This window comes from Bacillus sp. 22446, assembly GCF_052044955.1.
Taxonomy (GTDB): Bacteria; Bacillota; Bacilli; order Bacillales; family Bacillaceae; genus Bacillus; species Bacillus altitudinis.
Genome location: NZ_JBQEOD010000001.1, coordinates 1 through 57,671 on the forward strand (window position 1 = coordinate 1; position 57,671 = coordinate 57,671).

The 57,671-nt window shown below is 41.9% G+C and carries 46 protein-coding genes (1 of these 46 running past the window's edge); 13 read left to right on the forward strand and 33 right to left on the reverse strand.

The window, feature by feature from the left end:
* The coding region (locus tag ACTJJD_RS00005; RefSeq protein ID WP_440608003.1) for a BclA C-terminal domain-containing protein at nucleotides 1-786 on the forward strand (786 nt) is incomplete at its 5' end.
* A 26-nt stretch (nucleotides 787-812) separates the two neighbouring features.
* On the opposite strand, the gene ACTJJD_RS00010 is transcribed toward ACTJJD_RS00005, so the two are convergent.
* The 9 genes from ACTJJD_RS00010 to nirB (ACTJJD_RS00050) form a co-directional block, all read right to left on the reverse strand.
* A complete protein-coding gene (locus ACTJJD_RS00010) occupies nucleotides 813-1,373 on the reverse strand; it encodes a CatB-related O-acetyltransferase (RefSeq protein WP_072368391.1) in 561 nt (186 codons plus the stop codon).
* A gap of 64 nt (nucleotides 1,374-1,437) precedes the next feature.
* Nucleotides 1,438-2,805, reverse strand: a complete 1,368-nt coding sequence (locus ACTJJD_RS00015; RefSeq protein WP_035703202.1) for an MATE family efflux transporter — start codon at nucleotides 2,803-2,805, stop codon at nucleotides 1,438-1,440.
* A 19-nt stretch (nucleotides 2,806-2,824) separates the two neighbouring features.
* A complete protein-coding gene (gene dacB, locus ACTJJD_RS00020; RefSeq protein WP_008346599.1) occupies nucleotides 2,825-4,309 on the reverse strand; it encodes a D-alanyl-D-alanine carboxypeptidase/D-alanyl-D-alanine endopeptidase in 1,485 nt (494 codons plus the stop codon).
* Nucleotides 4,310-4,440: 131 nt separating this feature from the next.
* Nucleotides 4,441-5,421 carry a pectinesterase family protein gene (locus ACTJJD_RS00025; RefSeq protein ID WP_056704304.1) on the reverse strand — a complete coding sequence of 327 codons (981 nt, stop codon included), beginning with the start codon at nucleotides 5,419-5,421 and terminating at the stop codon, nucleotides 4,441-4,443.
* A 99-nt stretch (nucleotides 5,422-5,520) separates the two neighbouring features.
* On the reverse strand, nucleotides 5,521-6,213 hold the full coding sequence (locus ACTJJD_RS00030; protein WP_008346595.1) for a DUF421 domain-containing protein: 693 nt from the start codon (nucleotides 6,211-6,213) through the stop codon (nucleotides 5,521-5,523).
* A gap of 67 nt (nucleotides 6,214-6,280) precedes the next feature.
* On the reverse strand, nucleotides 6,281-6,604 hold the full coding sequence (gene nirD / locus ACTJJD_RS00035) for a nitrite reductase small subunit NirD (RefSeq protein ID WP_008346593.1): 324 nt from the start codon (nucleotides 6,602-6,604) through the stop codon (nucleotides 6,281-6,283).
* A gap of 23 nt (nucleotides 6,605-6,627) precedes the next feature.
* Nucleotides 6,628-9,039, reverse strand: coding sequence for a nitrite reductase large subunit NirB (nirB, locus tag ACTJJD_RS00040; protein ID WP_108611633.1), 2,412 nt, complete (start codon nucleotides 9,037-9,039; stop codon nucleotides 6,628-6,630).
* Nucleotides 9,040-9,128: 89 nt separating this feature from the next.
* Entirely contained in the window at nucleotides 9,129-11,267 is a 2,139-nt protein-coding gene (gene nasC, locus ACTJJD_RS00045; protein ID WP_017367410.1) for an assimilatory nitrate reductase catalytic subunit NasC, read from the reverse strand.
* The gene (nirB, locus tag ACTJJD_RS00050) at nucleotides 11,264-13,525 is read right to left on the reverse strand and encodes a nitrite reductase large subunit NirB (RefSeq protein ID WP_440608004.1); all 2,262 of its coding nucleotides are present in this window, start codon (nucleotides 13,523-13,525) and stop codon (nucleotides 11,264-11,266) included. Before nirB (ACTJJD_RS00050) ends, nasC begins: the two co-directional genes overlap by 4 nt.
* Nucleotides 13,526-13,695: 170 nt before the next feature.
* Here nirB (ACTJJD_RS00050) and ACTJJD_RS00055 point away from each other — a divergent pair, with 170 nt between their 5' ends.
* Nucleotides 13,696-14,898, forward strand: coding sequence for a nitrate/nitrite transporter (locus tag ACTJJD_RS00055; RefSeq protein WP_440608005.1), 1,203 nt, complete (start codon nucleotides 13,696-13,698; stop codon nucleotides 14,896-14,898).
* Between the two features lie 63 nt (nucleotides 14,899-14,961).
* On the opposite strand, the gene gltD is transcribed toward ACTJJD_RS00055, so the two are convergent.
* A complete protein-coding gene (gene gltD, locus ACTJJD_RS00060) occupies nucleotides 14,962-16,446 on the reverse strand; it encodes a glutamate synthase small subunit (protein WP_024718332.1) in 1,485 nt (494 codons plus the stop codon).
* A 16-nt stretch (nucleotides 16,447-16,462) separates the two neighbouring features.
* Nucleotides 16,463-21,034, reverse strand: coding sequence for a glutamate synthase large subunit (gltB, locus tag ACTJJD_RS00065; RefSeq protein ID WP_281215234.1), 4,572 nt, complete (start codon nucleotides 21,032-21,034; stop codon nucleotides 16,463-16,465).
* Between the two features lie 153 nt (nucleotides 21,035-21,187).
* On the opposite strand from gltB, the gene ACTJJD_RS00070 reads away from it, so the two are divergent.
* From ACTJJD_RS00070 to ACTJJD_RS00080, 3 genes are all read left to right on the forward strand, one after another.
* Complete coding sequence (locus ACTJJD_RS00070) at nucleotides 21,188-22,090, forward strand: LysR family transcriptional regulator (protein WP_024718330.1); 903 nt, start codon at nucleotides 21,188-21,190, stop codon at nucleotides 22,088-22,090.
* A gap of 94 nt (nucleotides 22,091-22,184) precedes the next feature.
* On the forward strand, nucleotides 22,185-23,918 hold the full coding sequence (locus ACTJJD_RS00075; protein ID WP_046526851.1) for an ABC transporter ATP-binding protein: 1,734 nt from the start codon (nucleotides 22,185-22,187) through the stop codon (nucleotides 23,916-23,918).
* Nucleotides 23,915-25,744, forward strand: coding sequence for an ABC transporter ATP-binding protein (locus ACTJJD_RS00080; RefSeq protein WP_017367415.1), 1,830 nt, complete (start codon nucleotides 23,915-23,917; stop codon nucleotides 25,742-25,744). Before ACTJJD_RS00075 ends, ACTJJD_RS00080 begins: the two co-directional genes overlap by 4 nt.
* A 59-nt stretch (nucleotides 25,745-25,803) precedes the next feature.
* Here ACTJJD_RS00080 and ACTJJD_RS00085 read toward each other — a convergent pair whose 3' ends face one another.
* Nucleotides 25,804-26,625, reverse strand: coding sequence for a MerR family transcriptional regulator (locus ACTJJD_RS00085; RefSeq protein WP_017367416.1), 822 nt, complete (start codon nucleotides 26,623-26,625; stop codon nucleotides 25,804-25,806).
* Nucleotides 26,626-26,713: 88 nt separating this feature from the next.
* Here ACTJJD_RS00085 and ACTJJD_RS00090 point away from each other — a divergent pair, with 88 nt between their 5' ends.
* Nucleotides 26,714-27,283 (forward strand): GNAT family N-acetyltransferase, encoded by a 570-nt coding sequence (locus ACTJJD_RS00090; RefSeq protein WP_056704317.1) that lies wholly within the window; start codon nucleotides 26,714-26,716, stop codon nucleotides 27,281-27,283.
* 199 nt (nucleotides 27,284-27,482) lie between these two features.
* Here the strand turns inward: ACTJJD_RS00090 and ACTJJD_RS00095 are convergent, their stop codons facing one another.
* Genes ACTJJD_RS00095 through proC form a run of 3 tightly spaced genes read right to left on the reverse strand, consistent with a single transcriptional unit; the run spans nucleotide 27,483 to nucleotide 30,713 of the window.
* Complete coding sequence (locus ACTJJD_RS00095; RefSeq protein WP_025207480.1) at nucleotides 27,483-28,751, reverse strand: glutamate-5-semialdehyde dehydrogenase; 1,269 nt, start codon at nucleotides 28,749-28,751, stop codon at nucleotides 27,483-27,485.
* A gap of 18 nt (nucleotides 28,752-28,769) precedes the next feature.
* Complete coding sequence (proB, locus tag ACTJJD_RS00100) at nucleotides 28,770-29,888, reverse strand: glutamate 5-kinase (protein ID WP_025207481.1); 1,119 nt, start codon at nucleotides 29,886-29,888, stop codon at nucleotides 28,770-28,772.
* 27 nt (nucleotides 29,889-29,915) lie between these two features.
* On the reverse strand, nucleotides 29,916-30,713 hold the full coding sequence (gene proC / locus ACTJJD_RS00105; protein ID WP_205474905.1) for a pyrroline-5-carboxylate reductase: 798 nt from the start codon (nucleotides 30,711-30,713) through the stop codon (nucleotides 29,916-29,918).
* 469 nt (nucleotides 30,714-31,182) lie between these two features.
* On the opposite strand from proC, the gene ACTJJD_RS00110 reads away from it, so the two are divergent.
* Together ACTJJD_RS00110 and ACTJJD_RS00115 are read left to right on the forward strand one after the other, a co-directional pair.
* On the forward strand, nucleotides 31,183-32,379 hold the full coding sequence (locus ACTJJD_RS00110) for a cytochrome P450 (protein ID WP_440608006.1): 1,197 nt from the start codon (nucleotides 31,183-31,185) through the stop codon (nucleotides 32,377-32,379).
* 118 nt (nucleotides 32,380-32,497) lie between these two features.
* Complete coding sequence (locus ACTJJD_RS00115; RefSeq protein ID WP_440608007.1) at nucleotides 32,498-34,537, forward strand: molybdopterin oxidoreductase family protein; 2,040 nt, start codon at nucleotides 32,498-32,500, stop codon at nucleotides 34,535-34,537.
* A gap of 46 nt (nucleotides 34,538-34,583) precedes the next feature.
* Here ACTJJD_RS00115 and ACTJJD_RS00120 read toward each other — a convergent pair whose 3' ends face one another.
* The 3 genes from ACTJJD_RS00120 to xylA all read right to left on the reverse strand — a co-directional run bounded on the left by ACTJJD_RS00120 (nucleotide 34,584) and on the right by xylA (nucleotide 38,229).
* Complete coding sequence (locus ACTJJD_RS00120) at nucleotides 34,584-35,270, reverse strand: glycoside hydrolase family 11 protein (RefSeq protein ID WP_007500674.1); 687 nt, start codon at nucleotides 35,268-35,270, stop codon at nucleotides 34,584-34,586.
* A 94-nt stretch (nucleotides 35,271-35,364) separates the two neighbouring features.
* A complete protein-coding gene (gene xylB / locus ACTJJD_RS00125; protein ID WP_440608008.1) occupies nucleotides 35,365-36,858 on the reverse strand; it encodes a xylulokinase in 1,494 nt (497 codons plus the stop codon).
* A gap of 33 nt (nucleotides 36,859-36,891) precedes the next feature.
* Nucleotides 36,892-38,229: a xylose isomerase gene (gene xylA / locus ACTJJD_RS00130; protein WP_440608009.1), complete on the reverse strand. Its 1,338-nt coding sequence runs from the start codon at nucleotides 38,227-38,229 to the stop codon at nucleotides 36,892-36,894.
* A gap of 213 nt (nucleotides 38,230-38,442) precedes the next feature.
* Between xylA and xylR the strand changes: the two genes are divergently transcribed.
* A complete protein-coding gene (gene xylR / locus ACTJJD_RS00135) occupies nucleotides 38,443-39,603 on the forward strand; it encodes a transcriptional repressor XylR (RefSeq protein ID WP_060781110.1) in 1,161 nt (386 codons plus the stop codon).
* Nucleotides 39,604-39,650: 47 nt separating this feature from the next.
* Here xylR and ACTJJD_RS00140 read toward each other — a convergent pair whose 3' ends face one another.
* From ACTJJD_RS00140 to csaA, 3 genes are all read right to left on the reverse strand, one after another.
* The gene (locus ACTJJD_RS00140) at nucleotides 39,651-41,258 is read right to left on the reverse strand and encodes a glycoside hydrolase family 43 protein (protein ID WP_268358559.1); all 1,608 of its coding nucleotides are present in this window, start codon (nucleotides 41,256-41,258) and stop codon (nucleotides 39,651-39,653) included.
* Nucleotides 41,259-41,282: 24 nt separating this feature from the next.
* Nucleotides 41,283-42,674 (reverse strand): MFS transporter, encoded by a 1,392-nt coding sequence (locus tag ACTJJD_RS00145; RefSeq protein ID WP_007500679.1) that lies wholly within the window; start codon nucleotides 42,672-42,674, stop codon nucleotides 41,283-41,285.
* A 509-nt stretch (nucleotides 42,675-43,183) separates the two neighbouring features.
* A complete protein-coding gene (gene csaA, locus ACTJJD_RS00150; protein ID WP_048002884.1) occupies nucleotides 43,184-43,516 on the reverse strand; it encodes a chaperone CsaA in 333 nt (110 codons plus the stop codon).
* Between the two features lie 265 nt (nucleotides 43,517-43,781).
* Between csaA and ACTJJD_RS00155 the strand changes: the two genes are divergently transcribed.
* Complete coding sequence (locus ACTJJD_RS00155; RefSeq protein ID WP_007500681.1) at nucleotides 43,782-44,261, forward strand: hypothetical protein; 480 nt, start codon at nucleotides 43,782-43,784, stop codon at nucleotides 44,259-44,261.
* Here ACTJJD_RS00155 and ACTJJD_RS00160 read toward each other — a convergent pair.
* The 7 genes from ACTJJD_RS00160 to ACTJJD_RS00190 all read right to left on the reverse strand — a co-directional run bounded on the left by ACTJJD_RS00160 (nucleotide 44,258) and on the right by ACTJJD_RS00190 (nucleotide 50,264).
* A complete protein-coding gene (locus ACTJJD_RS00160) occupies nucleotides 44,258-45,883 on the reverse strand; it encodes a YndJ family protein (RefSeq protein ID WP_429625170.1) in 1,626 nt (541 codons plus the stop codon). The genes ACTJJD_RS00155 and ACTJJD_RS00160 overlap by 4 nt on opposite strands.
* A complete protein-coding gene (locus tag ACTJJD_RS00165) occupies nucleotides 45,876-46,481 on the reverse strand; it encodes a DUF4166 domain-containing protein (RefSeq protein WP_048002178.1) in 606 nt (201 codons plus the stop codon). The genes ACTJJD_RS00160 and ACTJJD_RS00165 overlap by 8 nt, the downstream gene beginning before the upstream one ends.
* Nucleotides 46,444-47,325: a hypothetical protein gene (locus ACTJJD_RS00170; RefSeq protein WP_007500684.1), complete on the reverse strand. Its 882-nt coding sequence runs from the start codon at nucleotides 47,323-47,325 to the stop codon at nucleotides 46,444-46,446. The genes ACTJJD_RS00165 and ACTJJD_RS00170 overlap by 38 nt, the downstream gene beginning before the upstream one ends.
* A gap of 151 nt (nucleotides 47,326-47,476) precedes the next feature.
* Nucleotides 47,477-48,049, reverse strand: coding sequence for a TetR/AcrR family transcriptional regulator (locus tag ACTJJD_RS00175; protein WP_144740089.1), 573 nt, complete (start codon nucleotides 48,047-48,049; stop codon nucleotides 47,477-47,479).
* A gap of 3 nt (nucleotides 48,050-48,052) precedes the next feature.
* Entirely contained in the window at nucleotides 48,053-48,772 is a 720-nt protein-coding gene (locus ACTJJD_RS00180; RefSeq protein ID WP_440608010.1) for an MBL fold metallo-hydrolase, read from the reverse strand.
* Nucleotides 48,773-48,810: 38 nt separating this feature from the next.
* Nucleotides 48,811-49,287 (reverse strand): GyrI-like domain-containing protein, encoded by a 477-nt coding sequence (locus ACTJJD_RS00185; RefSeq protein WP_007500687.1) that lies wholly within the window; start codon nucleotides 49,285-49,287, stop codon nucleotides 48,811-48,813.
* A gap of 53 nt (nucleotides 49,288-49,340) precedes the next feature.
* Nucleotides 49,341-50,264, reverse strand: a complete 924-nt coding sequence (locus ACTJJD_RS00190) for a helix-turn-helix transcriptional regulator (protein WP_046343770.1) — start codon at nucleotides 50,262-50,264, stop codon at nucleotides 49,341-49,343.
* 118 nt (nucleotides 50,265-50,382) lie between these two features.
* Here ACTJJD_RS00190 and ACTJJD_RS00195 point away from each other — a divergent pair, with 118 nt between their 5' ends.
* Entirely contained in the window at nucleotides 50,383-50,907 is a 525-nt protein-coding gene (locus ACTJJD_RS00195) for a hypothetical protein (protein ID WP_035391760.1), read from the forward strand.
* A 35-nt stretch (nucleotides 50,908-50,942) separates the two neighbouring features.
* Here the strand turns inward: ACTJJD_RS00195 and czrA are convergent, their stop codons facing one another.
* Nucleotides 50,943-51,272: a Zn(II)-responsive metalloregulatory transcriptional repressor CzrA gene (czrA, locus tag ACTJJD_RS00200; RefSeq protein ID WP_007500691.1), complete on the reverse strand. Its 330-nt coding sequence runs from the start codon at nucleotides 51,270-51,272 to the stop codon at nucleotides 50,943-50,945.
* A 187-nt stretch (nucleotides 51,273-51,459) separates the two neighbouring features.
* Here czrA and ACTJJD_RS00205 point away from each other — a divergent pair, with 187 nt between their 5' ends.
* Nucleotides 51,460-52,785 carry an APC family permease gene (locus ACTJJD_RS00205; RefSeq protein ID WP_072368369.1) on the forward strand — a complete coding sequence of 442 codons (1,326 nt, stop codon included), beginning with the start codon at nucleotides 51,460-51,462 and terminating at the stop codon, nucleotides 52,783-52,785.
* 97 nt (nucleotides 52,786-52,882) lie between these two features.
* Entirely contained in the window at nucleotides 52,883-53,545 is a 663-nt protein-coding gene (locus ACTJJD_RS00210; RefSeq protein ID WP_017359484.1) for a lysozyme family protein, read from the forward strand.
* A 34-nt stretch (nucleotides 53,546-53,579) separates the two neighbouring features.
* Here ACTJJD_RS00210 and prpB read toward each other — a convergent pair whose 3' ends face one another.
* The 4 genes from prpB to ACTJJD_RS00230 form a co-directional block, all read right to left on the reverse strand.
* Complete coding sequence (gene prpB / locus ACTJJD_RS00215) at nucleotides 53,580-54,497, reverse strand: methylisocitrate lyase (protein WP_440608011.1); 918 nt, start codon at nucleotides 54,495-54,497, stop codon at nucleotides 53,580-53,582.
* 12 nt (nucleotides 54,498-54,509) lie between these two features.
* Nucleotides 54,510-55,946 carry a bifunctional 2-methylcitrate dehydratase/aconitate hydratase gene (locus ACTJJD_RS00220; RefSeq protein WP_440608012.1) on the reverse strand — a complete coding sequence of 479 codons (1,437 nt, stop codon included), beginning with the start codon at nucleotides 55,944-55,946 and terminating at the stop codon, nucleotides 54,510-54,512.
* A 2-nt stretch (nucleotides 55,947-55,948) separates the two neighbouring features.
* Nucleotides 55,949-57,091, reverse strand: coding sequence for a citrate synthase (gene mmgD, locus ACTJJD_RS00225; RefSeq protein ID WP_025207495.1), 1,143 nt, complete (start codon nucleotides 57,089-57,091; stop codon nucleotides 55,949-55,951).
* A gap of 167 nt (nucleotides 57,092-57,258) precedes the next feature.
* Nucleotides 57,259-57,671, reverse strand: the 3' portion of a protein-coding gene (locus ACTJJD_RS00230) for a DUF420 domain-containing protein (RefSeq protein WP_008346516.1). 127 nt of this gene lie beyond the right edge of the window; only the last 413 of its 540 coding nucleotides appear in the window; the start codon falls outside the window, past its right edge; it ends in the stop codon at nucleotides 57,259-57,261.

Genomic DNA, 57,671 nt, shown 5'->3' on the forward strand with positions numbered 1-57,671 from the left:
GGTATCACAGGTTCAACCGGACCTACTGGGGCCACGGGTATCACGGGTGCTACTGGATCTACTGGTGCCACTGGCATCACGGGTGCAACTGGATCTACTGGTGCCACGGGAATCACAGGTTCAACTGGAGAAACTGGTGCCACGAGAATCACAGGTTCAACTGGAGCTACTGGTGCTACAGGAATTACAGGTTCAACCGGACCTACTGGGACCACTGGCAGCACGGGTGCAACTGGAGCTACTGGTGCCACTGGTATCACAGGTGCTACCGGACCTACTGGGGCCACTGGTGTGACGGGCAGCACTGGACCAACTGGTCCGACTGGCGCTACAGGTATCACGGGTGCTACCGGACCTACTGGAACAGGTGGTTTTACGGATACAGCACTATATGCTGCTAATAGTTCTGGTCCTACCATTGTTACTGTAGCCTCGGGAACGAATATTCCATTGCCGAACTTTCAAAACATTACCGGTTTTACAGCAAACGGCACAAGTACGGTTTTTACCGTTCTGCAAACAGGTAAATATTATATTACGTATCAAGTCAACACCACTACAGCACTTTTGATTAATACGCGTTTGCTGTTAAATGGAACAAATACTATTTCTGGTTCTGTTCAATCACCTACTATCTCTACTTCATTTATTAACAATACTGTCATTGTTAATTTAACAGCTGGTAATACTATTTCACTGCAGTTTTTTGGAGTGGTTGTCACAGCTATATTAGTTGGCGGTGGTGGTGCGGCCGGAGCAACCTTGACCATCATACGGCTCAGTTAAGCAAAAAAAGAAAAAAGAAAGGCTTTTCAGCCTTTCTTTTTTATGTCTTCTATAACTTTTATACAATGTTCGATATCATTAGATTGTAAGAGGTGAAAAATAGATTGGATGACGGTAAACTCTAAATTCCACCATTCTAACAACTGAAGTTTTTCAATGATATCAGAAGAAAACCGATATTTCATGAGACGCTGCGGGTTCCCTGCGACAATCGCATATGGAGGCACATCTTTTGTAATCAGACTATTTGCTCCAATGACTGCCCCGTTTCCTATCTGTACCCCTGACATGATTGTTGCTCCATATCCAATCCAAACATCGTGCCCTATACACACGTCCCCTTTTGATCGTGGATGTCCTTCAATGTGGGCAGCATCTGTGAAAATTTGATTAAAGGGATATGTGGTGACCCAATCTGTTCGGTGTTCACCACCAAGAAAAACTTTTACTTCGTTTGCGATGGAACAAAACTTTCCTACATTCAGCGTTGTTCCTTCTCCCCACGTCAAGACTTGAAAATCTGGTCCAGCATAAGTGAAGTCACCGATATCATACGAACTGAGCTCACTTCTTTGGTTTAAAAACATAGAAGATCAGACCCCCTACAAAGTAATCGATCTTCGTATATATATGCCAGATGATAGGCTCACATTATGATTGGACAAGTGCAACGATCTGCTTTTTCTTCCATACCAGTCGATAATAGCCGTATTGGAGCAATAAGTTTACAAAAAAGGCTGCAGGATATCCTATCCAGATTCCTTTGATCCCAAGCGATGTATGGTGTGATAGCACATAAGCCACTGGTACTTCAACAAGCCAAATGGAACAAATACTAAAGATGGTCGGCCATAGAACTGTGCCACTTGCTCTCATTGTGGCTGCAACGATTTGTGCTGTTCCGAAAATGAGATAGCTCCATAGGGTAATCACGACCAAACTATATGCAATATCAATCGTTGCAGGATCTGTTAAAAAGATAGATAAAATTTGTGGTGCGAAAATATAGACGAAAATAATAATCAATCCGCCTATTGCAAAGTTTAGCCCCAGCCCAATTTTAATGACATCCTTCAAACGATTCATGTTTCCTGCGCCAATGAATTGTGCGGCGAAGATAGAAACTGCAATACCAAGGCTCACTGCAGGCATCTGTACATAACTTACGACTTGATTGACAACGCCATAAGCTGCTGTCGCCTGTGATCCATAATCGTTGACAAAAGAAATGACAGCAATTTCTGATAAAGAAATGAGAATCATATTAATACTAGAAGGGATACTTAACTTTAATAGCGTTTTTAATAAATCCCCTTTCATCAATAAATGCTTTCTAACCGACGCATCAATGCGCAGCGGGTGCTTTGTTTTATAAAGATAGATATGAAGAATGATAAACGTAACGATTGTAGAAATCACAGAAGAATACGCAGCACCATATAAACCAAATGCCGGTAAACCAAGCCAGCCGAATAATAAAATTGGCAGCAATAAAATATTGGTTCCTGTACTAATCATTAAGAAATAAAATGGTGTTTTTGAATCTCCTGTTCCTCGTAAAAAAGTTGTATAGACAAAATAAAGAAATAAGATGGGCATGGAGATGAATAGGATTCTGGCATATGCCGCACTTTCCTCCACAATATTTGCAGGTGTCCCCATCAGATGTAAAATATCTGTGGCAAAAAAACCTCCAATGACAGCTAAAGAAAGTCCGATTAAAAAGGTGAACGAAAGCGTTGTACCGATAATTTCCTTTAACCTCTGCTCATTTTTTGCTCCGTATGCTTGTCCAATAAGGATCGAGCTCCCTGATCCAATCCCAATGGAAAAAGAAACAAGTAAAAAGAAAAGTGGAAAGAATGCCGAAATCGCAGCTACTGCATCCTCTCCAATCCATCTACCGACAAGCACAATGGAAACAAGCTGTCCAATTGATTGCAAAATATTGCTTAATAAAAGTGGAATTAGAAAGATCGACATGGTTTTTACTAAAGATTGATTATTATCTAACGTCATGATGGTTCTCCTTCTCTGTCTAAAGATCCTCAGCTAACATGCTGACAATGCGGTCTTCTATCTCTTTTCCTTTTTCGTCATCAACGAGATGATTCAATAAGATGGAAAAAGCAAGCGTTTTTCCACTCTGTGTTTCAATATATCCAGATAGTGTGCTGACCGTTGATAGCGTACCTGTTTTTGCACGCACTTTTTCTAGTGTAGCTGGTTCTTTCAATCTGTTTCTTAATGTACCTCCCACCATACGCTCACTTGCCCCAGCTAACGGAAGTGCATGGACATAGGTGTTAAACCATTTTTCCTTTTGAATGTTTGTCAAAAATAACGTGAATTGATTTGCAGAAACAAGGTTAATGGGTGATATGCCTGATCCGTCTCTCAACACAGTCATAGATGCATCTATGCCATAGGCAGGAAGACGTTCATTCAGCACGTCAAGCCCTTTGTCAAAACTCCCTTTGTTCTTTACCCGCTTCCCAAGTTCTTTTAACAGAATTTCTGCATGTGTATTGTTGCTTAATTTCATCATCGGAACAAGAAGATCGGATAAAGGCATTGATGTATGGGAAGCGATTTTTTTCGCTTTTTTAGGAACTTGTTTTGTTTTGAGTGGTCCTTTCAGCTGAATCCCCTCAGCCTTTAATGCTCGTTTCATTAAGTCTAAAGCATACGTTGTCGGTTCCCATAATGCGACCCATTGTTTAGACGAGGATGCTTTTAGCGGAATCGTCCCAGTCAGTGTAATTTTGTTTGTACCGTGAGAGCGTTTAAAAGATATTTTCTTCTTTCCACCTTCTGGCACAGTTTTCACTTGATTGACAACTTGAGCGACGTCAGTCTTCGGGATCATCTCATAGCTGGCCTTCTGCCCTGCTTTCTTTCCCGGCTTGACTTCGAGAATGATCGTTCCTGCATCATAATCCTCATTCGGTGAAGCAGTAAGAGCAGATATTTGAGCGCCGTAATATTGATCTTCATCACTCCACGGCAGATCGATGGAATACCTTGTGTCATCAAACCAAGTATCATCAGCTGCAAGCTGTCCACGAATCGTATGTATTCCGGCCTTTTTGACTTGTTTGGCTAATGCGGCAAAATCGCTTTCTAACAATGTCGGGTCTCCAGAGCCTCGGAGATAAAGATTGCCGTGCAATGTTTTTTTGTGAATTGAACCATCTATCCAAACGTCTGTTGGAAAAGTGTGTGTTTCACCCAGTAGATCGAGTGCGATAGCAGATGTGAGTAATTTCATATTAGAAGCAGGAGTCAGACGGATGTCCGCTTGATGTTCATAAAGAAGAGAAGTGTCAGAAGTATCGCGTACGCTGATGCCAGCAATTGCGCCCTCTAAATCAGGTGCTGTTCGAATGAATTCGTCTAAAGAAGTGATCCATTTTGATTGATCATCATGAGCTGTTAGTTGTTCATCTTTCACTGAAAAAGGGAGAAATAACATCGACAAAATACATAGTTGTAAAAACATGACCTGTGAGAAACGTTTCACGCAATCCCTCCTTTTTAGAAAAGCAGCCAAATTTAGCAGATTATGTTCATTATACACAAAAGAACGTTTGTTCTCAAAGGTTTTTTAAACAGAAAAGTCAGCTTTCTTTGACGAAAACTGACAAGCCTCTTTTACCTTTTTTCAGGATTCCAGCCATCGCTTCCGCTAAGCACGGATTGAACGGTGATTTGACTTGCTTCGTTTTTTGTTAATATCGTTGACCACTTCACTCGGTTTGCCACATGACTCCCTGCGCCCGTTGATCCATATTCTTGATATCTAGCCGTTCTTTCGTTGTCTTTGTTATCCCAGTTATGCCATCCCTCAGCTTTAATATGTTCATCCATTTTTGTTTGGAGGAACGTGACAGCCGAATGTGGTCTCCATGGACGGCCTAAGTACACAGATTGAGACGAAGCCGTTCCTTTATTTAATGTGGAATCAATAAAAACGTAGCCATACTTTTGCGCTTCTGTTGTGGATGCCGCTGTAATATACCCATTTCCAAGACTTTTTATTTCAGCTCTTTTAAATACAGCCGTTGCTGAACCAAAGATGAAGTCAACCGTGCCCTCGATATAACAATCTTCATAATATTGTCTCCCTGTGCCAGTGGCATAAAGTGTATCTTGATACCCGAGAACACGTACGTGTTTAAACACAGCCCGGTCCCCGGATACATAAAGGGCAACCGCCTGCCCTGCGTTTCGGCCAGCTGTATTTTGAAACGTGATATTTTCTGCATAAAAATGATTTGCCCGAATCATTGTACTAGAGCTATTGGTTGTGCTCCCGCTGCTTGCATTTGTATCATCATACGTCAGAATCGTCTGATACTGATTTTCTCCAATAAAGGACACATACGGCTTATTTTGCGGAAGGAGAATCTTTTCTTTATACACACCATTTTTAATATATATCGTCGTTTGCTGTTGATTGTTCACTGGTATCGCATCAATGGCAGATTGAACCGTTCGAAATGTCCCATTTCCTTTTTGATCGACAATAAGCACGCGGTTTGTTTGATGGTTGTGTCCAGCTGCTTGCGCATAAGCTGAGTCAAAAAGCAGTAAGGCCAATACCATCATCAGCAGTCGTTTTCCATACTTCATCACACATCTCCCCCTTATATTGTGAACGTTTTCATTGACGTATTCTTTTTGATCCTATTCAGTTATAAAACAAAAAAACACAAAAAAACATCCACTGTGTTAGGTTGTGGATGTTTTTTCATATTTCATCGCATAAATTCCTTCATTTTCAATCCATTCACAAAATAGGACGTCTTTATAGGAGGATATGTGCTGCTTTTTCAATTGCTCTCTCAGCCACGCTTCATCAAATCCAGCTTCCTTTAAATCTTTTTTTAAAATCTCTCCGTCGATAATAAACGTTCTAGGCAATGTGACTTCTTTTCCTTTCACGTTCACATCTTCGGCTGTAGCTGGTGCATATTTCATTTTCGGAAGCACACTCACAGACCCATCCGTTTCCAAAATGGCAAATTCAATTTCATTAAGAGCAAAATGCCCTTTCGCTCGAATCAGCGTCTGCAACTGATTTAAATCGAGCATATTTTTCTTTAATCGATTGTAGTGAATCTTTCCTTTATCAATCACAAGAGTGGGTCTTCCCTCTAAAAAAGCGCGAATGGATTTGAATTTTTGTGAAAGCCATTCAACTGTGTAGATTAAAACGCCCCAGACTGCAACTGCAAAAAGGATATGTAGCACGCTGACTTCTGGATCAAAAATGGCGTTACCGACCATCTCCCCTAAAATCAGTGCAGAAATAAAATCAAACGGCGTGATTTGTGCAAATTGTGTTTTCCCTAATAGCTTTGTAATGGAAAATAAAGCGAAAAATCCGATAAAGAGTTCAATCAAAATATTAAAAAATGGCACACATATACCTTCCTTTCTCACTGCATGTACTTACAAGCATGTACAGGAAAGGAAGGTTCTAAACCATTTATGAAGGCAGTAAAATAAAGACGTCGTCTCCCTCAACCAATGCTTCATATGTTTTCACGCATCCATGATCTGGTTCTTGAACATTTCCTGATGAAAGATTGATTTTCCAATCATGCATTGGACAGAAGACATGATCTCCGCTCACCATTCCTTCAGCTAGTACACCGCCTTTATGAGGACAGCGATTTTCAATGGCTTTGAACTGCTTGTTAGAGGTTTGAAAAACAGCTAATTCAAGTGGACCGGCTGCGACTGTTTTCCCTAGCTGCAACGGGAAATCTGATATTGTACCAATATGAACTTTTACAATTGAAACTGTCATCTGATCTCATCCCTTCAATTGATTTAGACGGAAGCAGTTGCCTTTTGAAATAATTGTCTTGTTTCTGTTTCGTTCTCTCGAATCTCTTGCCACGGTTCTTCATAAGTTGAAAGTGCGATGTCCATTCTTTCGATTAATGCTGCACGTTTCTTGTCATCTAGCAGTACCGTTTGGATATGATTCAATCCAAGCCGTTCAACCCAAGCGGATGTTCTCTCTAAATAATTTGCGGTTTCTCTGTAATATTGAAGGTAGGCTGCGGCCATTTGTTCTACTTCTTCTGCTGTACTTACTTTCATTAATAAGTCTCCAGCTCGTAAATGTGTCCCTCCATTCCCGCCAGCATACAATTCAAATCCCCCATCGATACCTACGATGCCAAGATCTTTAATCCCAGATTCAGCACAGTTTCTTGGACAGGCTGATACGGCCATTTTGACTTTGTGCGGTGTGGCAAGTCCTTCAAATTTCTTTTCAAGTGCGATCCCAAGAGAAATGGAATCTTGCGTTCCGAATCTGCAAAATTGTTCTCCAACACAAGTTTTGACGGTTCTTAATGATTTTCCGTAAGCATAACCAGACGGCATATCTAAATCAGCCCATACTTTTGGTAAATCTTCTTTTTTGACACCTAAAAGGTCGATTCGCTGCCCTCCAGTCATTTTCACAAGCGGTATCTCATATTTGTCAACGACATCCGCTATTTTTCTCAGGTCATTAGCATTTGTCACGCCCCCGTACATACGTGGAACGACCGAATAGGTACCATCGTTTTGGATGTTGGCATGCATTCGTTCATTCACAAATCGCGAGCTTTTTTCATCTTTGTAGTCAAGCGGATACATCATCCCTAAATAGTAATTCAGTGCAGGCCGGCACTTTGAACAGCCTTCTTCTGTTTCCCAGTCAAGTACATTCATCACTTCTTTGACATGCTGCAAACCTTTCTCTTTTATTTCATGAATCACTTCATCTCTTGATAAGGTGGTGCAGGCGCAGATGGTTTCTTTTTGCGCAGTGCGGTTTGCATCATCGCCTAAAGTGTGCCATAAAATCTCTTCCACAACAGATTGACAGCCTCCGCATGACCGAGAAGCACTTGTACATTGCTTGACCTCTTGTATAGTCGTTAGGCCTTCTTTTTGAATAGCTGCCACTATTTGACCTTTTGAGACACCATTACAGCCACAAACGATATGGTCGTTTGCCATTTGTTCAATCGTGTTTTCTTGCGCCAGCTCATTTGATGTTAAGACAGATACTTTTTCCATATCTGACATATCAACACCTTCTCTAATGTACGAGAATAAACGTGGTCCATCGCTTGTTTCTCCAAACATGACGGCGCCGACTAATCGGTTTTGCTGGAAGACTAGTTTTTGATAAATGCCTTGCTGTTCGTCAAAAATCTTAATCGCTTGTTTCTCATCGTTTTCTATAAAATCTCCAGCTGAAAATACATCAACCCCTGATACTTTCAGCTGTGTCGATAGAACAGATCCTTCATAAGGCGTCGGGGCCATATCACAAACATGCTTCGCAAGCACGTTTGCTTGATCGTATAATGGCGCAACAAGACCGTACGTTTGTCCTCTATGTTCAACACATTCTCCGACTGCGTAAATCCGCGGGACACTTGTTTCCATGAAATCATTGACGATAATTCCCCGGTTCACTTCAATGCCGCTCGTTTCGGCAAGCTTGTGATTCGGTTTAATTCCTGCTGCCATGACCACCATATCTGTCTCTAATGTAGAACCATCTGAAAATGTTAGCCCTTCTACTCTTGTATCTCCTAAAATTTCATTTGTCTGTTTTCCTAATAAAAAGCTCATGCCTTGTTTTTCTAATGCTGTTTGCAGAAGTTGACCTGCCACCGGATCGAGCTGCCGGTCCATTAGATGAGAGCCAAGATGAATGACGGTCACTTCCATACCTAAGTTTAATAGACCACGTGCTGCTTCAAGTCCAAGGAGCCCGCCTCCAATAACGGCTGCTTTTTTGTACATCGTAGATGCTTTGACCATTTCCTCTGTGTCTTGTAATGTACGAAAAGCTGTTACCCCTTTTTTATCGCTCCCTGGAATGGGCGGGATGAACGGGAGGGACCCTGTCGCTAAAATTAAACGGTCATAATGCACGGTCCGTCCTTGATCACTCATAACGGTTTGATTGTCTGGATCGATCTTCACAATGGTCTCATTTGTAAACAGCTGAATATGATGTTCCTTGTACCAATTCCAATCGTTTAACGTAATATCCTCTGTCTTTGTATCCCCTTGGAGAACTTTCGATAAAAGAATCCGATTATAGTTAGGATACGGCTCAGTTCCAAATACAGTCATGTCGAATCGTTCATTGTCTGTTTTTAAAATGTTTTCGAGCGTTCGGATACCAGCCATACCATTCCCTACTAATACGAGTTTTTCTTTCATGAAAAACACCCCTCATGTGATCGTTTTTTAGAAAGTACCATAATCTAAACAAAGATGGAAAATACATGTTAAAATTTCTCACATAGTTTTCAATTCTTGTAGGCTGACAGCTGTACAGGACAATATTTAAAACCTGGCATTTTACTGTGTGGATCTAACTGTTTACCAATTAATAGGTTAATTGATTGATGTTTATTCCAGTGAAATGGAACAAACACAGTATCTTTTCGGGTGGTATCTGTTATGTGGCACCTCATGATGACACTACCTCGTTTTGACTGGATGGTGACGAGTTCCCCGTGCTGAATCCCGTAGGCTTCGGCTGTATCAGGATGAAGCTCTACATAAGCTTCAAACTGCCGGGCAACAAGAGAGGTGCTTTTTCTTGTTTGAACGCCCGTTTGGTAATGAGCCATCACCCTGCCGGTCGTTAAATAGAGTGGATATTCTGGACTGACTGGTTCTTTTGCACCCTGTTGTCCATGTGCAACGACTGCAAATTTTGCTAATTTATCAGGATGTGAGAATTGATGCTCAAATAGTCTTTCTGTTCCTCGGTCTTCCAAATGAGAGCAGGGCCATAATATGCCTTGCGTCTTCCTTAACCTGTCATAGGTCATACCGGAATAATCGGCTTTGGCTCCTTTCGTTGCTGTTCTCAATTCCTCAAAGATGTCTTCTGCAGATGAAAAAGAAAAAGAGCCGCCTTTGCCTAATACTGCTGCTATATCACAAATGATTTGCCAATCGTGCTTTCTTTGGTGTTTGAGTGGATAGGTTGCTTCTCTCAGCGTAACGCGTCCTTCTATGTTCGTCATGGTCCCTTCGTCCTCTAAATATGACGAAGCTGGTAAAATAACATCTGCAAGTGCAGCCGTCTCAGAGATAAATAAATCAATTGCGACAAAAAAGGACAGCTGCTCGATGGCTTTTTTGATAAAACTTGCATGCGGACCTGATTGAACGGGATTAGAACACATTAAAAAGAGCGCTTTTATCTCTCCTTTCTGCATTTTTTCAAACATTTCAAAAGCAGATACACCTTTTCCAGGCAGTTCTTTTTCATCGATATTCCATATTTCGGCCATTTCTTTTCTATGTACTGGGTTTGTGATATCACGGTAACCAGGAAGCTGATCTGCTTTTTGTCCATGTTCTCTTGCACCCTGTCCATTTCCTTGCCCAGTAATGGCACCATATCCACACCCAATCCGGCCAATTTTCCCAGTAACAAGCAGAATATTCAGGAAATTACGAACGGATGCTGTCCCGTCTATTTGCTGCTCAATGCCTCTTGCAGTCAGAATCATTCCTGTTTTTTCGCGTGCGAATTTTCTCGCTATTTTTTGAATGACTTTCATCGATACACCGGTTTGCTGCGTAATGTCAGGCAGGGACATGTGTGAAATATGCTGTTTCATTTCTTGAAAACCTGATGTTCGTTTTTTAATAAATTCTTCGTCTAGTAACTGTTCATGAAGCATGACGTGTAAGATTCCATTTGCGAGTGCAGCATCTGACCCAGGCCTTAAGCTGACATGTAAGTCAGCTAGTTTGGCTGTTGCTGTTTTTCGCGGATCGATCACGATGAGAAATGCCCCGTTCTTTTTAGCTTCTTCCAAGTACGGCATGAGGGTCGGCTGACATTCCGCTATATTGGTTCCAACCAATAGTAAAACCCGGGCATGCTTGATGTCACGAAGCGGAAATGTTAGACCCCGATCAAGTCCAAATGTTTGGTTAGCTGCTGTTGCTGCTGAAGACATACACAGTCTTCCATTGTAATCAATGTATTTCGTTTTAAGGGCGACCCTTGCAAATTTTCCGAGTAAATAAGCTTCTTCATTTGTAATCGATGCACTACCATAAACACTGATAGCATCGTTCCCATGTTCCGTCTGAAGGGTTTGAGTGCGTGCTTTGATTTCGTCAAGTGCCTCCTGCCAAGTCACTTTGACAAATTGACCGTTTCTTTTGATGAGGGGGTGATTCAATCGTTCCTTGTGCAGTGCGTGCTGGTGAGCATGCTGCCCTTTCATACAGATCCTGCCGAACGTGGTTGGATTATGAATACCTATCGTCTGGTAGCGTGTTCGCCCTTCTGCGTGCTGCTCGACTAATTGCATTTTGCACTGCATACTGCAAAACGGACATTGAGATGGGAACACCCTTTTTCGCTCTTGCTGCTCTGATGTTTGCTGCACATATTGTAAAAAAGATTGATTCATACATTCACACCCTTTTGTCTACTTTGCTCAAATTGCTCGCAGAGCTCTTCTCTCATTTCCTCATCGAGCAATTTTTCTCGGATGGAAATGCTGCCGTTTTTTTGGATCCAGTCTCCAATAGATTCTTGAAAATATGCACGTTTTCTATAGTCTTCAAGCAGTGCTTTTAAAAAAGGAATCAGCTCATCCGTTCGGCTCACAGAATAAAAAAGCTGACCTGCCTTAGGTTGACGTATGCTGCCTCCTATATAAATGTCCCATTCATCCAGCTGCTTCTTGATGCAGATGTCATAGATGGGGCTGAAATGACATACGCAGGAAGGACCAGCGATATGAATCGATGTGACTGCAGGTAAAAGCGTGTTTTCTAGTTGTCTTTCGATCTCCATGACAAGTGTTGTGACAGATGGATCGTGACGACAATCACATGAAAGAACATGAGAAAGTCTCTTGCTTTCTTGTGGCATGATGTGTCCATGTTCTTTTACAATATGGGCGGCCTCTTGTGAAATACCGATCAGCCGAATTCGTTTATTCTCCGTTAGTTCTACGTGCTGAATTTGCTTTTGCTCTAACAATCCGGTTATCATCTGTAAAAATGTCAGATCAAGACGGCCACCATATAACTGAGGCATTAGTATGTGCTCATGATCTGATGGGCTGTCTTTTACGAAAAGATCTTGAAACTGCTCAAGATAGTATGGAATGCCTGCTCGGCACTTGTCACAGCCGTTATCTGTCATCCAATTAAATTGTCTTCTTACTTGCTCTTCATTCAGCGGATGCTGATTTTTTATATACGAAAAAATGGTCTGTTTCTCTACATTTGTGCACGAGCAAAACGTGTCCAGTGCTTCCGTTAGCTGATTTGATGAGACATGGCAGCAGGCACGAACAAGCTCTTGACAGCCTCCGCAGCCCGTTGCGGCCCCTGTCTGTTTTTTTATCTCTTCTAAATTTGTCAGGTGATGGACCGATATGCTTTTGAATATCGCTCCCTTCGTCACCGTGTGGCATTGGCAGATGAGATCCTCTGCTTTTAATGAATCTAAAGGGGATATCTGCTCTTCATTCAGCGATTTCATGACTACGCTTTTATCACGCCCCACTTTTACATCCTGCAAAAGCTGTTCAGCTCTCTCAAGTTGACCAACTAATACAACGCCTGTGAGCACATCATGTTCAAACACTAGTTTTTTATATACTTCTTGTTCTTCATCTAAGTAAGTCACCACTGAAGCGGAGGGGGATCGGTTTACAATACTGCCAGCAGAATAAATAGATATGTCATTTGCTTTCAATTTTGTTGAATAAATGGCAGGAGGTAAATTCGTGACCAGTTCATCTAATAAATGATTCGCAAGCACGTTTGCTTGTTCATAAATAGGCTGCACAAGACCGTGCACCATCCCCTTATGCTCTGCACATTCTCCAATAGCATAAATATTCTCAACGTTTGTCTGCATGACATCATTTACAACAATGGCTTTTCTTGTATGAATGCCGTGCTGTTTTGCAAGCTCTATATTCGGACGGACCCCTGTTGTGAAAACCGAGAGATCAGCATCCACGATGTCTCCACTTTTTAACAGAACGCCTTCTACTCTCTCGTTTCCTAAACATGCAATCGTATGAGCATTTGTTTTTACCTGAATCCCCTTGCGACTTAATTGTTGAGACAAAAGCCCTGCAGCTGTTTCATCTAATTGGCGTTGCATAAGCCAATCCGTGTGATGAATCAAGGTTGTCTTCAGTCCAGCGATCTGTAAACCAGCGGCCACTTCCACACCAAGTACACCACCTCCAATGACTGCTGCACGCTCATAGCGTAAAGAATCAGCGTAAATGGCCTCATAATCGTCAATCGTACGAAAAGCATAGACCCCTTTTTTGGATACGCCTTGTATAGGCAGAAAATGAGGCGATGAGCCTGTGGCGATAACCAGTTTGTCATACGGGATATTCCGGCGTGCTTCTGTCATGAGCAATTGACGCTTTGTATCGATGTGGACAACTGCTTCGCCTGTTTGGATGGTGATGTCATGTTTGGTGTACCATTCTTTTGGCTTTAGTTCAATTTGAGACAACGATTCACTTTTTTGTAAAACTGACGAAAGTTTTATTCGGTTGTAGGCCGGGTGCTTCTCTTTTCCAATGATCGTGATGGAATAGCGTTCTGGCTGTTTCTTTACGATATGTTCGATACATTTCATACTCGCCATGCCGTTTCCGATAAACACGAGTTTACGTTTTGCCATGTGAGATCAACCTTTCTAGCTTTTTGCGCCAAAGCAATGTTTGCCATAGATTATGGCACACATTTGTAAAAAAGTGTTTATCCATGTCATTTTTTCTAACACAACACTTCCATTCCTTCTATCAACTCGCTATCTTTAAGTCAGAAAATTCAAAATAAAGGAGGGGTTTTGTGAAACTCTCAGAATTGACTTCTAGTGGTCATCCTAAGACATTGTTTGGTTCATTTTTATATTTTGACGTGAGTTTCATGATTTGGGTTTTGCTGGGGGCACTCGGTGCTTTTATTGCACAAGATTTTGCCTTATCGACAATAGAAAAAGGCATGATTGTAGCCATTCCGATTTTATCCGGATCTTTTTTTCGAATTGTGCTAGGCCTATTAACAGACCGAATGGGACCTAAAAAAACAGCGATGATGGGCATGATTTTGACCACCATTCCGCTTATATGGGGGTTTTTCGGTGGTACAACCCTTTCAGAGCTAGTACTGATCGGGATTTTATTAGGGGTTGCAGGTGCGAGTTTTGCGGTCGCTTTACCGATGGCAAGCCGCTGGTACCCTCCTCATTTACAAGGGGTAGCGATGGGAATTGCCGGCGCCGGAAACAGCGGAACACTGATCTCGACACTCTTTGGACCAAGGCTCGCGGAGATGTATGGCTGGCATACAGTGATGGGGCTCGCTCTTATTCCTTTAAGTTTCGTCTTTTTGTTTTTTATTTTCACAGCAAAAGATGCACCAAACCAGCCGGCCCCTCAGCCGCTTCGGTCCTATTTTTCAGTCTTTAAAGTAAAGACAACGTGGTTTTTCTGTCTTCTTTATGCAATTACATTCGGTGGTTTTGTCGGACTTTCAAGTTTCTTGAGTATTTTCTTTGTGGACCAATATGCTATTTCAAAAATTCATGCCGGTGATTTTGTGACGCTTTGTGTGGCGGCAGGCAGCTTCTTTCGGCCAGTTGGCGGTTTGATTGCCGATAAAATTGGCGGGATGAAAGTACTGCTCGGTTTATTTGCTTTGATTGGTATCTGTTTAGGGGCAGTGAGTAGTCTACCTGCTTTACCAGTGGTCATTGCGCTTTTATTTGTCGGAATGATGTGTCTTGGTATGGGGAATGGGGCGGTGTTCCAGCTTGTGCCGCAAGTGTTTCATAAGGAAATTGGGATTGTGACTGGAATTGTAGGGGCTGCAGGAGGCATTGGGGGATTCTTTTTACCAAACGTTCTTGGCAGTTTAAAAGAAATGACGGGCTCCTATACGTTTGGCTTTTTGATCATTTCTCTTTTTGTTCTTGCTGTCTTCCTCTGTTTGGTTGTCTCCCAGTTCAAACGTAAAAAAGTCATTATCCAGCCAACCATATCTGAATCATAAAAAGCCATGACCACTCTTTGGTCATGGCTTTTCTCTATATATGGTAAACACCCTTTGTTTGACCTATTTTGGCAGAACCGAACTCCCCATTAAATAACGGTCTACCTCATGCGCCACTTGTCTGCCTTCGTTAATTGCCCAGACAATCAAGCTTTGACCGCGTCTTGCATCTCCCGCTGCAAATACGCCTTCTACATTCGTTGTATATTCCCCATATTTTGCGTCAATCCGATTGTTTTTGCTGTCCACGCCAAAGTGTTTCACTAGTGGCTGTTCAGTTCCCTCAAAACCAATCGCAATAAAGACTAGCTGAGCTGGCCATACCTTCTCTGTTCCTGGAATCTCATGAAATTCAAACTTCCCTTGTTCGTTTTTCACCTTTTCCATTTGAATGGTATGAAGCTCTTTTAACTTCCCATTTTTATCAGCCACAATCTTTGTGGTTTGAATCGAATATTGGCGCGGGTCTTCTCCAAATTTTGCTTGTGCTTCTTCGTAAGCATAATCTAGAGAGAAGACATAAGGTTGTTCTGGCCACATGTTATCCCCTACACGTGTATCTGGAAGCTTTGGATGCTTTCCGAATTGAACAACACTTTTTGCTTTTTGGCGAAGTGCAGTTGCGACGCAGTCAGCGCCTGTATCTCCTCCGCCAATCACAATGACGTCTTTCCCTTTTGCGTCAATAAAGTTTTTATCTTTGAATCCTGAATCAAGCATGCTTTTTGTTGCGAGTGTTAAATAATCCATTGCCAGGTGAATCCCTTTTGCTTCCCTGCCTTCAATTAACAGGTCACGCTGCTTTTGTGCACCTGTACAAAGGATGACCGCATCAAATTGCTCTTTCAGTTCATCAGCCGTGATATCCACACCAATTTCTGTATTGGTCACAAAGTCAATGCCTTCTTGTCTTAAAAGTTTGACTCTGCGCTCAACGACTTCTTTGTCGAGCTTCATATTCGGAATACCATAAGTGAGCAGTCCGCCTAGACGATCAGATCGTTCAAACACGGTTACAGCGTGTCCTGCTTGGTTTAGTTGGTCTGCACTTGCCAGTCCTGCTGGTCCTGATCCGACAATGGCGATCTTTTTCCCTGTACGGCTTGAAGGAATTCTTGGTGTAATCCAGCCATTTTCAAAACCTTTATCAATGATCGTCCGTTCGATATTTTTAATCGATACTGCTGGATCATTGATCGCGACGGTACATGAGCCTTCACAAGGTGCTGGACATACTCTTCCAGTAAATTCAGGGAAATTGTTCGTTTTTTGTAGTCTTTCAAGCGCTTCTTTCCATCTGCCCCGGTAGACAAGGTCATTCCATTCTGGAATTAAATTGTAGATCGGGCAGCCAGAAACGCCGCCCCTGATCTCCATTCCAATTTGACAAAACGGTGTTCCGCAATCCATACATCTAGCACCCTGCTGTTTCAATACCTCATCTGTATAAGGAGCTGAATATTCTTTCCAGTCATTTTGACGAGTGAGAGGGTCACGTTCATTTGGCTTTTCTCTTTTATAATCCATAAAACCTGTTGCTTTGCCCATTGTCCTCTCCCCTTTCTTAATGAGCGACGGCTGCTTTTTGCCCGTTTGCCGTTTCTTTATTTTTCGGTTTTGTGTTTGCTTCAAATGCGAACATAACAGCTTCCTCGTGGCTGAGGCCTGCTTGTTTTTGTTCCTCAATGCTTTGAAGCATCATTTTGTAATTTCTTGGAATGATCTTAATGAAGTGATTCTTTTCTTGTGCCCAATTCTCTAGAAGCGCTGCTGCTTTTGAGCTGTTTGTATAATCAAGGTGTTCCTGAATCATTTGCTTCACTTCTTGTTCTTCTTCGTGATCTGTGAGTTTTTCAAACATGATCATTTCCATGTTACACATTCTTTTGAACTGTTTTGCATCGGATGTATGCACGTAAGCGATACCGCCAGACATCCCTGCGCCAAAGTTCTTCCCAACGTCACCTAAAATGACAACACGTCCGCCAGTCATGTATTCACAGCCGTGATCACCGATTCCTTCAACGACCACATTGACACCTGAATTACGCACGGCAAAACGTTCACCTGCACGACCGTTAATAAACGCTTTTCCGCTTGTCGCGCCGTAAAATGCAACGTTACCGACAATCACGTTCTCATGTCCATTTTGTACAAAGTGATCAGATGTTTTGACAGCAATTTTGCCTCCAGAGAGTCCTTTGCCGATATAGTCATTTGAGTCACCTGTTAAATATAAAGACATCCCCTTTGGAACAAATGCGCCGAAGCTTTGTCCAGCTGAACCAGTGAACCGAAGTGTGATCGTATCCTCTGGCAGGCCTTCTTCTCCGTAGCGCTTAGACACTTCGCTGCCCGTAATCGTTCCAGCTACACGGTGAATGTTGCGAATGTTTAGTGACAGATCAACCGGTGTTTGATGATCGAGCGCTTCCTGTACATAAGGGAGAATCTCATTCATATCCAGTGATTCATCAATTTTATGATTTTGCGGCGTTCTGAATGTGCGTGGTCCCTCTGGCTGATAAAGCAGGGTTTCAAGGTTCAGCTGTCCTGCTTTCCAGTGTGATTTTGCTCTTTCACTTACTGATAAGACATCCGTACGCCCTATCAATTCATCCATTGATGTAAAGCCAAGTTCAGCTAAAATTTCTCTTACTTCCTCTGCAATAAACATCATGAAGTTGACAATGTGATCAGGGTCACCCATGAATTTTTTGCGAAGTTCCGGGTTTTGAGTAGCGACACCAACTGGGCAAGTATCTAAATGACATGCTCTCATCATGACGCATCCTAATACGACAAGTGGAGCTGTCGCAAAGCCGTATTCTTCTGCTCCTAAAATCGCAGCCATGACAACGTCGCGTCCTGTCATTAATTTGCCATCCGTCTCAAGAACGACTCGCTCTCGAAGGCCGTTTAAGACAAGGGTTTGATGCGCTTCTGCCAATCCAAGCTCCCAAGGAAGTCCTGTATGTTTAATACTTGTTTTCGGAGAAGCTCCAGTACCGCCATCATATCCACTAATTACGATGACATCCGCTGTCCCTTTTGCGACACCTGCTGCAATCGTACCAACGCCAGCTTTAGAAACTAGCTTGACACTGATGCGTGCATCACGGTTTGCGTTTTTCAAATCATGGATCAATTGAGCCAAATCCTCGATTGAATAAATATCATGGTGAGGCGGTGGGGAGATTAGGCCAACACCTGGCGTAGAACCACGTACGTCTGCGACCCAAGGATACACTTTATTCCCTGGCAGTTGTCCACCTTCTCCAGGCTTTGCCCCTTGCGCCATTTTAATTTGCAGTTCCTCTGCATTGACTAAATAATGACTTTTCACGCCAAAGCGGCCAGAAGCAATCTGTTTAATTGCACTTCTGCGATCATCCCCGTGCTCATCTACTGTGAAGCGTGCAGGGTCTTCCCCGCCTTCTCCGCTGTTGCTTTTGCCGCCAATTCGGTTCATCGCAATCGCTAGTGCTTCATGCGCTTCTTTACTTAATGAACCAAATGACATCGCACCTGTCTTAAAGCGGCGTACAATGGATTCAGCAGATTCAACTTCTTCTAGACGAACTGGCTTTTGTTTTGAACGAAAAGCAAATAGATTTCTAAGGAAACCAATTCGTTCTTCATCCGCCGCCTTCGTATATTGCTTAAATAGATCATAATCTTCGTTGCGGCATGCCCACTGAAGGGTATGAATGGTTTTTGGGTTAAAGGCATGATGCTCTCCATTTTTTCTCCACTGGAACTCACTGCCTGATTCTAGCGTTTGATCAGTTGATGCCTGATACCCAGCCTCATGACGAAGCTTCGCTTCACTTGCAATGGTGTCAAGATCAATACCGCCTAGCTGAGAAGCTGTTCCTGTGAAATACGCCTGGATGACATCTTCACTAATGCCGACTGCTTCAAAAATTTGTGCGCCTCGATAGCTTTGGACAGTGGAAATTCCCACTTTAGACATTACTTTAACTACGCCCTCAGTCACACTTTTCCCAAACTTTGTGACAGCTTCATCAAAGCTAATCGCAATCGCTTCTTCAGCAATAAGCTGTTTGTATGTTTCGTAAACGAGGTACGGATGGATCGCATCTGCACCGTAGCCAATCAGTGCGGCAAAATGATGAACCTCTCTTACTTCTCCAGATTCGACGATTAAGCTCACCTTTGTTCGTAAGCCTTGACGCACAAGATGCTGATGAAGTGCACTCAATGCAAGAAGTGGTGGAATCGGCACTTTTTCTTCCGTCATGTCACGATCGGAAAGAATTAGTAAAGATACCCCTTCACGAATCGCTTTTTCTGCCTCTTCAAACATCGCATCAAGACCACGTTTTAGGTCATCAGTGAAAAGTGTATGAATCGTTTTGCTTTTAAAGGCGTTATGAACAATCGTTTTCAAGCCGTTGAACTGCCCGCTTGTTAAAACAGGTGTATAAAGTTTAATTCTTCGGCATGAATATTCATTTGGATGTAAAATATCTCCCTCAGCACCTAACCAAGTCATGGTCGATGTAACGAGCTGCTCACGAATTGCATCAATTGGCGGGTTCGTCACTTGAGCAAACAGCTGTTTGAAATAAGAAAACAGCGACTGCGCACGATCTGATAACACAGCAAGCGGTGTATCACTTCCCATCGAGCCGATTGGGTCTTTGCCTTCTTCTAGTAAAGGAATTAAATACTTTTGAATGTCTTCGTACGTATAATGGAAAGCACGCTGACGTGTTAACAAATCACTCATTATACTAGAATTTTCTGAATTTTCTTCAGAGCGATTGACGTGAACCATTTCTTCATCGAGCCATTTTTGATAAGGAAGTTCATTCGCAATCGAAGATTTCACTTCTTCATCAGAAATAATGCGTCCTTCTTCTAAATCGATTAACAGCATTTTACCTGGTTCAAGACGGTCTTTATACTTCACATCTTCTTCATTTGTGTCGATGACGCCGACCTCAGATGAGAAAATGATATGATCGTCATTTGTCACATAGTATCTCGCAGGTCTTAATCCGTTACGGTCTAAGATGGCACCGATTTGTTTACCGTCCGTAAACGAAATCGCTGTCGGGCCATCCCACGGCTCCATTAATGAACTATGGTATTCATAAAATGCCCGTTTCTCTTTAGACATGTGCGTATTCTCCGTCCACGGCTCAGGAATCAGCATCATCGCTGTATGAGCAGGAGTACGCCCTGCAAGCACGAAAAATTCAAAGGCATTGTCTAAAATGGATGAATCACTTCCGTCTGCATTCAGCACTGGCAAAATCTTGTCTAGATCTTCTCCGAAGGCTTCAGACACGAATTGTTGTTCTCTTGCTCTCATCCAATTGATGTTTCCTCTTAATGTATTGATTTCTCCGTTATGAATTAAGTAACGGTTTGGATGCGCTCGTTCCCATGTCGGGAATGTATTTGTACTAAATCTTGAATGAACGAGTGAAAATGCAGAAACAAATGTTTCATCCTGTAGATCAAGATAAAAAGCATCAACTTGATCTGATGTTAAAAGCCCTTTATATACAATGGTTTGACTAGACAGGCTGACAAAGTAAAATTGTTTTTCCTCTGCTGTTCCCCAGTTTTCAGCCTGCTTGCGGATGACGTATAATTTTCGTTCAAATGACAAACGGTCTGTTACGTTGTCGTTTGCTCCGATGAACACTTGCCGGACAACCGGACAGCTCTTCGCTGCAACCGTTCCAATTTTCCCAGCATCAACAGGAACCGTTCTCCAGCCAATTAATGTTTGCCCTTCTTGTTTAATGAAGCCGTTGATCTTTTGTTCGATCGCTTGACGCGTTTTAGCATCATCATCTTTTGAAAAGAACACCATTCCTACCCCGTAACGGCCCTTTTCAGGAAGTGCAAAGTCTTGACAGTTCTTTCTAAAAAAAGCGTCTGGCAGTTGTACCATTAAACCGGCACCATCACCTGTATACGGATCACTGCCTTGCCCGCCGCGGTGATCAAGCTGGCACAGCATTTGCAATCCCTTTTTGACGATGCTATGTGTCGCCTCCCCTTTTAAATGGGCGTACAGTCCGATTCCACATGCATCATGTTCAAATTCAGGACGGTAGAGACCTTGTGGTTGTGGTAGTTGATTATAAGTCATCGTTTCTCTCCCCCGTTTAAAAGATCCGTTTTTTCACAGTAATAAAATCTCACAAACTCTGTAACTTATTTTAAGTTTTCAAATTAATATAAACAATATATAATTTAGATCAAAACAATCTCTTTTTGAGATAGATGGGTGTGAAGTGCAAAAATGGAGCTTCGTCAATTACGTTATTTTGTAGAAGTTGCTGACCGTGAACACGTGTCAGAAGCGGCTGAAAACTTACACGTTGCCCAATCTGCCATCAGCCGGCAGATTGCCAATTTAGAAGAAGAACTTGGAGTGGCTTTATTCGAACGAGAAGGACGAAATATCAAATTAACGAAAATCGGCAGACAATTTTTGGACCATGTGAGAACCGCCCTAAAAGCGATAGATTACGCCAAAGAACAAATTGATGAATACTTAGACCCCCACAAAGGGACAGTGAACATTGGATTTCCTACAAGTCTAGCAAGCCAAGTGCTCCCTTCTGTCATTTCCGCATTTAAGCTGGAATATCCAGAGGTCGATTTTTTACTTCGGCAAGGTTCCTATAAGTTTCTGATTGAAGCTGTCAAAAATCGAGACATTGATCTTGCCTTTTTAGGACCCGTCCCGACAAACGATCCTCAAATAGAAGGAAATATCTTGTTTTCCGAAAGCATTTATGCCCTTTTGCCTATTAGTCACCCCTTTAGCGGGCAAAGAAGTATTCATTTAAGTGATTTGAGAAAAGACCATTTCGTTTTATTTCCTGAAGGATATGTGCTGAGACAAATTGCGGTTGATGCCTGTAAGCAGGCTGGCTATGAGCCTACTATCTCATCTGAAGGAGAAGATTTGGATGCCATTAAAGGTCTTGTGTCAGCGGGTATGGGCGTTACTTTATTACCCGAAAGTGCTTTTTATGAAACAACACCGCGATTTACAGTGAAAATTCCCATTGATTTCCCTCAAGTGAGAAGAACGGTCGGAATTATTGCTTCTAAATCGAGAGAGATGTCTCCTTCTGCCCATGATTTTTATATGTTTGTAAAGGACTTCTTTTCAAAAATTGAACAATATAAATAATTCATTAAAACAAGACATTTCATTTGTAGAAATAATCCCTCTTTGTATATGATGAGTTACAGAACAACAGACTATATGGAAGAAAGGTAATCGTATGAAATCAATTTTATCGTTTTTAAAGCCCTATCGGCTATCCGTTGTGTCCATTGTGATTCTCACCTTTTTAAGCAGTATGCTCCAGCTGTATTTACCGACGCTTACAGCAGATATCGTTGATGTCGGGATCGTCCAAGGAGATGTCGCTTATATATGGAAGGTTGGGGGCTGGATGGTGGCTTGTTCTTTACTTGCCATCTTGCTCACGATTTGGAAGTCCTACTTGTCATCTAAGACAGCTCTAGGCTTCGGGCGTGATATGAGAAGACAGCTGTTTGTGCATGTCGAACAATTCTCATTAGAAGAATTTCAAAAAATCGGGACATCTTCCTTTATTACAAGATCCACAAATGATGTGAAACAAGTTCAAGATGTCACGATCATGATCTTACAAATGATGACACGGGCGCCTCTAATGCTCGTTGGTGGAATTATTTTGGCTGTATCTAGAGATGCTGTGTTATCTCTCATCTTTTTAGCAGCTCTTCCCCTTCTTGGCGGGTTCATTTATTTGGTGTCAAGAAAAGCGATCCCCCTCTTTGGCCAGCTTCAGAAAAAAACGGACCGGCTGAACTTGATTATGAGAGAGTCGCTTTCAGGCATTCGGGTCATACGTGCGTTTAACCGAGTAGATGACGAAAAGGAACGTTTTCAAGAAGCCAATACATCGTATAAGGATACTGGTCTTAAGGTCAATCGATTAATGGCGTACTTGTTCCCTTTTATGCTCATTATCATGAACTTCACGAATATCGGCATTGTCTGGATTGGCGCTAATCGGATTGATGCCGGACAGATGGAAGTCGGGAATCTGATCGCCTTCATTCAATATGCGATGATGATTTTAATGGCACTCATTATGCTTTCTATGAGTTTTATTATGGTGCCTAGAGCTCAGGCATCAGCTAAACGGATGAATGAAGTGTTAAATCTAGAACCCAAAATTAAAGACAAAAAAGAAGCTGTCACTAAACTTGATCAGCCAGCCCAGTCCATTCGCTTTGAGGATGTGTCATTTTATTATTCAAATGCTGAAAAACCAGCCGTTCAAGACATGACGTTTGAAGCCAAAAAGGGTGAAACGACGGCGATCATCGGCAGTACAGGTTCCGGGAAAACGACCCTTCTTCAGCTGATGACACGTTTTTACGAGGCAACAGAAGGAAAAATTACATTAGATGGTGTCGATATTAGAGAATTGCCTCAAGAGAAACTGAGAAGTCAGATGGGTTATGTTTCTCAAAAAGCCATTTTATTTAGCGGAACCATTGCTGATAATGTGCGCTTTGGCAAACGCGATGCAACAGATGACGAGATTTGGCAGGCATTGCGGACAGCACAGGCCGAAGAATTTGTTTTGCAAAAAGATGGCGGAATTCACGCAGAGATAGACCAAGGGGGTTCGAATCTCTCTGGCGGTCAAAAGCAGCGTCTTTCGATCGCAAGAGCACTCGTAAGAAAACCTGCATTCTACCTGTTTGACGATAGCTTCTCTGCCCTTGATTACAAAACGGATGCAAAACTTCGGTCAGCGCTAGAAGCTGAAAAAGAGCATGCTGCTTTGATTATTGTGGCCCAAAGAATCAGCACAGTGAAGCATAGCGATAAAATCATTGTGTTAGATGATGGAAAAATAGCAGGTATCGGTACACATGAACAGTTACTGAAAGATAACCTTGTCTATCAAGAGATAGTCGCATCACAGGAAGGTCAGGAGGTGGAGCAAGGATGAGTAAAAAAATGTCTTCTGGAATGGGACATAAAGGCGGTCACCCAAGGGGTCCAGTACAAAAACCGAAGGAATTTAAAAAAACACTTCTTCGTTTAACGGGCTATTTAAAACCGAGGAAATTTCAGCTGATCATTGTCCTGATTGCAGCGATCGGTTCAACCGTTTTTAATGTCGTCAGTCCAAAATTACTTGGGGATGCCACCTCTTCCCTATTTGAAAGTTTTACACAAGGAACTGGCGTTCAATTCGATGTCATTTCACGCATTTTATTGCTGCTTGTTCTATTATATGTCGTAGCATCTCTCTTCTCATTCGTGCAGCAATATGTAATGGCGGGTGTCTCGCAGCAGACTATTGCTGAATTAAGGCAAGAAGCAAATGACAAGCTCACACGTCTCCCCCTTCGTTATTTTGATAAAACAACACATGGAGACACGCTGAGCCGGGTGATGAACGACATTGATAATATTAATACTTCTTTACAGCAGGCACTCACGCAAGTGATCACATCTGTCATTACAGTCATTGGAATTGTCGTCATGATGCTTTTCATCAGTCCGCTGCTGACGCTGCTTGTTTGTTTGACGCTGCCTCTTAGTTTGTTTGCGATTCGAGGCATTACATCATTTTCGCAAAAGCATTTTAAAGCACAGCAAAAAGAACTAGGGATGATCAATGGACATATTAATGAAATGTTCACAGGACATCAGACGGTTCGTGCGTATGGCTATGAAAAGAAAGCCATTGATACATTTGATCAATTAAACGAACAACTATATGAATCTTCAAGAAAAGCACAATTTATCTCCGGCTTAATGATGCCGATGATGACCTTTATTGGGAATCTTGGCTATGTGGCGGTAAGTGTTGCTGGCGGAATTCTTGTCATTAATGGGAATATTCGTGTTGGGGATGTGCAAGCATTTATCCAATACACACAACAAATGTCGCAGCCACTTGTGCAAGCATCCAGTGTTGCAAACTTAGTTCAATCTGCTATCGCTTCTGCTGAACGGGTGTTTGAAATTCTAGATGAGGAAGAAGAACATGCGCAAGAAGATGCAGCGATTGATCTTAAATCCCTTTCCGGAGATGTGGCCTTTGAGCACGTTCACTTCGGTTATGAGAAAGATCAACCCATTATTAAAGATTTGAATTTACAAGTCCGAGAAGGACAAACGGTGGCCATTGTTGGGCCAACAGGCGCTGGAAAAACAACGATTATTAATCTGTTAATGCGCTTTTACGAGCTAGATCAAGGCTCCATTCGCATTGGCGGCGTAAAAACAACCGACCTCAGCCGAGAGCAAGTGCGTGACTTATTTGCGATGGTTCTTCAGGATACATGGCTCTTTGAAGGCACAATTTATGACAACATCGCATATGGCAGACCAAATGTTTCAAAAGAGGATGTGTTGAAGGCCGCTAAACATGCCTATGCAGACGATTTCATCCGCACCCTTCCAGATGGATATGACACACTCTTAACAGAAGATGCCGGCAACCTCTCACAAGGTCAGCGTCAACTGTTAACCATCGCCCGTGCCATCTTATCTGATCCGAAGATATTAATCTTAGATGAAGCAACAAGCAGTGTCGATACACGGACAGAGATGCATATTCAAAAAGCGATGAATCAATTAATGAACGGCAGAACAAGCTTCGTCATTGCACATCGACTTTCAACGATTAAAGATGCCGATCTCATTTTAGTCATGAAAGATGGCACGATCATTGAAAAAGGAACTCATCGTGAGCTTTTGAAAGAAAAAGGCTTTTATGCCGACCTCTATATGAGTCAATTTGCCGAAAACCAAGTCGGTTAAACAGCACCAAAAAGGATAGACAGCATGTGAAAATGCCTGTCTATCCTTTTTGTGATGCCTTAAGCTTCCCGTTTTCTGACTTTCACACTAAGTTTCGTCATGTAATCCGCTTCATTTTTAGACATCAGAGAATGAAGTAAATACTCCTCAAAGACATCACCATCCAGTATCATATCCTCTGCTTCGATTCGATCTAATAAACGTGAATAGGCAGTCTCCATCTCTTCATATGTTCCTTGTTGATACATGACTGCATATAGACCCGCAGGCTTTTTGACTGCATCCGGCCCTTCCATTCGGCAAAACAGCCTATCAGATTGATGATAATGACGCTGCAAAAACTGCTCCTTGTTTAAAACAGAACCATTTGCCGCGGCACCTTTAATACCAATCCCTTTCAGAAATTCTCCTACAATTCGAGAAATTTCTTCTATAGGTGTGTTTGAATCAATCGGGTTTGATGTACTAAGGACGATCGGTTCTTCTGGCAGTTCTTGAAACAAGACCTCCCCTGTTTTCACTGATGATAATTCATTCGTTGTCTCGATCACACGAAAAAGAAAAGATTGAATATCCTGTAGTTTTTGGATCTCCTCCCCGACCTTTTCTGCTTGCTCAACCGCAAGACTTTGCAATTTATCCTGAGAAGGCTCAGTAAAGTATTGTTTTAATTGTTTGATCGGAAATTGAACAGCACGAAGAGATTGAATGGCCATGAAATGATCAAACTGTTCAAATGTATAATAACGGTACCCATTTTCCTGAACACCTGCCGGCTTAAACAAATCGATCTTATCATAATAGAGCAGTGTATCTTTTTTCACTTCAAATAATGCCGCAAATTCTCCAGTTAAAAATGTTTTTTGAACATCGCTCATCATTTTTAGGGCTCCTTTCTTGACTATGGAGTTACTCCATCCTTTATGATAACATGCAGAAACACCACATATGTGGAGAAAGGATTTACACATGAACAAAATCGCACAAGATCAAGTCACATTATCACTTGCAAATCAAGAAGACTTCCCTTTGATGAAAAAAGAACTGCAAGATGCTTTCACAGCTGGCATCATTGATGCATTTGGCGATGCAGAAGGTGGACCAATTCCTCCTGATGAGTCGATTGATGAATCTTTTTATTCGACTGAGAACCTTGTCTATCATATTTTACTAAACGGTCAAAAGGCAGGAGGGGTTGTTTTAAAAATCAACCCTCTCACACACCGCAATTCGGTGGACCTGTTATATATCTCTTCATCATCTCACAGCCGAGGCATTGGTCAGGCAGCATGGAAAGCCATTGAGGCGCAATATCCAGAAACGAAGGTGTGGGAAGTTGTCACTCCTTATTTTGAAAAGCGCAACATTCATTTTTATGTGAACAAATGCGGGTTTCAGATTGTTGAGTTTTATCACTTACACCATCCAGATCCGAGCTTCCCTCATGAGAAGAATCAAGAAAATGACCCTTTAGCACCTGAGACATTTGAATTTTTCAAATTTGAGAAAGTCATGAAAAAAGATTGTTCAAGTTCATAAAAAAACTCCCTCTTATCTGGAATTTCAGATTGTTGACAAAGGGCTAAAATGGACTTTATTTTAGCCCTTTGTCTTCTTTTTCAAGAGTTGTCAGTGCTTCAGCATCGTTTCCATGTCGTTCCCCCTTTTTCTCTCTTCTTTTCTCATACACTAAAAAAACACTACCCCAAGAAGAAAGGTAGTGTTCGTTACATTCATTCTAGCTTCTAATCTGACCATCACCAGATAGAAGCAGCTTTGTTGTTGTCAGTGCAGGAAGTCCCATTGGCCCTCTTGCGTGCAGTTTTTGAGTAGAAATGCCAATTTCAGCGCCATATCCTAGTGCACCGCCATCTGTAAAACGTGTAGATGCGTTATGATAAACAGCGGCCGCATCGACTTCGTTTAGAAAGATTTGTGCGTTTTTTTCATCCTCTGTTACGATGGCTTCTGAATGTTTCGTTCCGTACTGATCAATGTGATGAATGGCGTCCTCAATTGAGTCAACGACTTTCACCGCAAGATCAAGACTTAAATACTCATCTGTCCAATCTACTTCCTCCGCAGGAACCGCTTCGGAAAAGAAAGATTGAGCGTCTTGATCTCCATGCACAGTGACATGGTGCTGAAGGAGTGCTTCATTCAATGCTGCACCATTTTCTTTCAGCCAATCGCGATGAACGATCAGAGTCTCAAGCGCATTACAAACGGCCGGACGATTTGTTTTCGCATTGATGACAATCTGAATGGCTTTTTCTACATTCGCTGTTTGATCAATAAAAATATGGCAGTTCCCTGTCCCTGTTTCAAGAACTGGAATGGTCGATTCTTCTACAACTGTTTTGATTAAAGAAGCCCCGCCTCTCGGAATTAAAACATCAATCCACTCTTTTAGATGAAACATCGCTTGAACCGATGAACGGTCTGTTTGTTCAATAAACTGTACCGCATCACGAGGGATCTTTGTTTGATCCAATGCCTCATGAATGACGCGGACGATGGCTTTGTTGGAAGAAATAGCGGAGGAACCGCCTTTTAAAATCACTGAGTTGCCTGCCTTGAGGGCAAGCCCTGCTGCATCGACAGTGACATTCGGTCTCGCTTCATAGATCATCCCGATCACGCCGAGCGGTACTCTTCGGCTTTTCACATGTAAGCCGTTTTCAAGAGTCCATTCATCCAATATTTCTCCAACAGGATCTGTTAATCTCGTCACAAGCCGCAAACTTTCCGCAAACTCATGAATTCTCTCTTCATTTAACATTAATCGATCCATTAATGCTTCAGAGAAGCCCTTTTCTTTTCCAGCCTCTAAATCCTTTTGATTTTCCTGTAAAATAAAATCACTTTGCTGTTCGAGTGTTTCTGCTATTTTCAGCAGCGCCTCATTTTTTTCCTCTGTTTGAAGTAAACCTAGTTTTTTTGATACGTGCTTTGCTTTTTTCGCTTTTTCTTTGACCGATGTGACAACTTCAGCTGTCAGTGTCATGAAATTCCTCCCTTATGATTAGCAAACTGGTATTGATAAATCTAAATGACAAACAAACGCTTCAAGATCTACGACATGCACCACTTCATCCTGTAGCAAGTCACCGTTCAGTGCGAGTTCGTCGGACGCATAATTGACAATGCCAAGCCCTATTTCTCTTTCATCTTGATCTAAAATACGGACAACATCGCCTTTTTTAAACGAACCCTTTACATTGACTATGCCGTCAGAATCCAGACTTTTCTCACGATGCATGAGAAGCTCCTGTGTTTTCTCTTGAACAACGATTTCGCCTTTTGGGCCAGAATGAAAAGCAATCCACTGTTTTTTATAATTCAGCGGCGCTAAATTTTCGTCAGCTGTAAAATAAGTGCCGTCCTCTGTCCCATTAATGGCTTTGTCTAAAATGTGAGGCGTATCGGCTTTTCCCAAAAAGCCATTGATGCCTGAAGCCATTGAAATTTTAAAGGCGTCGAGTTTTGATTTCATTCCGCCTGTGCCAACGCTGCTTCCCGCATCTCCAGCGGCTGCTTCGATGTCTTCTGTGATTTCTGTGACTTCTAGAATTCTCTTCGCATTCGGATTTGTATGAGGGTTATCTTCATACAAGCCGTCAATATCAGATAAAATAGCGAGGAAATCCGCATCAATCAGTCCAGCTACTTTTGCAGACAATGTATCATTATCTCCAAACTTCAACCGATTGATCGTCACTGTATCATTTTCATTAATAATCGGGATGATCCCTCGATCTAATAACACATTCATTGTATTTCGCACATTTTGATAGCGCGTTTCATCTGAAAAATCGCTTCTTGTAATTAATAGCTGTGAAGCAATATAACCGTGCGATAAAAATAAAGTAGAATATGACTCCATTAAAAGCCCTTGCCCTATTGAGGCAGACGCCTGTTTTTCTGGCAGTGTTTTCGGTCTATCAATAAACCCTAATTTTCGGTAACCAGCTGCAACCGCACCAGATGAGACCAAAATGACTTCGTGTCCTTCATCTTTGAGTTTTACAATTTGATTGACGAGGTTTTCTAGTTTTTTCAAACTAATCTCACCTTGAAAGCTAGTAAGAGAGCTGCTTCCGATTTTCACAACAATTCGTTTTCTCTCTTTATCTGCGTACACCTTATCACTCCTGTATTGAGGCTCTATTTATATCGTTACTTTTTGTTTTTGCTGTTCACTTATTTCTTTTGATCGATTGGCAGCATGTTTGACAGCCTGTTTGATGGCTTCTCCTCCGCCAAAATCATCTAATGCATCTAGTCCTGCAGCAGTTGTTCCATTAGGTGACGTAATTTTTTCTCTGAGGACAGAAGGATTTTCAGCTGTTTCTTGCAGCATCTTCGCTGCACCGAGAAGTGTCTGTGTACCGATTTGACGGGACATTTCTTTTGATAAGCCAGCTTCTTCTCCAGCTTCTTCGATTCTTTCCATTAAGAAATAAAAATAAGCTGGACCGCTTCCGGCAATTCCTGTGAAAATATCCATTTGCTCTTCCTGAATGGTATACACTTCTCCCATTTCAGATAAAAGAGCCCGACTCATGCTTACATGTTCATTTTTCACATAACGTCCAGCAGATAAAGCGGTCGCCGACGCCCCAATCGTACTTGACGTATTTGGCATTACTCGCATAACAGGCTGCCCTTCATGCAGCATGTCTTCAATATACGATGATTTCACACCTGCAAGTACAGACAGGATGAGCTGATCTTTCTGAATATGAGGTTTTAATGATTCAAGTGCTGTTTCAGCATCCTTTGGCTTCATTGCCAGGATCAACATATCCATTTCTTCAAAAGGAAATGAATCCATTGTGGCTGTTTGGATTCCGTAGCGTTTCGTTAGTTCGTTTAATCGCTGCTTATTTTGCTTGTTTGTTGCGTAAATTTGGCAGAGCGGCATCTGACCTGATCGCACAATACCTGCAATCATTCCTTCCGCCATAGAACCTGCTCCAATGAAAGCAACTTTCTTTTGATCAATGATATTGATCCTCTCCCTTGTTCGCTTTTTGTTCGTGTTTTTCGCACGTTAGTTATCGTAACATGATGAGAAATCGTGTCAAGAAAGAGCCAGCGCTTTTCAAAAGTCCCGAATACACGCTGAACAGCTTGCGGTATGTATGTTAGCCGTGTTTTTTAAAATCATCAATTTAGATCAAAAGAACTATACAGATTTGAATCATAGTACCCTTTAGTTCGACTGAATTCACCATTTTATTTTTGGTTTCGGTGACTTCAATTCTAGTTTTTAGAAAGCGTTATCATTTTGATGACTTTCTATTTTCCTATAGGATGAATGTGTTTGAATCTTTCGATTAGACTATTGACATATTTTAGAAAACATGTCCGTTGAAATGCGTTTTTTGTGGTGATACCGTGAAAGGGAAACAAGAGAAAAAGGAGCGTTCATAATGAAAGTAAAAGAAAATTACGTCAATGTCATCCCAATGAAAGAAATCCGATCTACAGATGACCTTCTTTTCCCATTCCCTATCTACAATGAATTACGATCGCAGGGTGATATTCGATACGATGAAACGAGAAAGTGCTGGGATCTCTTTCGATATGCTGATATTCAGTCCGTTCTGAAGCAGCCAAAAGTGTTTTCATCACAGCGAGGAAGAAGTACATCTAAAACGAGTATTTTAACAATGGACCCTCCAAAACATACCAAAATGAGAGCACTCGTCAATAAAGCCTTCACGCCAAAAGCGATCAAACAAATAGAAGAAAAGATCAAAGACTTGACCCATGATCTATTACATCAAGTAAAGGATCAACGGACCTTCGATATTGTGCAAGATCTTGCCGCTCCCCTACCTGTCATGATCATCGCCGAGCTTCTCGGTGCAGAAGTGAAAGACAGAGAGCTGATCAAAAAACATTCAGATGCTCTAGTTGCAGGAGCCAAAGATGATTCAAAAGAAGCTGTTCAAGCCGTTGTCGACATGCAAAAACAAGCAGAAAAAGAGCTGTCAGAGTACTTTGCTCATTTGATCCAAAAACGAAAAGAAATGCCAGCCGATGATTTAATCTCTCTTCTCATCCAAGCGGAAATTGACGGTGAGCGTTTATCAGAAAATGAACTGCTTGGCTTTTGTATACTCTTACTCGTTGCTGGTAATGAAACAACAACGAATTTAATCACAAATGCCGTACGACTTTTAACAGAGCAGCCGCATATCGCCGAATCAGTGCGGCAAGACCTGTCTCTCATTCCTCAATTGACAGAAGAAACGCTACGCTATTATCCGCCTGTTCAAGCGATTGGGCGAGTTGCAGCAGAGGATGTTCAGATTGCCGGTTCTCACATTGAAAAAGGAGACTATCTTATCAGCTGGGTGGCATCTGCGAATCGTGATGAACGGAAGTTTGACGATCCAGATACGTTTCGTCTTGACAGAAAATCAAATCCGCATTTGAGCTTTGGCTTCGGCATCCATTTTTGTCTTGGTGCCCCTCTCGCCCGGCTTGAGGCTCATCTAGCACTTGAGGTTTTACTCCGTACGTTTCGAGAAATCACCTGTGCGGCAGATCAGCTGAAACCGATTCAAAGCACGTTTGTGTTTGGGGTCAAAGAATTCCCTGTGCAGGTCACCCGTTTTTAAAAGTCCCTTTCATTAGGGGCTTTTTTTCATATGCTTATCCTTACCTTCCTCGTCTGAACATGCTAAAATAAAATCCATATGTACAGTGATCACGGAATTCGGAAAGGAAGCTAAACGTATGACCGATTACACAGCAATGAAAGACGGAATATTCAAATCAGTTTGTTCGTTAGATTGCCCTGATCAGTGCGGTCTTTTAATACATAAAGAGAACGGAAAGATCGTTAAAGTTCAAGGAGATCCAGATCATCCAGTCACTCAAGGAAACATTTGCAATAAAGTGCGGAATGTCACAGCTCGTTTATATGATGAAAAACGTCTGACAACACCATTAAAACGTGTAGGTCAAAAAGGTGACCGGCAGTTTGCTCCAATTACGTGGGAAGAAGCGATTGAAACCATTCGTCAAAAATGGACAAAGCTGATCGAAGAAAAAGGACCAGAAAGCATTTTGCCTTACAGCTTCTATGGGAATATGGGGAATCTCAATGCAGAAGGAATGGACCGCCGCTTTTTCTATCGACTTGGCTCAAGTCAGCTAGACCGAACCATTTGTCAGTCAGCCGGAACAACTGGCTATAAATATACAATGGGCGCAAGCATCGGGACAGACCCAGAAGAGACCATTCATACGAAACTATTTATCTTTTGGGGCATCAATGCGGTTTCAACCAATATGCATCAAATCACGTTGGCACAAAAAGCTCGAAAGCAAGGGGCTAAAATTGTCGTCATTGATGTACACAAAAACCAAACGGGCCGGATGGCAGATTGGTTCGTTCCGCTTCGCCCTGGCACTGACAGTGCGCTAGCTCTTGGGATCATGCATGTCCTTTTTAAAGAAGACCTCACAGATACGTCATTTTTAGAGACTTACACGGTCGGTCACAATGAACTTCGCGAGCATGTGAAGCAGTACGATCCAGAAACGGTTGAACAGATCACGGGTGTCCCGAAAGAAGACATCATCACACTTGCGAGAATGTACGCAGAGACATCGCCGTCTCTCATTCGTATTGGCAATGGGCTACAGCATCACGATAATGGCGGTATGAGTATTCGAACCATCTCCTGCCTCCCCGCCCTCACCGGTCAATGGTTGCACAAAGGCGGCGGTGCGATGAAATCGAACTCTTCTTTTCTTAGTTATAATGAAATCGCTCTTCAGCGGCCGGAATTATTAAAGGAACGCGAGCCTAGAACATTTAATATGAATCAGCTAGGCAGCGTGCTAACGAACGCAGAACCTTCTATTGATTCTCTTTTTGTCTACTCTTGCAACCCGGCTGTTGTGACACCTGAAGCAAATAAAGTAAGAGACGGTTTAATGCGGGAAGACTTATTTACGGTTGTCCATGACTTGTTCATGACAGAGACAGCCACTTATGCGGATATTGTTCTGCCAGCGACCTCTGCCTTTGAAAATGAGGATTTTTATACTTCTTACTGGCATCATTACATTCAAATTCAAGAACCTGTTATAGAACGTTATGGAGAAAGCAAATCAAACACAGAAGTGTTTCGTCTTTTGGCTCATGCGATGGGCTTTGAAGATGAAGCCTTTAAAGACACAGATGCGGAACTAATGGAACAAGCTCTTCATCATCCTGAAAATCCGCATTATGAAAACATTTCATATCAAGCGTTAAAAGAGAAAAAGTGGATCAAAGCAAAACGAGGGCCTTTCGAAGATTTAAAGCTCCCTACCCCAAGCGGGAAAATTGAGCTTTACTCTGAACAAATGAAAAAAGATGGATATCCAGCCCTTCCAACCTATGTACCTTTATTCAAGGAAAGTGATTATCCACTGACGTTTATACCGGGACCAAACCATAATTTTCTTAATTCCACCTTCTCTCTTCATGAGAAGCATCAAAAGCTTGAGAAATATCCGAAGCTTCATATGAATGAACAAGATGCAAAAGAAAGACAGATTGAAGATGGGGACATGGTTCGTGTGCTGAATGATCGAGGAGAATGCGAGCTCATCGTGTCAGTCGGACAAAATGTGTTATCTGGCGTTGTTGTCAGCCAGGGATTATGGGCAGACCAAAAAGGCAAAAAACATTTGGTGAATGGCCTCACACCTGATCGTTTGGCAGATATGGGCGGTGGTGCGACGTTCTTTTCCGGCAGAGTCGAAGTTGAAAAATTATGATAGAAAGAGCCAGGCGTTTTGCTCCCGGCTCTTTTCTTTGACTTTTTTAGTTGCCAATAAACAGCTGATTGGTCATCACATTTGCACTTCCGCTGCTTTGGTAGCCTTCTACAGTAAATGCCGTTTCATACATTTTCCCCATTGGCATCCCTAAGCTTTCCCATTTTCTAAAATGCGCACTGACGGAGACCGTTCCGCTTGTACGTTTGGTTTGACGTACACTCCAATATTGCTTGAAGGTCGCAATCCCGATAATGGAAGGCTGATTGACACGGGTTGTTTCATAAATGTCATATGTGCCTCCATCAGCATAAAATGATCCTTTATACGCTCCTGTTGGACGATACGTGCCCCATGAATCAACAATGTAGTATTCTGCTAATGGAGATTGTGTCCAGCCATAGACACATAGATAGGAATTCCCGCCTGGGTTAAAACTTGCGTTGTAATTGATGGAGATGTTGCCAAGCTGATGGTGAGTTCTAGTGGAATCAAACTTTTTCCCTTTTCTAAATAAAGCATTTCCGATATTGTTCCAGCCTGCACTAAATGCCCCGCCGTTATTGAGTGTCATCGAAGTGTTTCCGTAGTCCTTCCATAGTTCATAATCGTACCCGCTATGGTTACCCATTTCATTATTCGTAATGGTTCTCGCATGGGCTGGTACAGCCGTCAGTATAAGCGTCAGTCCAATACACATCACAAACAACAGTCTTAATTTTCTCAAATTCATTTTCCATTCCTCTCCTTTTTCATCCTTTTGATTCTGTCATCTCTAAGATGAAACGAATTCATCACCTCCTTTCATGCCCCCACTCACTACTAGATTATCGATACTGTGCTAGACCCGCATGAATGTCTCTTGTGTTTGTATAAATGCTTTGATACAAACGAAAGAGATGATCATATACATCGACATGCTGTTGATTTGGTGTAAATATTGCCGCTTGATGGATAAACTCATCCGCGCACGCCTCAAGTGACTGGTACCAGCCGCATCCAACTGCTGCAAGCATCGCTGCACCTAACGCAGGCCCTTGCTCATTTTCCAGCTGAATCACCTTAGCTTGAAAAATGTCTGCCTGCATTTGAAGCCATGTATGACTTCTCGCACCTCCACCAATGGACACAATAGCATCGATTCTTTTTCCGGCCTGCCTGAATAAAGCGATCGATTCATTTAATGAAAAAGTGATTCCTTCGAGCACAGCTCTAACCATATGCGCTTTTTCATGCCGGCTGTCTAATCCAATGAAGCTTCCACGAATGACTGAATCTGCATGAGGCGTTCTTTCCCCAACTAAATATGGCGTAAACAGCAATCCATTTGCGCCAGGCGCTATATCCTTCGCTCCGGCTAAAAGGGCTTTAAACGAATCATTTGGAGCAAGTAAAGATTTAATCCAATCGAGGCTATAACCTGCTGATAAAGTGACTCCCATTGTATAAAAAGCGTCTTTTTTGGCATGATGGAATAAATGCAAGTTTCCATTCAGCTCTCTGTTATGATTTTCTTCATAGGAAAGAATGACACCTGATGTGCCAATGCTGCATAGTGTGTGACCTGATGATAAAATGCCGGCACCAATGGCACCGCAAGCATTATCCGCTCCACCCGCAAAAACCTTCGCCTCTTCTGTCATCCCGGTTTCCTTTGCGATCTGCGGCAAGAGTGTTCCAACCTCCGCCTCCGATGAAACGAGTGGCGGGCAAATACGAATCGGAATATCAAAGCTTTGACAAATCTCCTCACTCCATGTTTGTTCTCCCATATCCAACAGTAACGTACCAGCCGCATCAGAATAGTCCATATGAATAGCACCGGTTAATCGATATCTGACATAATCTTTTGGAAGTAAAAACAAATGGATTCGTTGATCAATTTCTGGTTCATGTTCCTTTACCCATAACAACTTTGGCAGTGTAAATCCTTCTAATGCCTGATTTTTTGTGATCGCTTGCAGCCTGCCTCCTAGCTTTTCTGTCATGCGCACGCATTGCGGTGTTGTTCTTGTGTCATTCCACAAGATGGCAGGCCTAAGCACTTGAAGGGATTCATCCAATAAAACAAGTCCGTGCATTTGTCCAGAAAAACTGATGCCTTCTACTTGCCTTGACTGAACAGGCTTTCTCTCCATAAGTTCTGTCATCGCGGCCATCGTCTGCTCTACCCAGTCTTCAGGATTTTGCTCACAATAACCTGGTTTGCTTTGAATGAGGCGGTAAGATTTAGTCGTCTCGCAGCATACCTTCCCGCTCTCATCTACTAATATCGCTTTAACTCCGCTCGTTCCAAGATCAATTCCCATCACATACTTCATGTGTTCACTCCTTCAAAACATCCGCCCGCTCCATTAATCTTCTAACAAATATTGATTTAATCTGGCTTTCAGCTGTTCCTCTCTGCCAGATTCGTTTCTGATGAGCGGATGTTTCAGTGCATATTCTTCTAATGTATGAAAGTTCGCCTTTCCTTCTGAAATCTCCCGTCCAATTCCTTCAGAAAAACTGCGGTACCTGTGCTTGACCACATCTTCAAACACACGGTCTTCTATGAGTCTATGAGCCACCCGCAGCCCTTTTGCGAATGCATCCATCCCCGCAATATGAGCATACAGAAGATCTTCCAGTTCAAAGGAGGCTCTTCTGACTTTTGCATCAAAATTGAGACCGCCTGTTCCAAGTCCGCCATTTTGCAAAATTTCATACATGGCGAGTGTTGTGGCATATAAATCCGTTGGGAATTCATCGGTGTCCCATCCTAGAAGGGAGTTTCCTTGGTTGGCATCAACGGAACCGAGCAGTCCATGAATTCTTGCTACACGCAGCTCATGCTCAAACGTATGACCCGCTAATGTCGCATGATTGGCCTCGATATTTAATTTAAAGTGTGTATCCAATCCATATTGTTTTAAAAAGGCGATCGATGTCGCTGCATCCGTATCATATTGATGAGTTGTCGGTTCCTTCGGCTTTGGCTCAATTAAAAATTGACCTGTAAATCCAATTTCTTTTGCATAATCGACCGCCATATGCAAAAAGGTCGCCAAATGGTCAAGCTCTCTTTTCATATCTGTATTCAGCAGTGTGTCGTAACCTTCTCGTCCTCCCCAGAAAACATAATTTTCTGCGCCGAGTTCCTTTGCTGTTTCGATGCCCTTTTTCACTTGTGCAGCTGCATAGGCAAATACATCTGCATGACAGGATGTCGCTGCACCGTGAACAAATCTTGGATGCTTAAACATATTAGCCGTGTTCCATAGAAGCCGAACCCCGCTTTGCTGCATGTAATCTTTCATTCTTTCTATGATGATGTCTAACTGCTGATTGGTCTCTTGGAGCGTGTCGCCCTCTGGTGCAATATCACGGTCATGGAATGAAAAATACGGAACATCCAATAGATCAAAGAGCTGAAAAGCCACTTCCAATCTAGCTTTCGCCAAATCCATTCCACTATAAGAATCCCAAGCTCTTTTCATCGTGCCAGTTCCAAACATGTCTGTTCCATCAGCAGTAAGTGTATGCCAATAAGCGACGGAAAATCGCAGGTGGTCTTTCATTGTCTTTCCGCCAATCATTTCGCTCGGATCATAATATTTAAATGCGAATGGGTTCTTTGAATGTTTTCCTTCATATTGAATGTTGCCAATCCCTTGTAAACTACTTAACGAAGTCATATTTGATTTGACCATAAGTGATTCCCCCTATATATTCACTTAGTAAGTTGATTCAACAAACAAATGAACAAGTTGACCAACTAATCTCTTTGAATTTTCCATATTTTTTAGTTTTTTAGAAATATTTTCGTTATAATAAAGTGAAAAGCATGTTTTATAGAGAATAAACATGACAAAAAATGGCTTTTCTTCACTTAATCTAAAGACGAAACAAATGGAGTGGATACAATGGATATTGCGGATCAGAACTTTGTGAAAAAAATAAATCAAAAGCTATTGCTAAACGAAATTCTTCACCATGCACCAATTTCCAGAGCAAAATTATCTGAACGCACTGGGTTAAATAAATCGACCGTTTCTTCTCAAGTGAGTACATTAATGAAAGAACATCTTGTTTATGAAATCGGTCAAGGCGAATCTAGCGGCGGAAGAAGACCCGTGCTTCTCATGTTTAATAAACGTGCAGGTTACTCTATCGGCATTGATGTCGGTGTTGATTATGTCAACGGCATTTTAACAGACCTTGAAGGGTCGATGATTCATGATGAGCAGCTCAAGCTCCCATCCAGCACACCTGAAGTGACCGTCCGTATTTTAATTGAATTGATTCAGCAGTTACGTTCACATATCCCTTCTTCCCCATACGGGCTAATAGGTATTGGGATTTGTATACCAGGTCTGGTCGATGCAGATGAACAAATTGTGTTTACGCCTCATTCAAAATGGAAAAATGTCGATCTAAAAACAAGTCTCCAAGACACATTCCAAGTACCGGTTTTTATCGAGAATGAAGCAAATGCCGGTGCGTACGGTGAAAAAATCTTTGGTGCTGCTAAACATTATGACCATCTGATCTATGCAAGTATCGGCACTGGTATTGGAATAGGCATCATTATCAATCATCATTTATATAGAGGCACAAACGGTTTTTCTGGTGAAATGGGACATATGACGATCGACTTTAATGGACCGACATGTAGCTGCGGAAATCGTGGTTGCTGGGAACTGTATGCATCTGAGAAGGCACTGTTCCAATCGCTCCAAACAGATGGTCAGCCATTCACCTATCAAGATATTGAGCGGCTGGCGAAGTTAAATGATATGAAAACACTCAATGCCTTGCGTAACTTTGGCTTTTACATTGGGGTAGGTCTCACAAACGTTCTGCATACCTTCAACCCACAAGCCGTTATTTTACGAAACAAGGTCATTGAATCTGAGCAGACCGTTCTAAGTGTCATTCAAGATGAAGTATCCTCTAGAATGGATGCACAATTCAGCTCACGGGTGGAGCTGCTCCCTTCGTCATTAGGACAAAACGCACCAGCCTTAGGGATGACATCTCTTGTCACTGAAGCTTTTTTGCGTGATGTCACGCCTTCACCATAATGGAATACATGTTAAAGAGAGACAGCCTTTAGAGTGTTGTCTTTTTTTTATTCAGTTGTTTCTTCGTATCGAAAATACTTAAAATCGGCAGGCAGACGCTCGCCGCTTGTGTCTTGGCACTGCATTCCAACAAAAGCCCCTGTAAAGAACCCCCCTCCTCGAATAAAATCATCTGACAAATGGGTCGATTCAAGCGGTACATCTATTTTTTCCCACTCTTGTTGATCTAAAGAATAAGAATACGTGTACGTCTCTCTCTGAACGGTCACTTTTAAATACACATACGGAATCTCGTCTGGGATGATAATTTTTTTGATTAGCGGCTGAGAAAAGGCCAGATTTTCACACACAGATAATTCAAGGATACGGCCAAGCGCCTCGTCATAAGTCACCTGAAGTGCAGTCCAATTTTCCGTATTATAATAATTCACAAGACCTGCCGCTTGCTGAAAGTTTTTCGGAAAGAAGGAAACCGCTGTCTCTGCTTCAAAATAAAAGCTTTGCCAGCGCCTCGCAACAAACGCTTGGGTAAATTTAGACGTTAAAGATTCCTGCCCATACAGCCTTAAATGATGTGGGTTTTCTGTCACTGAACCAATCTGATCCGTAAATGGGATTCTTAAAGTTTGGAAATGTCTATTTAACGATGAATCTTTAAATTCATCGACTATGTGATAGGTTGGAGAGAACTCTTTTACGCTCATCGCAGGCGCTTCAACCTCTAGCATCCCTTCTTTTCCGCCTACCACATACGGCCAGCCATCTTTCCATTCAAGCTTTTGTATGGCTGTCTCTCTTCCTAAAGGACACCAGCCTCTTTGCTGAAAAATGGATTCCTTACTTGAATGAATTGGACGGCCAGTCAGATGAGCCAAATACCATTCATTTGTATGCGTTTGTACAATGGAAGCATGCCCGCATTTTTGTAGTGGATGGCTAGGCGCGTGAAAAGCCGTTAAAATTGGGTTGTCAGGATGAACCTCATACGGCCCATCAATACGCGAGGAACGGGCGATTGTGGCTGCATGTTCGTAACGTGTTCCCCCTTCAGCTGTTAATAAATAATAGACATCATTGATGTAATAAAGATGCGGGGCTTCTGTCAGTTTGATTGGCGTGCCTTTAAAAATGACCTTCCGTTCACCGACCAGTTTTTTTTCAGATACACTATATTCCTGTAAGGCTATACCTGCAAAAGAATGATGTTTTTCTCGATGGTCCCACAGCATATTCAACACGTATTTCTTTCCGCTTGGATCATGGAACAAGGAAGGATCAAACCCAGAACTATTGAGTCGAACCGGATCGCTCCACTCGCCATCTACTGCATCAGCTGTGACCAAATAATTATGACCATCCTTAAACGGACCATCTACTACTTTAATATCTGAATAGATGAGCCAAAACTGACCATCCGCATAACTTAAACACGGCGCCCAAACCCCGCCGGAATCAGGATTTCCTTTCATATCGAGTTGAGAAATTTTTTGCAAGGGACGCGCGGCGAGCCGCCAGTGGACGAGATCCTTTGAGTGATAAATTTGCACCCCCGGGAACCATTCAAATGTAGAAACCGCCATGTAATAGTCCTCTCCCGCACGGCAAATACTTGGGTCAGGGTTAAACCCTTTGAGCACTGGATTGGTAATGTTCATTGAATTTCCTCCTCTTTCAGAGAGCTACATTTTAAAGTCGTCCATATGATCGATATACACCTTGTCTCTATTCTCAAGCTCTCGTATGACTTTTTTATGTTTTTCTTCATCTAGGTTATAAAAATTAATATCAACCATCGCTAAAATGAGTAAGCATACAGGAATCACCGTTGTCGTGATTAAAATGCCCAGTAAAGCTTCTGGTGTTTGCACTTGATTTGCAATATAACCAAATCGGTCAAGGACAAGCCCTGGAACGATGCCGCCTAAGGCCATCCCAAATTTAAAGAAGAAGCCAATCACTGCGTAGATCAGTCCACCCATTCTTTTCCCTGTTTTATATTCGCCATATTCAACGGTTTCAGGAATGAGTGCCCACATGTAAGCACCTGCTGTAATACTCCCTGCAGCCGCAACGAGCCTGAAAATAAGTATTAAAGTGATTTGACTCGGCGGGATCACAAGTAAGGCAAGAAGGCCTACAATATTCAGCAATAATGAATAATTCAGCAGCTTTTTCTTTCCTAACAACTTGTGTAGCTTAGGGATAAACGGCAACACCATTAAAGCTGGCAGACTGCCAATCAGGCCGTACCACTTCACTAAATCCTCTCTGCCGAGGTTATACGTCACATAATAGATCCCGACTGAGTTGCTGATCGAGTTCACACCAAAGATAATGATAAAGAAAATGCTTAACACAACAAGCGGACGATTCACTCGTAACTGGACAAAGAGATCACTGAACTTGATCTTTTCCTCTGGCTTTTGAAGCGTGACGCGCTCATTCGTACTTTTAAAACAGAAAATCAGTAATCCGCCCCCAAGTACGCCGAGAAATGCCATCGTGATCTGCCAGCCAAGTGCTGTATTTCCTGTTGTATCACTCAAAAACGTCGCAAGAAACGGAACAAAAAAAGCAACAACTAAACCACCGAGATTTGCAAAAAGCATACGAACAGACGTAATACTGACGACCTCTTGGTTATTTCTTGTCATTGCGGAAGTTAAAGCACCATAAGGAACATTGATGAACGTGTATGTAAGCGATAAACCAACATACGTGATGTACGCATAAATGAGTTTTCCCATTTCGGAAAAATCCGGTGTCGTAAAACAAAGAATGGCAAGAACGGCAAAAGGTAACGCACCAAATAACAAATAAGGTCTAAACCGGCCAAAACGGCTGTTCGTTCGGTCAACCATCGCCCCAATAAACGGATCTGCAAGCGCATCGATGGCCCGAACCACCAAAAACATCGTCCCTGCTGCTGCTGCTGATAATCCATACACATCCGTATAAAAAAATAATAGATACGTAGAGACAGTTGCATAAATTAAATTACATGCGAAATCTCCTGAAGCATACCCCACTTTTTCAGACATACGAATCTTCTTTAAATTCTCACTCACCATGAGTTTTCTCCCTTCTTCACTTAGCCTCTTCTAACGGACAGATGGTGCAGGGCAGCAGCAATCAATAGGTCGAAAATAAAGCGCTTTCAATTCGTTGTAAAAATGAAGCTGAACAGCTCTTTCTTTCAGCTTAGCCCACATAGCAGCAAATCATGTGCTTTAAACAATAGATGATCGCCATCTTAGTTTATCGATTAAACAAACTAAGATGAATTCATTTTATAAAATATGATCTGACTTTTCAATATTTTTTGAAAAAATAATCCAAATAATTGATTTCTTGTCATTTTTTCTATGATATGAGGAGATGAACCTTCTTTTTATCTTCCAAAAACAAAGAGAACTCAAATAATGGTTGCATTCATACCAATCCCATGCTATATTAATCAAGCGATGAGCTGAATTGTGTAAGTCGGGTAACACGTCTCTTTGAGACACACACGAATGTGGCGTGTGGTTATTCCGCCTCAATACGCAAAAGACATCTTCTGATGAAGATGTCTTTTTTCTTACCCTATTTTGGTGCCATTTTCAACCGGCTCATCGGTGGCAAGCAGGACAACGTCTTCTTTTGACGGCATGCCTCCTAAGACAAGCACCTCTGATTTAAACCCGGCAATTCTTCTTGGCGGGAAATTGACCACTGCAATAATTTGTTTCCCAGTGAGATTCTCAGCCCGATATCGTTTTGTCAGCTGTGCACTAGATTGTTTTATGCCAATCTCATCCCCAAAGTCAATCTTCAGCTTGAAAGCAGGCACTCTCGCTTCTGCAAAGAACTCTGCTTCTACTATCGTCCCAACACGAATGTCTAACGCTAAAAACTGTTCAATATCTGCCATTAGAATCTCTCTCCCTTTCAATCTTTCATAAAAAAGGTCACATTTTTCTTCTGCTAGATGACCACTTGTCTTCCACTAATTTCTTAATTGTAGCACACCCTACTCTTCTAAAAGAAAGGGTTAAAAAGCCTATTGATTGAAATTTTTTTAGTCTACATAATCATTTTATAGTAGTCTATTAAATGTTTGCATCATGAAAATGAATTCGGTAAAATGGCAAATAATCCTACTGCTTCCTCTCGAATATTTCAGGGAGGGTTAACACTTGTTTACATTATCGGATATGTGGACGTTTTGCTGGTCGTTTTTCGTCATTCTTCCTATCGTTGCCATCTTGCATCAGCTGGGCCATATTGTGGTCGCATGGCTGTTTGGAGCAAAGGTTTCGTTTGCGCTTGGCCGAGGCAAAAAAGTATTGAAAATAGGCGTCGTTGAAATTAGAAGAATCTATTTTCTTGATGCATTTTGCCACTATGAAGAAATGAGGAGAAATAACCGTTTCTCACACATTCTTGTCTACTTAGGCGGATCATTATGCAACCTGCTCAGTGTTCTTATATTGAACACAATGATCGCCAACGATTTCCTGCCAGAACATCAATTTTTCTATCAATTTGCTTACTTCTCAGTCTACTATGTATTTTTTGCTTTACTGCCAGTACAGTATGCAGATCATCATCCGAGTGATGGGCAAGCGATTGTGAACATCATTCGTCACGGTGAACCATGCGACATCATTGACTAAGATGAGTGGCTTTCACTGTCGATTTGATACTGAATCGTTAAAAAAGGAATACCGAATAGCTTCATTTGATGAATCGCTGTGAGACTTTTTTCCGTCTCTGCTTTCATATGAAAGCTTTCTTCCATTGGCAGTTTCATGGTGATGAAAGACGTATGCAAATACAATCCTTCATCACCCGTACTGCCTTTTGGACTTTTACTTTTTAATAGAAAATCTTCCTTTTCATTCAAAGGTTTTAAAATTGCCGTAAGCTGTGAAAAAGGAAGCGGCAAAGCAATATTCATATAGACTGTCTCTTCATCATGGTGCTGAGCATAGAGCGCATAAAAGACTTGCTCGCCTTTCTCATTGCGCCTGACCCACACACGTACATTCTCCCTTTCTTCAAGAGGATGTTGAAATCTTGAAAGACTCCCCGACATTTCATATGGCATTCGTGATGACCCTAAATAGAGCTGTCCTAGTTGTCTAAAAACAGGTTGAAGCAAAAAGACAAACGGCCTTACCCACCAATGAAAACAGACGGCTGCTTTTAACGTAAAGGACATCGGGTCTTCATAAAATCTGCGAATAACAGGTGACACACTCTCTGCTGAAAATGCCTTTCCATTTAATTGGTCAAGAGAATCGACTAAACCAATCTTCTCATCATGCTGCAAGTGGTCATGTTGAAAAGACATGATCTGAAAACGACCGTGAACTCTCGATACCGGAAAATCCTTCTGTTTCAATCGATCAGCTGGTCTTTCAATCAACCATCCAATGAGGCCTGGTAAAATAACCAAACTTGCATTGATACTGCCATGAAACCAAATCATTTGATCCATGCTGATGTAGGTAACATGTAAAAGCATTCCGGTAGAATAAAGGAATGATAGGACGATGGTTCCCATTAACATGATGCTAGAAAACACAACGAACCCTTTTGCGACAGTTGAACGAAAAGAAGTTGTCATACATAAAATTCCATACAAATAAAGTGCGATCACATAAAGAACGACGCTGAACGTATCAAACAGGCGAGAATAGCTGATTCCCACAGCAATCATCACTGGCGACAATAAAATAACCCAGCCACCCACTTTGTATAGCGTCGTCTCTTTTTTCCGCTGCCTTCCTAATAAGCCATAAAAGATTGGGATAAAAAAAGCCGAATAATGAAAATGAATAGCGGTCAAAAGAACAATCATCGGTGAAAATGTCATCACTTGTATATCTGCTATGTACAGCCAGAACCAAAGCCCACCTAGAGCGATATACATACATGCGCCATCGATCATCAGCTCATGAAGCGGATGGGCTCCTCTTTTCAGCAAACGGGTGAAACCAAATAAAGCCAGAATCATTGTAAAGAAAAGCCATCCCAATGCAAGCCAAAGAGAATGATAAATGAATGCGCCTGTTGCACATAGAGCTGCTACTGGAAAGGCTTTCATTATGAAGCCGATCAGCCCCTTCTGCTGCCGTTTCTTCTCTTCCTGATAAAAAAAGTGTAAGAAAGCGGGAAGAAAAAATAAAATCGCAATCAAAACAAAAAATTCTGGTATGGGAGCTGTCGTCAAACGTGTAAGGAGAAAGCAAGCCATCAACACGATGCTACACATCAAATGCCATTTATTCATGAGATGACACCCTTTCCGTAAACCGGCCCTTATACGTAAAAAGAGTGCCAAAAAGGCGATTTTTCACTTGAACATCAATCGTATACTCACCTGCACGCTCATCGTACCCTTCTGTTACATCAGATTCACCATAAAGCCAAGAAGGGAGCGGCCACTCCCGCCCAAACAGCAAAAACTTTTGCTTACCTGATTGAATGTGCAAGAATCCTTTTTCCGTGACTGTAAAATGAAGCTCTGACACAAGAAGCCTAGGTTTTCCAAAGTAGTCTAGTACTTGATGGCTCTTCTGATCAATGATCATATCTGCATCAAAATGTCTTTCCTTGTCAGGAAAATAGAACGTTCGAAACCAGTGCATCCCTTCTTCTCCCTTACTTGTCGTAAAAGGCTTGTTCACAATTTGGAAGGGAATATTTCGCCCTCTTTCAGGAAAAAAACAGCGAAACAATGGACCGATTTTGAATAACAATCGGATGAGCTTTGTCCCGCCTCCTATTTCCTCCATGATGCCTTCGGCCGTAAACGCGCGGTTATAACGTTCTTTTAATGTTGGATGCAGCTTATCGTAGTCCTTTACTTGATGATGATGAACGACCATGTCTACCTCCCCTTTTTCGTTTGATCGAAAACACATCTACACAATCTTTTAAATTGATCATTCCTGCAACGGATAAAATGAAAAATGCACTCAGCACCAGCGGCTCGTGCAGAGTCGTTTCTGGCGATAAAATCCCTATACCAAGCATCAGTAGCAGAAAGATGCTTTGAAGGATGAATATATATTTTTTTGGCAGTTTAGGCATGAGCCATGATACACCTAATAGCGCATAAAACAATCGAAATCCGGTGCTATGATCAAAAGCAGAAGGTGAAAAAGGAATGATCGCTTGACATAACCAGACGATGGCAAACAACAAACAAATGCCATAATGGGCAAGTGTTCTCTCTAGAAGCAAACGGGGATGCGTTCCCTTTTCAAGCCACGTCTTTAATGCGCCAAAGCTAAAGGCAGTCATAAACCCCATCATTGGCCGAAAAAAGAACCGGTCTGCCCATTTCCACCCTTTTCCTTCCTTTGTTTCATAATCAAATTGCGTTTGAAACACAATGTGATCATTCGTTTTCATGTATTTCCAATACCCTCCGCCTTCTTTGATGAAAGACAAAGGGTGTGATGATTTAAATTGAAGTGAGGATGCTCTTTCATGACGCTCATCCTTCACGCTCGTTCGATACGCTCCTGTCCCAGTTACACTAATGCCAAATCCAAGGTGTTTCTCATACAAAAAGGATTGGGGCTGTTCATCACTAGGTCCATTTAATGAAATGGTCGAAAATCGCAAATCCCATTGTTCATGAAGCTTTGGATTTTGCGTATACTCCCATACTTTTTCAATAGGTGCTTGAATGGTTGTTTCCACATAAACAGGCTTTCTTTTCATCTGCCTCTACTCCTCTATGTGAATTATTTCACATAATAAGCATACCATGTTTCACAAAACTGTCAAATCTTTATTGGTTTTTTGCCCAAAAAATGTTTTGATTTGTTTACATCTCCTTCATCAAATCGGTTCGATACATAAAAAAGACCTGTCAATGAGACAGATCTTCTTGCTCTTTGATGCCTGCAATATAAAGACGGACCGCATAGCTCACACTATCTTCAAGCTGTTCTTTCCGTTGAAATCCTTTTTTGTTTGAAATATCTCCAAAGCCGTGCAGTAAGCTTCTAAGCCCTCTGACGACATGCGTCATGTCCTCTTCTTTTACACCAAAACGAGACATGATGGATTGGACAAGATCAGCAAGATTCTCTGCAACCACACTGACTTCTTTTTCATTCATATGTGAAAAAGCAGCCTCATAAAGACCGGGATGCTGACGAACAAATTGAACATATTGACTTGCAAATGCTAAAACAGCATCTTCTTTTTCCAGCCCCGCTGTAACTTGTTTGCCGGCCTCACAAAGCATTGTCAGCCCCTTAACAGCAAGAGCTGCCTGTATTTCATGAAGACCGGATATATGGTTGTAAAGAGATGGTGGTCTGATGTTAAGCCGTTTGGACAATGTAGCAATGGTCAAAGCGGAAAAGCCCTCTTCATCGACAAATTCGACGGCAGATTCAACAATTTTTTCTTGTGTGATACCCATTCTTGGAGACATGGCTTACTGTCCTCCCTTTTGTAGCTGATGCTTCCTTTTTTCGATAGCGGCTCTGAGCTTTGCCTCAGGCTCTATGATGAGATCACCATGTCCTGCTGCGAGACAAGACAAGCGAAGTGCCAGTAATTTTTCAGCGCTTTTTAGTGCTGTTTCTGCATCCCAAGTGGCAAAAGCCGGGAATGGGAAGGTCAAGCGAAACTCACCCGTTACAAATAAACCGCCTTTTGTCACAACTGCATCACCCGCAATGACAACCCCTGACTTTTCATCGTATAAAGAGATGCTTCCTGGTGTATGTCCTGGTGTGGCAATGACTTTCAGGGACCCAATCTCGTCCCCTTCTTCAACAAGCACGTCTGGTTTTGTGTGAATGTCTTTTGAAAAACTGCCTTTGACTTTATTCTCTGGCTCACCAGGAAGTAAAGAGAAATCGCCAGCAAACAGGCGAGCATCTCGTTTCGATAAATAAACAACTGCCTCCGGAAAAGCCTTTTTCACTTCATCTAGTGCGCCAATATGATCCATATGACTATGAGTCAGAATAATTTTGTTAATGGGTTTGTTTAATTGATGTGCAAATTCAATTATCGAGCTTGCTGCCATTTTCAAAGCTGCATCAATTAAGATGAGTTCATTCTCTTCCTCAAATACATAACAATTTACCGGAAAGATACGTGGCATGAGTGTAAGCTGGTGCAAACGGTCAAATGTTGTCAATCTCATCTTGTTTTCCCCCTAAAACTAATGTCGTTAGTTTTATATTAACTAATACCATTAGTTTTAGCAACTATTTTTTCATCGACTGCTATATAAATATCAATTTGTGCTTGTTTTGGATCAATCGATCGTTCGTCGTACCATTCAAAATCGCCAGTATATGTTCGCAAGTGACGCTGTTCCCAGCTCCAAATCTGCTGCCATGTTTCAAACACAACCTCTTCAATCGGGCCCTTTCTCGTTTGAAATCTTGCGTAGGTGGAGCCTGGAATCTCTTTTGCATCTTGTGCTAGCTGCTGGTCAACCAATTGCCCCGCTGTGAACAAATAAGCGCCATTTTCATCCTTTTCATAATCTGAATACAGCCCTATGACTGGCGCATGGCCCCCGTCGAGCTGCTGCGTGAAAAATTGCTGCCAAAGCGGTGCAATCTTCCGCTCGTTTGTTTGCTCCATTTCATTTGTTGTTCGAACAGATAATCCCTTGATCCATTGTTTCTGTAAAATCACGATATCGTACATACATTCTCATCTCCTTTTTTCCATCATATAAAAAGAAACCTGACAACATTGTGTCAAGTTCCTTTTGGTTTTTGAAATTGTTTCAACTTTAGATCAAATGCTTCCCGAACGGATAGCGGAGAGACAATCTCGACATCTGGCCCTAAATAAAAAAGAAAGCTATATAACCAATCATCCTGAGGCAAAGTGATTGTGGCAAGATACGTACCATCTGCACATACGGTGAATTCATTTTCATCTATCCATTCCTTCACTTTACCAACAGAATCTTGAGTCAACCTGAGCGTTAGTGTACTGACGGAAGGTTCTTCATGCCAAGAATCATTCCAAGGCTTGTCTTCATTTTTTATTCGTTTAGGAAGAAAAGATACTGAATGCGTGATAAGGTCTGACATTCTTTTGAGTTTAAACAGGCGAAACGCTTTTTTCACGCAGCAATACGCATACAAATACCAGTGTCTTCCTTTTAAGACAAGTGTATAAGGCTCTACTTTTCTAGGAAGTGTTTCGCCTTTTGCATTGCGATAGGTGAACTGGATATATTGATGCGCTGAGGCAGCGGTATGAATGAGCTGGAGCTTCTTTTCTAAGTAGCTGTCTTTCCCCCAAGAGCTTAAATCAATAAAGACATGTTGCTGTTTCTCATTTTGAGGCGGGATCAGGGATTTCATTTTCTTTAGTACATGTTCACTTTCTTTAAAGGTGTATGCACTCGTAATGCTTTCAAGAGCTGTTAAAATCAGTTCAATATCATCATCGGTGAATAATTTTTTCTCTAGACGATAGTCGTCAACGAGTGAAATTCCACCCCCTGCGCCTTGTTTTGTGACAACTGGAATCCCCGCTTGATTAATCGTATCAATGTCACGGTATATGGTTCTTACGCTCACTTCATGTAGTTCAGCGAGGTCTTTCGCCTGTACTTGCCGTTTGCTAATCAGTATCATCACAATGGACAAAATGCGATCGATTTTCATGACTTTTCCTCTTTTTCATAAATATAGGTTTTGATTTGATAAAAAAAGAAAGAATGGTAATGATAAGTAACAGCCAGCATTCGTTTACATCCCTGCCTGTGCAGGAGGAGGTTGCATCATGACACATCACGTATGGCAGTTGTTCATGATCGGGATCGTCATGCTCGTCTGGATCATCATTCGAATGAATCGAATGAGACGCTATCAGCTTGTGCGCCCGGTAAATCTTTTCATGAGAATGTATGTATTTAGTCTCACTGCCCTTATTCTCTTATCAGAAGGATGGCAAAATCACAGTATTTTTATCTATGCCGTCATTGGCATGATCTTCGGGAGCAGTCTCGCCGTTCACGCCTATCAGACGATTCAGATGAAATTAGAAAATGGCCGGCTGTATATGAAAACAAGTAAATGGATTGAAAGCTTTATTTTATGTTTGTTTTTATCTAGGCTAGCATTTAAATCGGTCAATCTGACAACACATGCGATCACCAAAATGGATATCGTTGAATTGTATCAGCATATTGTCAGCGATGATGCGCTGACAATACTCAGCTTTTTCCTTCTAGCGGCTTACTATATTGTGTTTTCTTATCAAATGATGAAAGCAAATAAACGATCAACCCAAGTACATCATGCATAAAAAACCTTCCTATATAAAAGTAGGAAGGTTTTTTCTCAATCATGCTGTGCATGGTGTATCATTTGTTCAAGCACTTCCATCACATGCTGATCTTCAGGACTGTAAAAAATCGAGGTCCCTGCTCGTCTAGATTTCACGAGACGAAGATTTTTTAAAAAGCGCAGCTGATGAGATACGGTTGATTGCATAAGGTTTAGTGTTTCTGCTATATCATTTACTGAATGTTCACCTTGAGACAGCAAATGCAGAATACGAATACGCGTCGGATCAGATAAGGCTTTAAATGTTTGGGAGACAAGAAATAGACTTTCTTCGTCCAGCTCCATCCGTTCCTGTTCTTGATTTGTATTCAGTTCTTCCTTCATTTCGCTTCACCTTTCTTGTCAGTCAACTCACGACTTATTCTATGTATCATCATATACCAAAACGTGTAGCATGCAAAGCTTCCACACCTTTTGAAAAAAGATTTATTCAAATAGCATTGACACGTGGTAGCATTCTTTTTAAAATGAGCATTATTTATTCATTTTTTTAGAGGAGCTGATAGGCAAATTGACTGAAGAGCCAAGACTAAAACGCAGCCTGACTGTTTTTCCGCTTGTTGTGATCGGGCTTGCTTATATGGACCCACTTGTCGTATTTGATTCATACGGCATTGTTGCTCAGCTGACGAAAGGACACGTTGCTGCAGCTTATATCTTTACTTTACTGGCATTACTATTGACAGCGCTTAGCTATGGGAATATGGTGAAGGCTTTTCCAAAAGCAGGATCTGCATATACATACGCGCAAAAAAGTATTCATCCTCACGTCGGCTTCCTTGTAGGCTGGACACTATTGCTAGACTATTTATTTTTGCCTATGGTGAATTTTGCAATCGGAAGTGCATATTTAACCGCAGCCTTTCCTGATGTACCTCATTACATTTGGATCATCATACTTGCTATCGCCATAACGACTGTCAATGTAATCGGTATACGTCTTACAGCCAACATTACAGCGCTATTTGTGACCTTTCAGGTGATTGTCGCTGTTACATTTGTTGGGTTTATTATTTATGGGCTCACGCAGCATGCAGGCACGGGAGAGATACTGTCAACCCGTCCGTTTTATTCAGCAAGCTTAGATCCCGCCCTTATTTTTTCCGGCGCAACGATTTTATGTTTTTCTTTTCTAGGATTTGATGCGATTTCGACCATGTCTGAGGAAACAATTAAACCAAAAAGAACGATTCCTCTCGCTATATTTTTAACGGTCGCTATTGGAGGTGTGCTGTTTACCCTCACCTCTTATTTTTTACAGCAGGTGTTTCCAAATTTTCAACAGTTCAAGCATCCAGATGCGGCATCACTTGAAATTGCGGAATTTGTGGGCGGAGCGTTTCTCCACTCATTCTTTTTAGCCGGCACCATGGTCGCTGTCATCTCTTCCTCCCTATCATCACATGCGAGTGCCGCAAGACTCTTGTATGCGATGGGAAGAGATCAATCATTACCAAAGCGTTTCTTCGGTTATATTCACCCAACATTGAAAACGCCTGTATTTAATATTTTATTAATTGGTGTTTTTTCGTTAACCGCAGTTATTGGTGAGCTTGAGGTCATTTACTCGTTTATCAGCTTCGGGGCATTAATTGGATTTACGTTTGTTAACTTGTCTGTTTTCGCTTACTATTTCATCAAACAAAAACAAAGAGGTGTATTAAACACACTGAGGTATGCCATCATCCCTCTTTGCGGAACGGCTTTTTGTATTTGGCTCTTAACAAGCATCAGTACAAATGCATTAATCATCGGCATGGTGTGGCTCATGATCGGTTTTGTTTATTTCTGCTATAGACTGAAAACAAGAACAGAATTTACGTTTGGCTATGATTGAATATAAGGTTTTCACTTGGTATCCTGTGCAGGATATGGCATAATATAAAGGCTGTACTTCCCTTTTAAAAGCGGGGCAAAACAGGGGTGAACTGACCTTGAAAAAGAAAAAAACAGGATGTTTTGCCATTTCAGGCTGTTTCACGATTTTTCTGTTTGTTTGCGTATTAGCGGCCATTGTCATTTCCTTTAATCAAAAGGAGTTAAAAAAGCTGCCGATTGATACGGAATCAATTGTTTTGTCGAGATTGGATGATTACAAACCGCTTGTAGAAACAGAGTTAAGAGATCAAGATTTAGATCAATATACCGCGTTAATTCTCGGTATGATGTATCAAGAATCAAAAGGCAGAGGCGGAGATCCAATGCAGTCCTCTGAATCTCTTGGTTTGAAACGAAATGAAATCAATGACCCTCAGAAAAGCATTAAACAAGGAGTCCATCATTTTTCGACTATGTACAAGCATGGGAAGAAAAAAGGCGTTGATTTGGAAACCATTATTCAAAGCTATAACATGGGAATCGGCTATATTGATTTTGTTGCAAAAAACGGGGGAAAACATTCCGAAAAATTGGCAAAGCAATACTCCAAAAAGCAAGTGAAGCGAAACCCTGAAGTCTATACATGCGGGGGCGATAAAGATAACTTCCGCTATCCGTATTGCTACGGTGATTTCACTTATGCTGAAAAAGTAAAAGAAAAAACGAAAACAGTTGAAGAAAAGATGAAATTGGCTTCATCATCCACACCATCATCGTAAAAAAAGCACTTCCTAAACGGAAGTGCTTTTCATTTTATGAATGCTCTTTCCCGATTTCCGGCAGGATCGTTTTGGCTAAATGCTGATCCATTTCTTCATATTCATCATAATGAATCGTTTCATATAGCTCTTTTCTCGTTTGCATGTCCTCCAGCATTCCCTGCTGCGTCCCCTTTTCTTTAATCTCTGTAAATAAACGCTCATACGCTTTTGCAGCAACTCTCAGGGATGTCACTGGATAAATCACCATTTGAAAGCCAAACATAGAAAATTCGTCTGCATGATAATAAGGTGTTTTTCCAAACTCCGTCATGTTTGCAAGAAGCGGCCCTTTTATATTGTTTGAAGCATACGTGAAATCTTCTGCTGTGATCAGCGCCTCAGGAAAAATGGCATCTGCTCCTGCTTCTAGATAGAGATTCGCCCGGTGAATGACATCCTCCATCCCGTTTACTGACTTCGCATCCGTTCTTGCGATGACGAGAAGTGTAGGTGCCGCTCGTTTGATCGCTTTGATTTTCGCCATCATTTCTTCTACAGAAACGAGTGATTTTCCGTTTAAATGTCCGCATTTCTTCGGCATTTGCTGATCTTCAATTTGAACAGCCGCTACCTTGCTCTCCACCATTTCTTTTGCTGCCCTGGCTGCATTTAATACCCCGCCATAGCCAGTATCCATATCAACCAAAAGAGGCAGCTGAGAAGCTCGAATGATTTCCTTTGCCTTTTCCGCCATTTCAGTGGAATGAATCATACCGAGGTCAGGAAGCCCTTTGCTTGCGCAAAAAGCGGCACCCGATAAATAAAGCCCTTGAAATCCCATTTTCCTCGCATAGAGCGCAGACATTCCATCGTGAACGCCTGGAATTTGAAATAAAGCGGATTTGTGCATTTGCTCTTTAAAAGCTGCGGCTAAGTCAGCTTGATTTACTTCATCATTCACGATCCACACACTAGCTCCCCCTTATATGACAAATAAATCCATAAATGCTGGTACTGTCGTTGTTTTTAATTGATTTGGATTTTGACAAAGTGAAAAAATTTGATCGACTTGTTTTTGTGGAAATCTCGTTTTCAAATGATATACCCATTTCTTTTCAAGCAGCGGGATCCCTTCCTGCCTTCTTCTACGATGACCAAGCGGATATTCAATTTCGATTCGATCTGTCATCGTTCCGTCTTTAAAGAAGATTTGAACACAGTTTGCAATTGATCTCTTTTTCGGATCTAAATAGTCTTCTGTATACCTTTTATCTTCTTTCACGATCATTTGATCACGCAAACGGTCAATGAGCGGATTCTGCGCCGTTTCTTCTTCATAATGATCAGCGGTCAGCTCACCATAGATTAACCCAATGGCCGTAATATACTGCAAGCAATGATCACGGTCTGCCGGGTTGTAAAGCGGTCCTTTTTTATCAATAATTCGAATGGCTGATTCATGTGTCGTAATCTCAATCCTGTCAATCTCATCTAAACGGTCTTTTACCGCGTCATGTAGAATGACAGCGGCCTCAGCGGCAGTTTGCGCATGAAATTCTGCTGGATAAGCAATTTTAAAGAGTACATTTTCGATCACATATGACCCGAGCGGCTGGGCAAGTGTGAGTGGTTTTCCTTTCATTAACACGTCTTCAAATCCCCACTTTTCTGCACTGAGGGGCGTTTGATAGCCCATTTCTCCTTTCAATGTCATCATCGCTAGTCTCACCGCACGGCTTGTGGCATCCCCTGCTGCCCACGATTTCCTTGATCCTGTGTTCGGGGCATGCCGGTACGTTCTAAGCGGTGAATTATCCACAAATGCTTGTGATAACACATGCTGCACATCTTCTTTCGTTCCGCCAAGCATTGCACAAACGACTGCACTTGATGCCACCTTGACAAAAAGAACATGATCCAAACCATTTCGATTCAAACAATTTTCTAAAGCAAGCACACCTTGTATTTCATGTGCCTTTACAATCGCATGCAGTACGTCATTCATCGTTAGCGGCTCTTCTCCGTTTGCAAGGCGTGTTCTGCTGATATAATCGCTTACAGCCAATATCCCGCCTAGGTTATCTGAGGGATGCCCCCACTCCTGTGCAAGCCACGTGTCATTATAATCTAACCAGCGGATCATACATCCTATATTAAACGCCGCTTGAACAGGATCTAATACAAATGAAGTGCCGGGCACTCTTGCTCCGTTAGGGACAACAGTTCCAGGTACGATGGGTCCAAGATGCTTCGTGCATTCTGGAAAGTTGAGCGCCAGCATTCCGCAGCCGAGTGTATCCATGAGTACATACCGAGCTGTTTCAATGGCCTCTTTGCTCGTAATTTCTCCATCCACGGCATAGGCTGCGATATCTTCTAATAGTTGATCTGTTTGATTGGCTACTGCTGTTTTATTCATCTTCATTCCCCCGTTTTTCCATCATCATTTGAGACTTTTAATCCTCTTGGTCCTAAATACCTTACTCTCGGTCTAAAAATCCGATTGTGTGAATGCTGCTCGATGACATGCGCTGCTAATCCGCTTGCTCTCGCAGCAAAAAAAATCGGTGTATAAAGTGAAATAGGAATACCGAGCACGTAATAAATAGGTGCTGCGTAATAATCAAGGTTTGGATAGAGGTTTTTCTTTTCTTTCATGTATGCCTCGCCTGCGACGCACATGTCATAAAGCGTCGTGTCTCCTTTTGATTCGGTAAGCGTTTTCAACGATCGTTTTAAAAGTGCCGCTCTTGGGTCCATTTTTCTCATATATACCCGGTGTCCAAAGCCCATCATTTTTTCTTTTGCGGCTAATTTACGTTCGATGAGCGCAAGGAAACCTTCTGTTGTTTTGCCTTCGAGCAGCATGTGCATGACTGCTTCGTTTGCGCCTCCGTGTAAGTCACCTTTTAATGAAGAAATCGCTCCAGTAAAAGCACCATACATGTCAGAATGAGTAGATGCAATGACTCTTGCTGCAAATGTTGAATTCGGCAGCTCATGCTCACTATAAAGCGTGAGCGTTTGGTCAAATGCTTTGATTTCGTCTTGTGCCGGAGTGCGGCCTGTTAACATCGCTAGAAAGTTTTCAGTGTAGGATTTGGTCTGGTCTGGAGTAGGTGTGGTGTCTTGTGTGAGAATATGATAGCTTCCCGCAACAATCGCTGGAAGCTGGCCAAGTAATCGAACGGCACGCGCTTGTTGGCATGCTTCTGATCGATCATTCAGTTGTTCATCGTACCCTGCAAGAGCAGATAAACACGTTCTCATGGCATCCATTGGGTGAGTGGTTTTTGGCAGTTTTGTCAAAATGGTTTGAATGGTTGGATGTAAGCTTGTTTGTGAGGAAATATCTTGCTGAAATTGGTGATATTCCATTGCATCTGGTAATCTTCCATAAATGAGCAGATAGGCTGTTTCTAAGTACGTCTTGTTTTGTGCCAGCTCGATGAGGTCATAACCGCGAATCACAATTTCTTCTTGCTGGACATCTAGGAACGAAATTGACGTTTCACTTGCCACAATGTCTTCAAGCCCCGGTTTGTACTGCAATTGTTCAGTCATCATATAACCCCCGTTTCGTTCAATTGTGTTCTCCAAACGAGCAAACGGCCAGACATGATGTGATTCTATAGGTGGGAAGATACCGTGCAAGTCGGATACCCAATTCCCATTTTATCCAAAGCACTTCATCTTGTAAATAAAAGAACGTATGTCCAGATGGACATACGTTAGCTGTAATATGGAGAAATCATGATATATACGATGACACCTGTTAGACTGACATAGAGCCAAAGAGGCATGGTCCATCTGGCAATTTTACGATGACGTTCGACTTGCATTTGTGCGCCTCTAAAGAGGGTGATCAGTGCAAGCGGTACAATGACGGCAGATAAGACGATATGTGTGATGAGAATAAAGAAGTAAATCGGACGAATGATTCCTTCTCCCCCGAAGTGTGTATCAGCTGCCATTGAATGATACGTCACATACGAAATTAAAAAGACAAGTGTTGTTGAAAAAGCCGCAAAGATAAATCGTCTATGGGCTTTAATGTTCTTTTGTTTAATCATAATGAGCGCTGAAAGTAAAAAGATAAACGTAAAACTGTTCATCACGGCATTCAGTAACGGCAGAAATGTAA

What these genes read in the sequence shown, in the direction of transcription:
- xylB (WP_440608008.1), bottom strand. Translation starts at nt 36,858, where the DNA reads ATGAAGTATGTGATGGGAATTGATCTTGGAACGAGCGGAGTTAAAGCG.
- ACTJJD_RS00180 (WP_440608010.1), bottom strand. Translation starts at nt 48,772, where the DNA reads ATGAGATTGACAACATTTGACCGTTTGCACCAGCTTACACTCATGCCA.
- ACTJJD_RS00195 (WP_035391760.1), top strand. Translation starts at nt 50,383, where the DNA reads ATGACACATCACGTATGGCAGTTGTTCATGATCGGGATCGTCATGCTC.
- ACTJJD_RS00160 (WP_429625170.1), bottom strand. Translation starts at nt 45,883, where the DNA reads ATGAATAAATGGCATTTGATGTGTAGCATCGTGTTGATGGCTTGCTTT.
- gltD (WP_024718332.1), bottom strand. Translation starts at nt 16,446, where the DNA reads ATGGGCAAAGCAACAGGTTTTATGGATTATAAAAGAGAAAAGCCAAAT.
- ACTJJD_RS00090 (WP_056704317.1), top strand. Translation starts at nt 26,714, where the DNA reads ATGAACAAAATCGCACAAGATCAAGTCACATTATCACTTGCAAATCAA.
- ACTJJD_RS00110 (WP_440608006.1), top strand. Translation starts at nt 31,183, where the DNA reads ATGAAAGTAAAAGAAAATTACGTCAATGTCATCCCAATGAAAGAAATC.
- xylA (WP_440608009.1), bottom strand. Translation starts at nt 38,229, where the DNA reads ATGGTCAAATCAAATATGACTTCGTTAAGTAGTTTACAAGGGATTGGC.
- ACTJJD_RS00145 (WP_007500679.1), bottom strand. Translation starts at nt 42,674, where the DNA reads ATGGTGAGTGAGAATTTAAAGAAGATTCGTATGTCTGAAAAAGTGGGG.
- nirD (WP_008346593.1), bottom strand. Translation starts at nt 6,604, where the DNA reads ATGACAGTTTCAATTGTAAAAGTTCATATTGGTACAATATCAGATTTC.
- proC (WP_205474905.1), bottom strand. Translation starts at nt 30,713, where the DNA reads ATGGCGGAAGGAATGATTGCAGGTATTGTGCGATCAGGTCAGATGCCG.
- ACTJJD_RS00185 (WP_007500687.1), bottom strand. Translation starts at nt 49,287, where the DNA reads ATGTACGATATCGTGATTTTACAGAAACAATGGATCAAGGGATTATCT.
- nirB (WP_108611633.1), bottom strand. Translation starts at nt 9,039, where the DNA reads ATGAAAGAAAAACTCGTATTAGTAGGGAATGGTATGGCTGGTATCCGA.
- ACTJJD_RS00015 (WP_035703202.1), bottom strand. Translation starts at nt 2,805, where the DNA reads ATGACGTTAGATAATAATCAATCTTTAGTAAAAACCATGTCGATCTTT.
- ACTJJD_RS00165 (WP_048002178.1), bottom strand. Translation starts at nt 46,481, where the DNA reads ATGGTCGTTCATCATCATCAAGTAAAGGACTACGATAAGCTGCATCCA.
- ACTJJD_RS00220 (WP_440608012.1), bottom strand. Translation starts at nt 55,946, where the DNA reads ATGAATAAAACAGCAGTAGCCAATCAAACAGATCAACTATTAGAAGAT.
- ACTJJD_RS00170 (WP_007500684.1), bottom strand. Translation starts at nt 47,325, where the DNA reads ATGAAAAGAAAGCCTGTTTATGTGGAAACAACCATTCAAGCACCTATT.
- nasC (WP_017367410.1), bottom strand. Translation starts at nt 11,267, where the DNA reads ATGAATCAATCTTTTTTACAATATGTGCAGCAAACATCAGAGCAGCAA.
- mmgD (WP_025207495.1), bottom strand. Translation starts at nt 57,091, where the DNA reads ATGACTGAACAATTGCAGTACAAACCGGGGCTTGAAGACATTGTGGCA.
- ACTJJD_RS00010 (WP_072368391.1), bottom strand. Translation starts at nt 1,373, where the DNA reads ATGTTTTTAAACCAAAGAAGTGAGCTCAGTTCGTATGATATCGGTGAC.
- ACTJJD_RS00175 (WP_144740089.1), bottom strand. Translation starts at nt 48,049, where the DNA reads ATGTCTCCAAGAATGGGTATCACACAAGAAAAAATTGTTGAATCTGCC.
- ACTJJD_RS00120 (WP_007500674.1), bottom strand. Translation starts at nt 35,270, where the DNA reads ATGAATTTGAGAAAATTAAGACTGTTGTTTGTGATGTGTATTGGACTG.
- ACTJJD_RS00075 (WP_046526851.1), top strand. Translation starts at nt 22,185, where the DNA reads ATGAAATCAATTTTATCGTTTTTAAAGCCCTATCGGCTATCCGTTGTG.
- ACTJJD_RS00095 (WP_025207480.1), bottom strand. Translation starts at nt 28,751, where the DNA reads ATGACACTGACAGCTGAAGTTGTCACATCGGTCAAAGAAAAAGCGAAA.
- xylR (WP_060781110.1), top strand. Translation starts at nt 38,443, where the DNA reads ATGGATATTGCGGATCAGAACTTTGTGAAAAAAATAAATCAAAAGCTA.
- ACTJJD_RS00025 (WP_056704304.1), bottom strand. Translation starts at nt 5,421, where the DNA reads ATGAAGTATGGAAAACGACTGCTGATGATGGTATTGGCCTTACTGCTT.
- ACTJJD_RS00070 (WP_024718330.1), top strand. Translation starts at nt 21,188, where the DNA reads ATGGAGCTTCGTCAATTACGTTATTTTGTAGAAGTTGCTGACCGTGAA.
- nirB (WP_440608004.1), bottom strand. Translation starts at nt 13,525, where the DNA reads ATGGCAAAACGTAAACTCGTGTTTATCGGAAACGGCATGGCGAGTATG.
- ACTJJD_RS00080 (WP_017367415.1), top strand. Translation starts at nt 23,915, where the DNA reads ATGAGTAAAAAAATGTCTTCTGGAATGGGACATAAAGGCGGTCACCCA.
- gltB (WP_281215234.1), bottom strand. Translation starts at nt 21,034, where the DNA reads ATGACTTATAATCAACTACCACAACCACAAGGTCTCTACCGTCCTGAA.
- ACTJJD_RS00140 (WP_268358559.1), bottom strand. Translation starts at nt 41,258, where the DNA reads ATGAACATTACCAATCCAGTGCTCAAAGGGTTTAACCCTGACCCAAGT.
- czrA (WP_007500691.1), bottom strand. Translation starts at nt 51,272, where the DNA reads ATGAAGGAAGAACTGAATACAAATCAAGAACAGGAACGGATGGAGCTG.
- ACTJJD_RS00190 (WP_046343770.1), bottom strand. Translation starts at nt 50,264, where the DNA reads ATGAAAATCGATCGCATTTTGTCCATTGTGATGATACTGATTAGCAAA.
- csaA (WP_048002884.1), bottom strand. Translation starts at nt 43,516, where the DNA reads ATGGCAGATATTGAACAGTTTTTAGCGTTAGACATTCGTGTTGGGACG.
- ACTJJD_RS00085 (WP_017367416.1), bottom strand. Translation starts at nt 26,625, where the DNA reads ATGATGAGCGATGTTCAAAAAACATTTTTAACTGGAGAATTTGCGGCA.
- ACTJJD_RS00115 (WP_440608007.1), top strand. Translation starts at nt 32,498, where the DNA reads ATGACCGATTACACAGCAATGAAAGACGGAATATTCAAATCAGTTTGT.